Below are 55,952 nucleotides of genomic sequence, written 5' to 3'. Positions count from 1 at the left end.
CAGGCGCTTTTTTCCGCTTTCTTCAGGCGCACCGCGAGCACGTCGCAGGGCGCACCGTGCAGCACGTCGTTGGCGGTGGAGCCGAGCAGCAGGGCCAGGCCGTGGCGACCGTGACTGCCGACGACGATCAGGTCGCAACCTTGCTCTTCGGCCAGGCGGTGGATTTCCTGGCGCGGCTGACCGTAAGCCAGGTGGCGCTGGTCTGCAGTGAGTTCCGGGTATTTGCCGGTAAAGCTGTCCAGACGTTCGCGTGCTTGCTCGAACTGCTGCTGTTGCAACATCGAAAGATCCATCGGTACGTCGCCGCCAAACGCCATGGCCATCGGCTCGACGATGTGCACCAGGGACATCTTGGCACCACTGGCCTGAGCCAGCTTCTGTGCGCGAACCACCACGGGATCGCATTCTTCGGTCAGGTCGACGGCGACCAGAATGTGCTGATAGGGCATGGCGAACATCTCCTAAGGTTGAAAATGGCTCTACATCAAGTATGGCCCCATTGCATGAGACAAGTGGTGATTTGTCGTGACACTTTGCTGCAATGGATAAAGAAAGGCCCGGTGCGAACACCGGGCCTAACGGGGCCAGGCAGGCCGGAAAACAGGGGTATTACAGTTGACTGGCGGCGTATTGTGCGGAAACGCCCTCCAGTCCTTCGATGATGCTGTCGGAGTACTTGCTGATCAGGAAGGGTACTGTGTTCTCGTTGTAGTTACGCAGGGATTTCTCGATATAGCGCCACTTGGTGCCAATGGAGTTCAGTGCGGCAGTGATCTGCGGGGTGTTCTGCTGGGCACTGCTGAGGCTGTCGAGCTTGTTGGCGAATTCTCCAGCCAGCTCGTCGATGGCGCGTTCCTCGCCGCCGCCGAAGAAACTGGCGCCGACCGAGGCGCTGCGTGAAGCATAGTCCAGGGCGATATTCTGCATCAGCAGGCTCTGCTCACGGCTTTTCTGAGTGAGTGGCGGGACGCTCTGGCCACTTTCCTGCTGAATCTTCTGATACAGCTCCTGGCTGATCGCCATCAGGCGCTGGTTGCTGTCGGCCAGGTCGGCGACCGGTTGCAGGTCGGTGAAACCCTGGGTGCGCATGGCATCCATCAATGCCTGCAGCCCGCTACGGTAGTTTTGCCAGTTGCTTTGCAATTGCGCCCGCAGTGCCTTGCTGGCGTCCCCAGGCATCTCGCCCAGGCCATCCAGATGCGCTTGGCCTTCCTGCAGCGACTCGCCAATCATCCGGGCGTAGCGCTGATCCCCCTCCATGCCGTTGTACATATAGAAGTCACCGAGGCTCTTCTGTGTCGCCAGGCGCAACTGATGCAGGCGTAGCAGATCGTCGGACGGGGCTGCGTTGAGTATGAGCGGGGAGAGGAATGCGAAAAGGAAAGCGAGCAGGGCGCTCAGGGGAAATGCAAGCGAACGGCGGCTCGACATTGGCGACTCCGTGTGGCCCATCGTGGGGCTCGATTTGTTTTTGTATTGCCTTCGGATGGCGCTATGCCAGCTGAAAGTGAGACGACTGTACCCGGAGCTTGGCGATTTGGCTAGGCACTCGGGTATCCCTGCAACAAACCCGAAAATGCCCGCAATGGCGCGATATTGACGCTATTTATCGGAATCGGCTGAAGGCCGCGAATGACCGGGCTTGCAGAATTCGTCGAGAAATCGACGAAAAGAGGCCAATTGACAAGTGCAGGCTTTTCCCTGATGGTGTGCACACCCAAATCAAACGGGCGTATGAATTGAGCGTTTGCCTTATCAGGCGCGCCACTACAGCCCGAATATCGCGTCGGTGGGTGTGTCGTACCGATTGGAGCTATGCTCGACGGCTGTGCCGTGAGCTGGCCTGCCGGTTGGCTCCGATGTGTACTGTTCAGCTTCCATACCGTGGAGATCAGTTGATGATTTACGAAGGTAAAGCCATCACGGTTAAGGCTCTTGAGAGCGGCATCGTCGAATTGAAGTTCGACCTCAAGGGTGAGTCCGTCAACAAATTCAACCGTCTTACCCTCAACGAGCTGCGCGCCTCCGTCGACGCGATCAAGGCTGACGGTTCGATCAAGGGCGTGATTGTCACCAGTGGCAAAGACGTGTTCATCGTCGGTGCCGATATCACCGAATTCGTCGACAACTTCAAACTGCCCGACGCAGAACTGGTGGCTGGCAACCTGGAAGCCAACAAGATCTTCAGTGATTTCGAAGACCTCGCCGTGCCGACCGTCGTCGCCATCAACGGCATCGCCCTGGGTGGCGGTTTCGAGATGTGTCTGGCCGGTGACTACCGTGTAATGAGCGAGACTGCCAAGATCGGTCTGCCGGAAGTCAAGCTGGGTATCTACCCGGGCTTCGGCGGTACCGTGCGTCTGCCGCGTGTGATCGGCACCGACAACGCTGTCGAGTGGATCGCCTCCGGCAAGGAAAACCGTGCCGACGACGCGCTGAAAGTCGGCGCCGTCGATGCTGTGGTCGCACCCGCCAAGCTCCAGGACGCTGCATTGGATCTGGTCAAACGCGCCATCTCCGGCGAGCTGGACTACAAGGCCAAGCGTCAGCCCAAACTGGAAAAGCTCAAGCTCAACGCCATCGAGCAGATGATGTGCTTCGAGACCGCCAAGGGCTTCGTCGCTGGCCAGGCTGGCCCGAACTACCCGGCGCCGGTCGAGGCGATCAAGACCATTCAGAAGGCCGCCAACTTCGGCCGTGACAAGGCGCTGGAAGTCGAAGCCGCCGGCTTCGTCAAGCTGGCCAAGACTTCGGTGGCCGAGAGCCTGATCGGTCTGTTCCTGAACGATCAGGAACTGAAGAAGAAGGCCAAGCACCACGACGAAATCGCTCGCGACGTGAAACTGGCTGCCGTACTCGGCGCCGGCATCATGGGCGGTGGTATCGCCTATCAGTCGGCCTCCAAAGGTACGCCGATCCTGATGAAGGATATCCGTGAAGAGGGTATCCAGATGGGCCTGAACGAGGCCTCCAAGCTGCTCGGCAAGCGTGTCGAGAAGGGCCGCATGACGCCGGCGAAGATGGCCGAAGCTCTCAACGCCATCCGCCCGACCATGTCCTACGGTGATTTCGGCAACGTCGACATCGTCGTCGAAGCCGTGGTCGAGAACCCGAAGGTCAAGCAGATCGTGCTGGCCGAAGTGGAAGCCGTTGTGCGTGAGGACGCCATCCTGGCCTCCAACACCTCGACCATCTCCATCAGCCTGCTGGCCCAGGCGTTAAAGCGTCCGGAAAACTTCGTCGGCATGCACTTCTTCAACCCGGTGCACATGATGCCGCTGGTGGAAGTCATCCGTGGCGAGAAGTCCAGCGAAGTGGCCGTGGCCACCACCGTTGCCTACGCCAAGAAAATGGGCAAGAACCCGATCGTGGTCAACGACTGCCCCGGCTTCCTGGTCAACCGCGTGCTGTTCCCGTACTTCGGCGGCTTCTCCAAGCTGCTGGGCTTCGGTGTCGACTTCGTGCGCATCGACAAGATCATGGAGAAGTTTGGCTGGCCCATGGGCCCGGCTTACCTCTCCGACGTGGTCGGCATCGACACCGGCCACCACGGTCGTGACGTGATGGCCGAAGGCTTCCCGGATCGCATGGCCGTGGAAGGCAAGACTGCCGTCGACGTGATGTACGAAGCCAACCGCCTGGGCCAGAAGAATGGCAAGGGCTTCTACGCCTACGAGACCGACAAGCGCGGCAAGCCGAAGAAGGTCTCCGACCCGGCTGCCTACGAGCTGCTCAAGTCCATCGTGGTCGAAGAGCGTGAAGTCACTGACGAGGACATCATCAACTTCATGATGATCCCGCTGTGCCTGGAAACCGTTCGTTGCCTGGAAGACGGCATCGTCGACACCGCAGCTGAGGCCGATATGGGTCTGATCTACGGCATCGGCTTCCCTCCCTTCCGTGGCGGTGCGCTGCGCTACATCGATTCGATCGGTGTCGCCGAGTTCGTCGCCCTGGCCGACAAGTACGCCGACCTGGGCGCGCTGTACCACCCGACCGCCAAACTTCGCGACATGGCCGCCAAAGGCCAGAAGTTCTTCGGTTAAGCGCGCAATGACTAGAGCGAGAATGAATATATGAGCCTGAATCCTAGAGATGCAGTGATCGTCGACTTCGGTCGTACCCCGATGGGTCGTTCCAAGGGCGGCATGCACCGTAACACCCGCGCAGAGACGATGTCCGCGCACCTGATCAGCAAGCTGCTGGAGCGTAACGCCAAGGTCGATCCGGCCGAAGTGGAAGACGTGATCTGGGGCTGCGTCAACCAGACCCTGGAGCAGGGCTGGAACATCGCGCGCATGGCGTCGCTGATGACCCAGATCCCCCACACCAGTGCCGGCCAGACCGTCAGTCGCCTGTGTGGTTCGTCCATGAGTGCCCTGCACACTGCCGTGCAGGCGATCCAGACCGGCAACGGCGACGTGTTCGTCGTCGGCGGTGTGGAGCACATGGGCCACGTCGGTATGATGCATGGCGTCGACCCGAACCCGCACCTGTCGCTGTACGCCGCCAAGGCGTCCGGCATGATGGGCCTGACCGCTGAAATGCTGGGCAAGATGCACGGCATCAGCCGTGAGCAGCAGGACGCCTTCGGTGAGCGTTCGCACCGCCTGGCACACAAGGCCACCGTCGAAGGCAAGTTCAAGGATGAAATCATCCCGATGCAAGGCTACGACGAGAACGGTTTCCTGAAGATGTACGACTTCGACGAAACCATTCGTCCGGAAACCACCCTCGAGAGCCTGGCGGCGCTGAAGCCTGCGTTCAACCCGAAAGGCGGCACCGTGACTGCAGGTACTTCCTCGCAGATCACCGACGGTGCTTCCTGCATGATCGTCATGAGCGCCCAGCGTGCCCAGGATCTGGGCATTCAGCCGATGGCTGTGGTTCGCGCCATGGCCGTTGCCGGTGTCGATCCGGCGATCATGGGTTACGGCCCGGTTCCGTCCACACAGAAGGCCCTCAAGCGCGCCGGTCTGAGCATGGCTGACATCGATTTCGTTGAACTCAACGAAGCCTTCGCGGCCCAGGCTCTACCGGTGCTGAAGGATCTGAAGCTGCTCGACAAGATGGAAGAGAAGGTCAACCTGCACGGCGGCGCGATCGCTCTGGGTCACCCCTTCGGTTGTTCCGGGGCCCGTATCTCCGGTACCCTGCTCAACGTCATGAAGCAGAACGGTGGCACTTTCGGTGTCTCCACCATGTGTGTGGGCCTTGGCCAAGGCATCACCACCGTCTTCGAGCGCATTTAAGCGTTAGCGGACAGAAACCGGGGCCCAGTGCCCCGGTTTTGCTTTTTACGGCTTTTTATTTCGGGAACCGCTCATGCAGTTGCAGCCAGGACTCTATCGTCATTACAAAGGCCCGCAGTATCGCGTATTCGGGGTGGCGCGCCACTCCGAGAACGAGGAAGAGGTGGTGGTCTACCAGGCGCTGTACGGCGAATTCGGCCTCTGGGTGCGGCCGCTGAGCATGTTCCGTGAAGAGATCGAGGTGGACGGCAAGCGTGTTCCACGCTTTGCTTTGATTCAGGCTGAAGTCAGCCCTATCGGTAGCTCGGAAGTCTGACTGCGCAGCCCCTGCGCTTGACCTTCGCTTGGTCACCACTATATATAGCGGGGCCTTAAGGCTCCCTGCCTTCTATATTTCGCAATTCAGGAATTTTCTGATCCATGGGCAAATCGCTGGTCATCGTGGAATCCCCGGCCAAGGCCAAGACCATCAACAAGTACCTGGGCAGCCAGTACGTGGTGAAGTCGAGCATCGGCCATATCCGTGACCTGCCTACCAGCGGCTCGGCAAGTGCCACCAAGGAGCCTGCCAAGCGTGGCAAGGCGGCCGGTGAAGCGCCTGCGCTGTCGCCCAAGGAAAAGGCCAAACGTCAGCTGTTCACGCGTATGGGGGTCGACCCCGAGCATGGCTGGAAGGCCAAGTACGAGATCCTGCCCGGCAAGGAAAAGGTGATCGAAGAGCTGCGCCGCCTGGCCAAGGATGCCGACACCATCTATCTCGCAACCGACTTGGATCGCGAGGGGGAAGCCATCGCCTGGCACCTGCGCGAGTCCATCGGTGGCGATGACAGCCGCTACAAGCGCGTAGTGTTCAACGAGATCACCAAGAAGGCGATTCAGGAAGCCTTCTCCAAGCCTGGCGAGTTGGATATCAACCGCGTCAACGCCCAGCAGGCGCGGCGTTTCCTCGACCGTGTGGTCGGCTATATGGTCTCGCCGCTGCTGTGGGCGAAGATCGCTCGCGGTCTGTCTGCCGGTCGTGTGCAGTCGGTGGCGGTGAAGCTGGTCGTGGCGCGTGAGAAAGAAATCCGCGCCTTCGTCCCGGAAGAATACTGGGAAGTGCACGCCGATCTGGGCACCGCGAAGAACGCCAAGGTGCGCTTCGAGGTGGTGCGCGAAGACGGCGCGGCCTTCAAACCTGTCAACGAAGCGCAGGCCATGGCCGCGCTGGAGAAGCTCAAGGCCTCCAGCTACAGCGTCGTCAAGCGTGAAGACCGCCCGACCAGCAGCAAACCCTCGGCACCGTTCATTACCTCCACCCTGCAGCAGGCGGCGAGCAATCGCCTGGGCTTCGGGGTGAAGAAGACCATGATGATGGCCCAGCGTCTCTACGAGGCTGGCTACATCACCTACATGCGTACCGACTCGACCAACCTGTCGAACGACGCGGTGGAGATGGTGCGTGGCTTCATCGGCAGCGAGTACGGCGACAAGTACCTGCCGGGCAAGCCCAACCTGTATTCGAGCAAGGAGGGCGCTCAGGAGGCGCACGAAGCGATTCGTCCGTCCGACGTCAACCTGCGCCCGACCCAGCTGTCCGGCATGGAGCGCGATGCCGAGCGCCTGTATGACCTGATCTGGCGCCAGTTCGTCGCCTGCCAGATGCCGCCGGCCGAATACCTGTCCACCAGCGTCACCGTGGCTGCCGGCAACTTCGAGCTGCGCGCCAAGGGCCGCATCCTCAAGTTCGACGGTTACACCCGCGTGCTGCCGCAGCAGAGCAAGCCGGGTGAGGACGATGTCCTGCCGGAAATGAAGGAGGGTGAGGGCCTCAAGCTGATCCAGCTCGATCCCAGCCAGCATTTCACCAAGCCGCCGGCGCGTTATTCCGAAGCCAGCCTGGTCAAGGAGCTGGAAAAGCGTGGTATCGGCCGTCCGTCGACCTACGCGGCGATCATCTCCACCATTCAGGATCGTGGTTATGTCACGGTGCATAACCGCCGCTTCTATGCCGAGAAGATGGGGGATATCGTCACCGAGCGTCTCGACGAGAGTTTCGCCAACCTGATGGATTACAGCTTCACCGCCACCATGGAAGAGCATCTCGACGATGTGGCCCAGGGTGAGCGTGAGTGGAAAAACCTGCTCGATGAGTTCTACGGCGACTTCAAGAAGAAGCTCGAAGCAGCCGAGGCCGGCGAGGGTGGCATGCGTGCCAACCAGCCGACCCTGACCGACATCCCCTGCCGCGAGTGCGGTCGGCCGATGATGATCCGTACCGCCTCTACCGGCGTGTTCCTCGGTTGTTCCGGTTATGCGCTGCCACCGAAGGAGCGTTGCAAGGCCACCATCAACCTGGTGCCGGGCGACGAGATCGCTGCAGACGACGAGGGTGAGTCCGAGTCGCTGGTGCTGCTCGGCAAGCATCGCTGCCCGATCTGCTCCACTGCCATGGATGCCTACCTGCTGGATGAGACCCGCAAGCTGCATATCTGCGGCAACAACCCCGATTGCAGCGGCTACGAGATCGAGCAGGGCCAGTACCGCATCAAGGGCTACGAAGGCCCGAGCCTGGAGTGCGACAAGTGCGGCAGCCAGATGCAGCTCAAGACCGGCCGTTTTGGCAAGTTCTTCGGTTGCACCAATACGAGCTGCAAGAACACCCGCAAGCTGCTCAAGAATGGTGAAGCGGCGCCGCCGAAGATGGACAAGGTGGACATGCCCGAGCTCAAGTGCGAGAAGGTGGACGACACCTACGTGCTGCGTGACGGTGCTTCAGGCCTGTTCCTCGCTGCCAGCCAGTTCCCGAAGAACCGCGAGACACGCGCTCCGCTGGTGCTGGAGATCGTTCCGCACAAGCATGAGATCGACCCTAAGTATCACTTCCTTTGCGAGGCTCCGCAGAAGGATCCGGATGGCCGCCCGGCAGTGATTCGCTACAGTCGCAAGACCAAGGAGCAATACGTGCAATCCGAGGTCGATGGCAAGCCGACCGGCTGGCGTGCGTTCTACGATGGTGGCAAGTGGAAGGTCGAGGACAAGCGCTGATCTCAGTGCTCTGACGAGATGCGCGTCTGGCTACAGGTCGACGCGCGTATCATGACCCGATCTGCTGTGGAGGTCGCCGCAATGGCCAAAGAAATCTATACCCGCACCAATCAAAAGATCTTCTTCGCCGGTATCGCCTTGGATAACTGGCGCAAGGCAGAGGCTTCCACTGCATTCAACGTGCAAGCGCTGGTGCAGGCCGAGCGCGAGGCTGCGCTGTTTCACCTGTATGGCGGACTGCTCGGGCTGTGTCACGAAATTGCCGGCTACTACCGTATGAACGACGCTACGCCCTCGCGTGTCGAGGCCTTCGTTCAGCAGGCGGTGCTCGATGGCGCGCCCAGCCCGGAGTTGGCTGAACTGGTCGAGCTGGCGCAACAGCGTGAAACCTGGATGGCGCAGCTGTTGGCTGCCTATGCCGCGCTGTTTCAGCCTCCGCGCGAGGAGCGCAAGGCCAAGGTAGACCCGTCCATGCCGTTGATCACGGCCGTCAGCGTGGTGGAAGAGCCGATTGAGCTGAGTCTCGACGATGTCGAAGCCTGGCGGCAGGATCTCAAGGCGTTGGTGCTGCGCTACCGTGAAGGGCTCAGCGAATGCTGATTGCGCATATCTGGACAAGTGGGCTGGGGATGACCCCTGTCGGCTGTTACAATGGCGTGTTTTCGTACCGAGACTGACCCATGCCTACATCCTTTCTGGAAATCGTCGAACTGCCCGATGGGCGTATTGCCCTGCGCCGTGCAGAGGATGAAGAGGCGCTGGTGACTCTGGATTTCTCTGCCGATGCCAAGGCCTTTTTGCAGGGCCAGCATGTCGAGGTGGCCAAGGCCATGCTCAATGTGGGTGTACAGATGGCTGGGCGATTGGCTGAAGGTGATTTCAGCAGCGAGGACGAAGGGCCGCGCGTGCTGCACTGATGACTGTTGGTCGCAAACGAAAACGGGCTCCCATGGGAGCCCGTTTTCGTTTGCGTACCATCAGCCCAGGCTGATGTTGAGGCTCTCGGCTTTGCCAGCCTGCGCCGCTTTGGCGAGGCGTAGGCGAGTACTGTGCTCGACAGGGTGAAGCCAACTGATAACGGTATGGCTGCGGCCGAGCTTGAGTGCTTCTTCGGCCAGTTCCATCGCGCTCTGACCCTGGCGTGGGTGCAATAGCAGAATGCGTTCGCGGTTCAGTCCGGCATCGCGTAGCCAGGTTTGCGTCAGGCTGGCCGGTGGCGCTACAAGGGTTAGCCAGCGTGCGTCCTGATTCTGGCTCAGCTCTCGGAGAATTGGTGCCAGCAAGTGCAGGCAGTGGCCGGCCGCGCCGCGTAGCGCCAACTCGCTGAAACCCTGATCGTCTTCTAACGAGGGAGGAGCATCACCTAACAGGGTGTCGGGAGACGCGCCTGCTAGAAAGGCGTTGAACAGAGGAAGTTGGGGGCGCTCGAACGACTGCTGCAACTGCATGGGAGTCTCCTGTGGCGCTTATCGGCGAATCACGCCGACGCTCAGACCTTCGATCACCAGATCCTGGTGCTCGAGATCCACTTCGATCGGGGAAAATTCCGGGTTCTCGGCTATCAGCCAGACTTTGTTGCCTTCGCGCTTGAAGCGCTTGACCGTTACTTCATCGTCGATGCGGGCGACCACGATCTGACCGTTGCGCGCTTCGCGGGTGGTGTGTACGGCGAGTAGATCACCATCGAAGATGCCAATGTCCTTCATGCTCATGCCGCGTACGCGTAGCAAATAGTCGGCTTTGGGCTGAAAGAATGCCGGGTTGATCTGGCAGGATTCTTCGACGTGCTGTTGGGCGAGAATCGGTGCGCCGGCAGCGACGCGGCCAATCACCGGCAGACCTTCATCTTCGTTGGCTGCGCCTGGCTCGAAGCCTGGAATGCGGATACCGCGAGAAGCGCCCGGTGTCATCTCGATGGCGCCTTTGCGTGCGAGGGCCTTGAGATGTTCCTCGGCAGCATTGGGGGATTTGAACCCAAGCTCCTGAGCGATTTCCGCTCGAGTCGGCGGATAACCATTGTCTTCCAGGCAGCGCTTGATGAACGCGAGAATCTCGGCTTGGCGTGGCGTCAGTTTCAACATGGCGGGCTCTGTCTTTTTATACAGTGACTGGAATTATATACAGTAACTTGGTCTTGGCAACGATCAATTTCTCTCTTTATCCGCTGGCGCTGTAGCGTGGGTTGATGAATGCGCGTCATTGCCTGTTGTAAGCTGTGACCGATTGGCCAAAAGACGGCCGATGCGGCTTGACAATTCAATGGGCTGAAACGTATGTTTCAAACGAGTGTTTGTCAGGTGATCATTCATGGCTCAGTCGGAAACCGTTGAACGCATTCTTGATGCAGCGGAACAGCTGTTCGCGGAAAAAGGCTTCGCCGAAACTTCGCTGCGTCTGATCACCAGCAAGGCTGGAGTGAACCTGGCTGCAGTCAACTATCACTTTGGTTCGAAGAAGGCGCTGATCCAGGCCGTTTTCTCGCGTTTTCTCGGGCCCTTCTGTACCAGTCTCGAAAAAGAGCTCGACCGTCGCCAGGCCAAGTCCGACGTTCAGGTATCGCTGGAGGAGTTGCTCGAGTTGCTGGTCGAGCAGGCACTGGCGGTAAAGCCGCGCAGTGGCAATGACCTCTCCATCTTCATGCGTTTGCTCGGTCTGGCATTCAGTCAGAGCCAGGGCCACCTGCGCAAATACCTGGAAGAGGTGTACGGCAAGGTGTTTCGCCGCTACATGCTGTTGGTGCACGATGCTGCGCCGCGCATTCCTCCGCTGGAACTGTTTTGGCGGGTGCACTTCATGCTTGGCGCTGCGGCGTTCAGCATGTCCGGTATCAAGGCGCTGCGCGCCATGGCCGAAACCGACTTCGGTGTGAACACTTCCATCGAGCAGGTCATGCGCATGATGGTGCCGTTCCTCGCCGCCGGTATGCGTGCCGAGACGGGGGTTGCCGATCCTGCCTTGGCCGCCGCCCAACTCAAGCCGCGTAACAAGGTCGTGAGCGCGCCGGCCAAAGCTTGACTGCGGTGGGCTTGGCGCTAGTCATCCGCTAAGCTAGACCCATGCCGGATCTCGACTTACTGCATATCTCCATCGCCGATCAGATGCTCTACGGGTTTCATGTGGGCCGTCTGTTCATGCGTCTTCCTGTCTCCACCGCACTCAATGGGGCGGGGGAAAACAACGGCAGTGGTTGTACTCCTCGTGGTTTGCATCAGGTGCGTGCGCGTATTGGCGCCGGGCTGCCACTGGCGGCGGTATTGCGTGGGCGGCGCTGGACGGGTGAGGTCTGGTCGCCCGAGCTGCACCAACAGTTTCCCGGTCGTGACTGGATTCTTACCCGCATTCTTTGGTTGAGCGGCCTGGAGCCAGGACGTAATCGCCTTGGTTCGGTCGATACTTTTCGTCGCTATATCTATCTGCACGGCACGCCGGACACGGAACCCATGGGCACGCCGTTGTCACATGGCTGCATTCGCCTGCGCAATGCCGACATGCTGACCTTGTTCGAGCGTGTACCGGTGCACTGTCAGGTGCGTATCGATGAGGCAGCATGCCCGCGGTGGGCGGCAGAACCCGATTTTCAGTAAGGAATACTCTTATGCAAGGCTCTTTGATGATGGACATCGCCGGCACCTGGCTGACCGCGGAGGATCGTCAGATGCTGCGCCAGCCGCAAGTGGGCGGCCTGATCATCTTTGCGCGCAATATCGAGTCGCCGCGCCAGGTGCGTGAGCTCTGCCAGTCGATTCGCGCGCTGCGCCCTGATCTGCTCTTGGCGGTGGATCAGGAGGGAGGCCGGGTACAGCGTCTGCGTCAGGGCTTTCTACGGCTGCCAGCGATGCGTGCGATCGCCGACAACGATGATGCTGAGACTCTGGCCGAGCATTGCGGCTGGCTGATGGCGACCGAAGTGCTGGCGGTCGGGCTGGATCTGAGTTTCGCGCCAGTGCTGGATCTTGATCACCAGCGCAGCGCGGTGGTTGGCAGTCGGGCTTTCGAGGGCGATGCGCAGCGTGCCGCGTGCCTGGCCGCCGCTTTCATTCGTGGTATGCGCCAGGCCGGCATGGCGGCTACCGGCAAGCATTTCCCGGGGCATGGCTGGGCAGAGGCCGACTCGCATGTAGCGATTCCGCGAGACGAGCGTAGCCTGGAAGCGCTTCGCGCTCGTGACATGCTGCCGTTCAAGCTGCTGGCTGGCGAGCTGGATGCGGTGATGCCGGCACATGTCATTTATCCGCAGGTAGACGAGCAGCCCGCTGGTTTTTCACGCCGCTGGCTGCAGGAGATTCTGCGTGGTGAGCTGGGCTTCGATGGCGTTATCTTCAGTGACGACCTGTCCATGGCCGGCGCTCATGTGGCGGGTGATGCCGGGCAGCGCATCGAGGCGGCGCTGAGTGCGGGTTGCGATATGGGGCTGGTGTGCAATGACCGTGCAGCCGCCGAACTGGCCCTTGCCACTCTGCAGCGCTTGAATGTGACCGCTTCGACGCGCTTGGCGCGCATGCGCGGTCGTGCCCATGCCTGCACCGATTATCGCCAGGTGCCACGTTGGCAGCAGGCGGTGTCCGCTCTGCGCGCCGCTCAATTGCTGGCTTGAAGCCTACTGGGGTGGGGCAGGGCGCGTAGGGTGCGCCGTGCGCACCGACGAGTTCATCAGGTGCGCGCGGTGCAAAGATGGATCAGAGCGGGCTGATGCGGATCAGCACGCCCAGGCTGCCGTGATCGAGATAGGTGAGCGCGTTGTCCTTCAGGCGCTGGGCGACTTTTAGGTGTTCACTGGCTTCCAGCAGACCGTCGCTGCTGAAGCGGTTGATCCACAGTTCGATATCCAGATCGGTGAATCGCTCCTGTACGAAATTCAATGTGCCCTCAACCGGGTAGTGGCCAAAGTGCGCCTCGCCGCTGCTGATGGCTGCGCGATTTGGATTGCTGCCCAGGGTCTGGCCCCACGCCTTGTGCAGCAGCACCTGGTAGCCATTGCTTGCATTGAGTTTGGCAGCCTCGTCGTCGAGTGTCGTGGGGCGTTCGCTGCCGGCGATCGGTAGGGCGGTGCCGGCCCAATCGTCCGGTGCAACCTTGGGAGCTACCACTGGCTCGCCAGCCTGGCGAAACACCAGCACCTCCACCTGGTAAAGGCGTTCGGCGAAGGCGCTCGGTGCGAGCAGGCAGAGCAGCAGGGCGATCAGGTGCAGTGGGCGCATGGAGGAGTCCTTCAGGTGGTTGGGGCAAGGCGTTCGAGCAGGGCTTCCAGGGTGTTGAAGCGTTCTTCGGCGCGCTCCATCGGTACCTGGATCTTGAACACGGTAGCGCCTTCGAACTTGTAGCGCTTGGGCTGAGCCTGGATCAGCTTGATCAGGGTCAGCGGGTCGACGCAGGTTTCCGCGGCGAATTCGATGCGACCGCCCTGCGGGCCGGCGTCAACCTTGGTGATGCCAAGCTTGTCGGCCTGCAGCTTGAGCAGGGTAAGGCGCATCAGGTTCTTGGTCGGCTCCGGCAGCAGGCCGAAGCGGTCGATCATCTCCACCTGCAGTTCCTTCAGCCCTTCTTCGTCACTGGCGTTGGCGATGCGCTTGTAGAGGATCAGGCGGCTGTGCACGTCTGGCAGGTAGTCCTCGGGGATCAGTGCCGGTACGCGCAGGTTGATCTCCGGGCCGCCGCCCAGTGGTTGATCCAGGTTGGGCTGTTCGCCTTTCTGGATGGACTTGACCGCACGTTCGAGCATTTCCATGTACAGGGTGAAGCCCACTGCCTGGATCTGCCCGCTCTGGCCGTCGCCGAGCAGTTCGCCAGCGCCGCGGATTTCCAGGTCGTGAGTGGCCAGGACGAAGCCGGCGCCGAGATCCTGGGCATTGGCGATGGCTTCCAGGCGCTTTTCGGCGTCCGGAGTCATCTGCTTGCGTGGTGGAGTCAGCAGGTAGGCGTAGGCCTGGTGGTGGCTACGGCCGACGCGGCCGCGCAGCTGGTGCAGCTGGGCCAGGCCAAACTTGTCGGCGCGGTCGATGATGATGGTGTTGGCGCTCGGCACGTCGATGCCGGTCTCGATGATGGTCGAGGCCACCAGCACGTTGAAACGCTTGTGGTAGAAGTCGCTCATCACCTGTTCGAGGTCGCGCTCGCGCAGTTGCCCGTGACCGATGCCGATACGCGCTTCGGGCACCAGTTCGGCGAGGTCAGCGGCGCATTTCTCGATGGTCTTCACGTCGTTGTGCAGGTAGTACACCTGGCCACCGCGCAGCAGCTCGCGCAGCAGCGCCTCCTTGATGGTCGGCTTGTTGGCCTCCATGACGAAGGTGCGTACCGACAGGCGCCGCGCCGGTGGGGTGGCGATGATCGACAGGTCGCGCATGCCGGCCACGGCCATGTTCAGCGTGCGTGGAATCGGCGTGGCGGTGAGGGTGAGGATGTCCACTTCGCTGCGCAGGGCCTTGAGCTGCTCCTTCTGGCGTACGCCGAAGCGGTGTTCCTCATCGATGATGGCCAGGCCCAGGTTGTGGAACTTGACGTCGTCCTGCAGCAGCTTGTGGGTGCCGATGACGATGTCCACCTTGCCTTCGGCCAGTTGCTGTACGGCCTCATCGACTTCCTTGGCGCTCTTGAAGCGGCTCATCACCTCGACCTTCACCGGCCAGTCGGCGAAGCGGTCGCGGAAGCTGTTGTAGTGCTGCTGGGCGAGCAGGGTGGTGGGCACCAGTACGGCGACCTGCTTGCCGCTGTGCACGGCGATGAAGGCAGCGCGCATGGCCACCTCGGTCTTGCCGAAGCCAACGTCGCCGCAGACCAGGCGATCCATTGGCTTGCCGGCCAGCATGTCGCTGCGTACAGCGTCGATGGCGGCCTGCTGATCCGGGGTTTCTTCGAAGGGGAAGCCGGCGCTGAAGGTGGCGTAGTCCAGCGCCGGATCCTGGAAGGCGAAACCTTCGCGGGCGGCGCGGCGGGCGTAGATGTCGAGCAGCTCGGCCGCGACGTCGCGTACCTGCTCGGCGGCCTTGCGCTTGGCCTTCTGCCAGACTTCCGAGCCGAGGCGGTGCAGGGGAGCGAGGGCATCATCGCTGCCGGTGTAGCGTGCGATCAGGTGCAGGCTGGCCACAGGCACGTACAGCTTGGCCTCGTCGGCATACTGCAGGGCGAGGAATTCGGCGGCCTGGCCGTCGAACTCCATGGTCACCAGGCCCAGGTAGCGGCCGACACCGTGGTCGATATGCACCACCGGTGCGCCTTCGCGCAATTCGGTGAGGTTCTTGATGACGTTGTCGCCGCCGTCGCGGCCTTTCTCGCGACGGCGGCGCTGCATCACGCGTTGGCCGAACAGCGGGCTTTCGGCGATCAGTGCCAGTTCGTCGAGCAGCAGGCCTTCATCCAGCGGCGCGATGCAGATGCCCAGGCGCTCGTTGCCTGCTATGAATGCCGGCCAGCCGTCGACTTCCTTGGGCTTGAGCTTGAGGCGGGCGAGCAGCTCCAGCAGCACTTCACGGCGGCCGGCCGATTCGGCGCAGAACAGGATTCTGCCCGGATGCTCCTCGATAAAGCGGCGCAGCGCCGCCAGCGGTTCGCCGGCTTTGGCCTGGATCGCCAGATCAGGCAAGGGGCGGGCGTCGAAGCGGGTGTTGCCGACACCAGGCTCGATGTCCTGCTGGTTGGCCACCACGCGCGGCCAGCTTTTCAGACGGGCGAAGCAGTCTTCCACTGGCAGGAAGATATCGGCTGGCGGCAGTAGCGGACGTTCGGGATCAACGCGGCGGTCTTCGTAACGGTTTCTCGCATCCGACCAGAACTGTTCGGCGGCTTTCTCGATCCCCGGCAGGGAAAACACCTGGGTGTCACTCGGCAGGTAGTCGAACAACGTGCCGGTTTCTTCGAAGAACAGCGGTAGGTAGTACTCGATGCCTGCAGGCGTGATGCCGGAGGACAGATCCTGATAGATCGGGCAGCGGCGGAAGTCGACGTCGAAACGCTCGCGGAAGCGCCCACGGAAATCGGTGACGGCCTTTTTCTCCAGCGGGAACTCGCGGGCCGGTAGCAGGCGGATCGATTCCACCTTGTCTATCGAACGTTGGGTTTCCGGGTCGAAGGTGCGCAGGGTCTCGATTTCGTCATCGAACAGATCGATACGGTAGGGTGTGTCACTGCCCATCGGGAACAGGTCGATCAGTGCGCCGCGTACGGTGAATTCGCCGTGCTCGTAAACCGTGTCCACGTAGCGATAGCCGGCAGCTTCGAAGCGACTGCGCATCTCCTCGACGTCGAGTTTCTGACCGACATCCAGCACCAGGCTGCTACCCAGCAGGAAGCGCTTTGGTGCCAGGCGGTGCAGGGCGGTGGTGATCGGCACTACAAGAATGCCGCTGGTCAGCGCCGGCAGGCGATAGAGCGCGGCGATGCGCTGGGAAATGATGTCCTGATGCGGCGAAAACACATCGTAGGGCAGGGTTTCCCAGTCGGGAAAATGCAGCACCGGCAAGTTGGGGGCGAAGAACGCCAGTTCTTCCTGCAGGCGCTCGGCGCTCTGGCTGCCTTCTGTAAGAACGAGAGTGAAGCGGCCTGCGCTACTGGCGGCTTCGGCGATGGCCAGGGATAGGGCTGCACCAGGCAGATTGCCCCATTGCTGCTTGCCGGCATTGGCCGGCAAGGACGGGAGTTTGAGTACGGACTGGGTCGTTGCGGACACGGGCGGCTCAAGGTTGCTCGGACAGGGCGCCGATTGTAGCGGGGCGGGGCGATGGTGTCAGTGTCGACAGGCGCGCATTGCTCCAGGCAACAAGCACCGTCATAATGTAGCCCCTTTTTTCAGCCCCTACATGTGGAAGGTACTGCCCGTGACTCAGAAGCCCGACCAGTGTCTCGGTGAATGGATTGATCGTGAAGCCCTCGCAGAAGCGATGATTCCGCTGATTGGTCAGCTCTATCGCAACAATAATGTGGTGACCTCGATCTATGGCCGTGGCCTGATCAACCGTTCGGTTATCGACATCCTCAAGGCTCACCGTTTTGCCCGTCACCGCCTGGCTGAAGATGCCGAGCTGTCGGTGCACGACACCTTCCCCATGCTCAAGGCGATGAGCGAGCTCAAACTGGGCGCCGCCTCCGTCGACCTGGGCAAGCTGGTTGCCAAGTTCAAGGCTGAAGGCGCTGGTCGCAGCGTCGAGCAGTTCGTCAAGGACGAGCTGGACGACGTGGTCGGCAAGCAGAATGGTTCCGGCCGTGAAGGCACCGACGTGGTTCTGTACGGTTTCGGCCGCATCGGTCGCCTGCTGGCGCGAATCCTGATCGAGAAGACCGGCGGCGGTGATGGCCTGCGTCTGCGCGCTATCGTCGTGCGCAAGGGCGCGAGCAACGATCTGGTCAAGCGTGCCAGTCTGCTGCGTCGTGACTCGGTGCATGGCAAGTTCAACGGCACCATCACCATCGATGAAGAGAACAACACCCTGACCGCCAATGGCAACCTGATTCAGGTGATCTACGCCAAGGAGCCGAAGGAAGTCGACTACACACAGTACGGTATCAAGAACGCGCTGCTGGTAGACAACACCGGCGTATGGCGTGATGCCGAAGGCCTGGGCCAGCACCTGGCCTGCCCGGGTGTCGATCGCGTGGTTCTCACCGCACCGGGCAAGGGCGCTCTGAAGAACATCGTGCATGGCATCAACCACAGCGAAATCACCGCTGAGGACAAGATCATTTCCGCTGCCTCCTGCACCACCAACGCCATCGTGCCGGTGCTCAAGGCGGTCAATGATCAGTACGGTATTGTCAACGGTCACGTCGAGACCGTTCACTCGTACACCAACGACCAGAACCTGATCGACAACTTCCACAAGGGCAGTCGTCGTGGTCGTAGCGCCGCGCTGAACATGGTCATCACCGAAACCGGCGCCGCTACCGCTGCTGCCAAGGCGCTGCCGGTGCTGAAAGGCAAGCTGACCGGTAACGCCATTCGTGTGCCGACGCCGAACGTTTCGATGGCCATTCTGAATCTGAATCTGGAGAAGGCCACCACTCGCGAAGAGATCAACGAGTACCTGCGCCAGATGGCCATGCACTCGGATCTGCAGAAGCAGATCGACTTCGTCAGTTCGCAGGAAGTGGTCTCGACTGACTTCGTTGGTTCGCGTCACGCTGGCGTGGTTGATGCCGAGGCCACCATCGCCAACGATAACCGTGTCGTGCTGTACGTCTGGTACGACAACGAGTTTGGCTATAGCTGCCAGGTGGTTCGCGTGATGGAAGACATGGCTGGGGTCAACCCGCCAGCTTTCCCGCGCTGATAGCTGGTTAGCGTGAAAAGAAACGGGAGCTTCGGCTCCCGTTTTTTATTGCCTGTCGTTTTAGGTGGGCAAATTCCCCTGCGGCGCGAGGAAAATTTAAGAATTTTTTTCAGAGTTTTTTATCGCTCTTTGTAGGGGCGGTGACCTCTCTTTACGTCTCTGCGTCATAACGCCGCATCCCGCGTGGTGGCTGGTTTTGGGGGAGTTGGCAGGGGGCTGTCTCGTATCCGAACGTGACCGGCTGGACACGTCCTGACAGATGCAAGACTGTTGCCAGCTGTTACCAAATGGCTAAAAAAACAAGCGCTTGGGTGGTCAGGGTGGGGGGGGATATTTATAATCGGGCGGATTTCTCACCCGGTTTCGGTCTTGCTGTCCATGTCACCCAAAGGGTTGACGTGGTTCATTGCTTTGGGTCTTCCGACCCTCCGTCACCTAATTAAAATTTTTATAAATCAAGTGGTTAGGCAACCCTATGATCAAGATTAAGCATGGGCTCGATTTGCCCATAAAGGGAGGGCCAGCACAGCACATAGATGCTGCCAGGCCAATCCGGAGCGTGGCCCTCCTAGGCCCCGATTATCACGGTATGAAGCCAACCATGGAGGTGCAGGTCGGGGATCGGGTCAAGCTGGGGCAGGTGCTGTTCAGCGACAAGAAGACCCCTGGCGTTCACTTCACGTCGCCAGCTGCGGGAGTGGTCAGTGCCATTCACCGTGGCGAGCGTCGCGTATTGCAGTCGGTGGTGATCGACGTAGAAGGTGACGAGCAGGTTACCTTCGCGCAATATCCGGCCGAGCAACTGGCCAGCCTGACTCAGGAGCAGGTGCGTGAGAATCTGCTGCAATCCGGCCTGTGGACTGCACTGCGTACTCGCCCCTTCAGCAAGGTTCCGGCCCCCGAGGCCCAACCGAGCTCGATCTTTGTCACCGCCGTCGATACCCATCCGCTGGCTGCCGATCCGCAAGTCGTGATCACCGAGCAGGCCGCTGATTTCGAAAACGGCCTCAAGGTACTGACCCGTCTGGCCAAGGTTTTCCTGTGCAAGGCCGAAGGTGTGAGCCTGCCGGGTGAGGCGCTTCCCGATGTGCGCAGCGAAAGCTTCGCTGGCCCGCATCCGGCCGGCCTGCCGGGTACTCACATTCACTTCCTCGACCCGGTCAGCGCGAGCAAGAGCGTCTGGCACATCGGCTATCAGGACGTGATCGCCATCGGCAAGCTGTTCACCACTGGGCAACTGTGGGTCGAGCGCGTCGTGGCGCTGGCCGGCCCCGTGGTGGAGCAGCCGCGCCTGCTGCGTACCCGCCTGGGTGCCAGCCTGGACGAACTGGCTGCAGGTCAGCTCAAGCCTGGCCACAACCGGGTCATTTCCGGTTCCGTATTCGGCGGTCGTACCGCTCGTGGGCCGTTCGCGTTCCTTGGCCGTTACCACAACCAGGTTTCCTGCCTGGGTGAAGGTCGTGACCGCGAAATGCTGCACTACCTGCGTGCCGGGGTGAACAAGCACTCGGTGCTCAACATCTTCGTGTCGAAGGTAATGGGCGGCAAGCTGTTCGACTTCACCACCACCACCAACGGCAGCCCGCGCGCCATGGTGCCGGTCGGCAACTATGAAGAAGTCATGCCGCTGGACATCCTGGCAACCCAACTGCTGCGCTCGCTGATCGTCGGTGATACCGAGATGGCTCAGCAGCTCGGTTGTCTGGAGCTGGACGAGGAAGATCTGGCGCTGTGCACCTACGTGTGTGCCGGCAAGTATGAATACGGCCCGATCCTGCGCGACAACCTGGCCCACATCGAGAAGGAGGGTTGAGCATGGGTGTGCGTGAATTCCTCGACAAGATCGAGCACAACTTCGAGAAGGGCGGCAAGTACGAGAAGTGGTATGCCTTGTACGAAGCCGTGGACACCTTCTTCTATCGTCCTGGCAGCGTGACTCGTACCACTGCTCACGTGCGTGATGGCATCGACCTCAAGCGCATGATGATCACCGTCTGGGCTTGCACCTTCCCGGCCATGTTCTTCGGCATGTGGAACATCGGCTACCAGGCCAACCTGGTCTATGCGCAGAGCCCGGATCTGCTGGCTGCGCAGGAGGGCTGGCGCTTCGGCCTCATCGGTGCGTTGGGCGGTTTCGACCCGAGCAGTCTATGGGACAACTTCATCCAGGGGGCGGCGTACTTCCTGCCCATCTATCTGACGGCCTTCATCGTCGGTGGTTTCTGGGAAGTGCTGTTCGCCTCGATTCGCAAGCATGAGGTCAACGAAGGCTTCTTCGTCACGTCCGTGCTGTTCGCTCTGATCCTGCCCCCGAGCATTCCACTCTGGCAGGTGGCCATGGGCATCAGCTTCGGTGTCGTGATCGGCAAGGAAATCTTCGGGGGTACCGGCAAGAACTTCCTCAACCCTGCATTGGTTGGCCGCGCCTTCCTGTTCTTCGCCTATCCGGCGCAGATTTCCGGTGAGGAAGTCTGGACGTCGGTAGACGGCTTCGCCGGCGCGACTGCACTCAACACCGCTGCGGCGTCTGGCATCCAGGGCGTGATCGACGGTGGACTGACCTGGACTCAAGCGTTCATTGGTCTGATGCCAGGCTCGATCGGTGAGACCAGCACTGCTGCCATTCTGCTCGGTGGTGCGTTCCTGCTGCTGACCAAGATCGCTTCGTGGCGCATCGTCAGTGGTGTGATGATCGGCATGATCGCCACCGCCACGCTGTTCAACGTCATCGGTTCGGAAACCAACTCGCTATTCGCCATGCCGTGGTATTGGCATCTGGTCACCGGCGGCTTCGCCTTCGGCATGATCTTCATGGCCACCGACCCTGTGTCGGCTTCCATGACCAATACCGGCAAGTGGATCTTCGGCATCGTCATCGGCCTGCTGGTCACCGTGATTCGTGTGGTCAACCCGGCGTTCCCGGAAGGCATGATGCTGGCGATCCTGTTCGGCAACCTGTGTGCGCCCCTGATCGACCACTACGTGGTACGGGCCAACGTCAAGCGGAGGCTGGCACGTAATGTCTAAAATCAAAGAAACTCCTGTCCGCACCCTGGTGGTGGCGCTGGTCATGTGCCTGGTGTGCTCGATCGCTGTATCGGCCGCTGCACTGATCCTGCGTCCGGCCCAGCAGGAAAACGCCCTGGTCGATCGCCAGCGCGCTGTGCTGGAAATCGCCGGGCTGTGGCAGCCAGGCATGTCCAACGACGAGATTCGTGAGGTCTTCAGCGCCAAGGTCACCCCGCGTCTGGTTGACATGCGCAGCGGTCAGTTCAGCGATGCGCATGACCCGCACACCTTCGATCAGAACAAGTCCGCCAAGGATATGGGGCTGTCCAGCACCATTCCGGCAGCTCGCGATATCGCCTCGATCCGTCGTCTGGAGCACTACGCGGTGGTCTACGTGATCGAGCACGATGGCCAGATGGATCGCCTGATCCTGCCGGTTCGTGGTTATGGCCTGTGGTCGACCATGTACGGTTTCGTCGCGCTGCAGCCGGATCTCGATACTGTCGCCGGTCTGGGTTTCTACCAGCATGGTGAGACGCCCGGCCTCGGTGGTGAGATCGACAACCCCAATTGGCAAGCCAAGTGGGTCGGCAAGAAAGTCTACGACGATGGTGAGGCTGCTCTGCGCGTGATCAAGGGCAGCGTCAATCCGGAAAACCCGCAGGCTGACTACCAGGTTGACGCCATCGCAGGCGCGACCCTCACCGGCAACGGCGTCACTCACATGATTCAGTTCTGGCTTGGCGAGGACGGCTTCGGTCCGTTCCTCAAGAAGCTGGCCGCAGGGGAGGCTTGATCCATGTCCAAACCCACCATGAAAGAACTGTTGCTCGATCCGATTCTGAACAAGAACCCGATCGGCCTGCAGATCCTCGGCATCTGCTCGGCGCTGGCGGTCACCTCCAGCCTGAGTACGGCGCTGGTACTGTCCATCGCCCTGACCCTGGTCACCGGTTTTTCCGGTTTCTTCATCTCGCTGGTGCGTAGCCAGATTCCCGGCTCCATCCGCATGATCGCCCAGGTGGTGATCATCGCGTCGCTGGTGATCGTTGTAGACCAGTTCCTCAAGGCCTATGCCTATAGCCTGAGTCAGCGCCTATCGGTATTCGTCGGCCTGATCATCACCAACTGCATCGTGATGGGCCGTGCCGAAGCCTTCGCCATGTCCAACCCGCCGGTCGCCTCGTTCGTCGACGGTATCGGCAACGGTCTGGGCTACAGCGCCATGCTGATCGCTCTGGGTGTGGTGCGCGAACTGTTCGGTGCGGGCTCGCTGCTGGGCTATCAGATTCTGGAAACCGTCAACAACGGTGGCTGGTATCAACCCAACGGTCTGCTGCTGCTGCCGCCGTCGGCGTTCTTCCTGATCGGCCTGTTCATCTGGGCCCTGCGTAGCTACAAGACCGAGCAAGTGGAAAAGGTCGAGTACCGCATGGCACCGCAGGTCAAGAATGAGGAGGCCTATTAATGGAACACTACATCAGCCTGTTCGTCCGTGCGGTGTTCATCGAGAACATGGCACTGGCGTTCTTCCTCGGCATGTGTACCTTCCTGGCGATTTCCAAGAAGGTCGAGACCTCCTTGATGCTGGGCCTGACGGTGATCGTGGTGATGGTCATCACCGTGCCGCTGAACAACCTGCTCTACGTCTATCTGCTCAAGGAAGGCGCGCTGAGCTGGGCCGGCATGCCGGATACCGATCTGAGCTTCCTCGGCCTGATCTGCTACATCGGCCTGATTGCCGCAGTGGTGCAGATCATGGAGATGGTGCTCGATAAGTATCTGCCTGCGCTCTACAACGCACTGGGTATCTTCCTGCCACTGATCACTGTGCACTGCGCCATCTTCGGCGGCACGTTGTTCATGGTCGAGCGTGATTACAACTTCACCGAGAGCGTGGTCTACGGCGCCGGTGCTGGCGTCTCCTGGGCCCTGGCGATCATCCTGCTGGCCGCCATCCGCGAGAAGCTCAAGTACAGCGATCCGCCCGCCGGGCTGCGTGGCCTGGGCCTGACCTTCATCACCGTCGGCCTGATGTCGCTGGGCTTCATGTCGTTCTCCGGCGTACAGCTGTAAGGGGTTACTAATGGCTTTCGAGATTCTAGTGGCAGTCGCCATGTTCACCGGGGTCATCGTCGCCCTGGTGGCGGTGATCCTCATGGCTCGCGCGCGCCTGGTGTCCAGCGGCGACGTGAACATCGAGATCAATGGCGAACGCACCATTACCGTTCCGGCTGGCGGCAAGCTGCTGCAGACCCTGGCCGAGAACGACATCTTCCTGTCTTCCGCCTGCGGCGGCGGCGGCACCTGCGCGCAGTGCAAGTGCATCGTCGAGAGCGGTGGCGGCGAGATGCTGTCCACCGAGGAGTCGCACTTCAATAAGCGCGAGGCTCGTGAGGGCTGGCGTCTGTCCTGCCAGACTCCGGTCAAGCAGGACATGAAGATCGAGGTTCCGGAAGAAGTCTTCGGTGTGAAGAAGTGGGAATGCACCGTCGAGTCCAACCCGAACGTCGCGACCTTCATCAAGGAGCTGACGCTCAAGCTGCCGGAAGGCGAGAACGTCGATTTCCGCGCCGGTGGTTACGTGCAGCTGGAGTGCCCGCCGCACACCGTGCACTACAAGGACTTCGATGTGCAGGAGGAGTATCGCGGCGACTGGGACAAGTTCAACCAATGGAAGTACGTGTCCAAGGTCGACGAGACCGTGATCCGTGCCTACTCCATGGCTAACTACCCGGAAGAGCGCGGGCTGGTGAAGTTCAACATCCGTATCGCGTCGCCGCCCCCGGGCAAGGATCACCTACCGCCAGGCAAGATGTCGTCCTGGGTGTTCAGCCTCAAGCCAGGTGACAAGGTCACCGTGTACGGGCCGTTCGGCGAGTTCTTCGCCAAGGACACCGATGCCGAGATGGTCTTTATCGGCGGTGGTGCCGGCATGGCGCCGATGCGTTCGCACATCTTCGACCAGCTCAAGCGCCTGAACTCCAAGCGCAAGATCAGCTTCTGGTACGGCGCGCGCTCCATGCGCGAGGCCTTCTACGTCGAGGAGTACGACCAGCTGCAGGCCGAGAACGAAAACTTCAAGTGGCACCTGGCACTGTCCGACCCGCAGCCCGAAGATAACTGGACCGGTTACACCGGCTTCATCCACAACGTGCTGTACGAGAACTACCTCAAGGATCACCCGGCTCCTGAGGATTGCGAGTTCTACATGTGCGGTCCACCCATGATGAACGCCGCCGTGATCAAGATGCTGGTGGATCTGGGCGTCGAGCGTGACAACATCCTGCTCGACGACTTCGGCGGCTGATATGGCCCTACGCATCATCAAGCCCGTCATCGCTGCCGCATTAGCGGCAGCCCTGACGGGCTGCTTGTTTTCCGACACCCTGGAAAGCTTTGGCGGCCCGACCATGGGCAGTACCTACACGGTGAAGTACGTGCGCAGTTCCGGTGCGCCGCAACCCCATGAGCTGCAGCTCGAGGTGGAAGCGTTTCTCGCCGAGCTGGACGAGCAGATGTCCACCTACCGCAAGGATTCCGATATCGAGCGCTTCAACGATGCGCCGGCCGGAACCTGTCAGACCATGCCCGAGCCGGTGTTGATGCTGGTGCGTTATGGCAAGGAGCTGTCGCAGGTCAGTGACGGTGCCTTCGACCTGACCCTGGAGCCGCTACTCAACCTTTGGGGCTTTGGCCCCAAAGGGCAGGGCGAGCGCGTGCCGAGTGCCGAAGCCCTGGCCGAAGTGCGCCAGCGCGTAGGGCACGAGCACCTGCGTATCGACGGACAACAACTGTGCAAAGACGCCGCTGTGGAGGTGGATTTCAATGCCATCGCCGCCGGCTATGCCGTGGACAGCATTGGTGAACTGCTCCATCGCAAAGGTGTCCGCAGTTATATGGTCGAGGCTACCGGTGAACTCAAGGCCGTGGGGCGCAAGCCCGATGGCTCGCCCTGGCGAATCGCGCTGGAAGAGCCGCGTGACGATCAGCGTGTGGCGCAGCGGATCATCGAGCTGGATGGTTACGGGGTTTCCACTTCCGGTGACTACCGCAACTACTTCGAGGAGAACGGTCAGCGCTACTCGCACACCCTCGATCCGTCGAGCGGGGCGCCGATCAATCACCGTCTGGCGGCTGTCACCGTCATCGTTCCGTCGGCGCTGCATGCCGATGGGTTGTCTACCGTATTAATGGTGCTTGGCCCGGATCGGGGCTATGCATTCGCCGAACGTGAGCAGATTGCCGCCTTCTTCATTACCCGTGAGGGTGAAGGTTTCAGCACTCGCAGCACGCCGGCATTCGATGCGCTTTTCGGAGCGCAAGGAGAGAAACCATGACCTGGTTACTGGTATTCGTCATCATGCTGCTGGTCGTGCTTGGCATGGCCGTCGGCGTGCTCATGGGGCGCAAGCCGATTGCCGGTTCCTGCGGCGGTATCGCCAACCTGGGGATCGAGAAGGAATGCTCCATCTGCGGTGGTGATCGCACCAAGTGCGAAGAAGCCAATGCCGAGGACGAGGCTGACAGCAGCCTGGCCTACGACGCGACCAAACGATAATGGCAGGACAACGCGCAGATGAGTCATGCTGCGCGTTCCGATTCCTGTGGCTGGCCAATCAGGGCGGCCACTCTGGGTATCATGGTGAGCGACTGCGAAGATTTTCCCCGGAAGTTTTTGCCAGTCGTCATGCGGCCCGCGATAATCCACGCCCACCAATGGCCTGGCGCATGCCGGCGGTTGGTGCTGGGGCGCAACAATTTGAGGAGTGCTAGATGGCGGTCTACAACTATGACGTAGTGGTGCTGGGCTCCGGGCCTGCGGGCGAGGGCGCGGCGATGAACGCGGCCAAGGCCGGGCGCAAGGTGGCGGTGGTGGATAATCGTCCCCTGGTCGGCGGCAACTGCACCCACCTTGGCACCATTCCTTCCAAGGCGCTGCGTCACTCGGTGCGGCAGATCATGCAGTTCAACACCAATCCGATGTTTCGCCAGATCGGCGAGCCGCGCTGGTTCTCCTTCCCTGATGTACTCAAAAGCGCCGAGAAAGTGATCGCCAAGCAGGTCACCTCGCGTACTGGCTACTACGCGCGCAACCGCATCGACACCTATTTCGGTACTGCCAGCTTTTCCGACGAGCACACCGTCGAAGTGGTCTGCCTCAACGGTGCGGTCGAGAAACTGGTCGCCAAGAACGTCGTCATTGCCACCGGCTCGCGGCCTTATCGCCCGGCGGATGTCGACTTCCGCCATCCGCGTATCTATGACAGCGACACCATTCTCAGCATCGGTCACACGCCGCGCCGTCTGATCATCTACGGAGCAGGCGTCATCGGTTGCGAGTACGCCTCGATCTTCAGTGGTCTGGGCGTGCTGGTGGATCTGATCGACAACCGCGACCAACTGCTCAGCTTCCTTGATGCAGAAATCTCCGATGCGCTCGGTTATCACCTGCGTAACAACAACGTGCTGGTTCGCCACAACGAAGACTACGAGCGCATCGAGGGGCTGGACAACGGGGTCATCCTGCACCTCAAATCGGGCAAGAAGATCAAGGCCGATGCGCTGTTGTGGTGTAACGGGCGTACCGGCAACACCGACCTGCTGGGTCTGGAGAACATCGGTATCAAGGTCAACAGCCGTGGCCAGATCCAGGTTGACGAGCACTACCGCACCGAAGTCGGCAACATCTACGCTGCCGGTGACGTGATCGGCTGGCCGAGTCTGGCCAGCGCTGCCTCCGACCAGGGGCGTTCGGCCGCCGGCAGCATCGTCGACAATGGCAGCTGGCGTTTCGTCAATGATGTGCCTACCGGCATCTACACCATTCCCGAGATCAGCTCCATTGGTAAAACCGAGCGCGAGCTGACTCAGGCCAAGGTGCCTTATGAAGTGGGCAAGGCTTTCTTCAAGGGCATGGCGCGGGCACAGATTTCCCACGAACCGGTGGGCATGCTGAAGATCCTGTTCCACCGTGAAACCCTGGAAGTGCTAGGTGTGCACTGCTTCGGTTACCAGGCTTCGGAGATCGTCCACATCGGTCAGGCGATCATGAATCAGAAGGGTGAAGCCAACACCATCAAGTACTTCATCAACACCACCTTCAACTACCCGACCATGGCGGAAGCCTATCGAGTGGCGGCGTTCGACGGCCTCAACCGGCTTTTTTGAGCGGCTCCGGCCGGCGGCCTGAGCCGGTCGGGGAGACAGGCTGGGTGGTAGCTTCCGAATGGCGCTGGCCGAATCGGGAGAGCTTCTAGCATCTCAGGCGGCAGCAAAGAAAAACCGGCTCTTGGGCCGGTTTTTTCATTCTTGTTGGTGGGTATCCTGGATGCAATCCGGGAGCGAAGGTTTGGACATTGCCTAATAAGGCTTGATGTCTGGCGCGGATGGCCTTTGTAGGGGGACGCGGAGCCGCCCAGGTCGTGCGCACCGATGACGTTCGCGCGGGGTTTCAGTGCGCACGGCGCACCTCACCCGGATATTTCTCGGCTTTCATCCGCGCAGCGTATGCGCTGCCAGACCGGGGAAATCGGTGATGATGCTGTCGACGCCGAAATCGGCCAGGCGGCGCATCAGCGCTGGTTCGTTGACCGTCCACACCGACACATGCAATCCCTGTTTCTGCGCCTTGAGCAAGCGCTCCGGGGTGCATAGCGTCCAGTTCAGCGCCAGTAGGTGGCAGCCATAATGGGCGGCGACCTTCAGCGGATCGAGCCAGGCATATTCTGCTACCAGGCCCAGCTGTAGATGGGGCGTCAGTTCGCGTGCGGCCTTGAGCACGGCACGTGAGCTGGAGGTGATGGTGATGCGATCTTTCAGGCCATGGCGTTCGACCAGTTCGGCGATGGCCAGCACGGTGCGGGCGGCGCGGATCTTCGAGGCACTCTTGACCTCCAGTTGCCAGTGCTCGAAGCGGCACTGCTCGAACAAATCATCCAGGCGCGGAATCGGGCAGGGGCGAACCCAGCCAGGGCCACTCTTGCGTGCGTCGTAGCGCACCAGATCGGCTGCGTCATGTTCGACCACCTTGCCGCGTAGCCCGGTCGTGCGCTTGAGTGTCGGGTCGTGAATGACCATCAGCTCGCCGTCGCGTGACAGGTGCAGATCCAGTTCGCAGCGGTCGACACCATGCTCCAGGCAGCGCTGGAAGCTGGCCAGGGTATTTTCCGGGGCTTCGCCCTTGGCGCCGCGATGGCCGTAGATAAGAGTCACTGTTGCTCCTTGGCGGGGTCGAGGTGACGCGCGCGGTGATGGCGCACGCTGTTGATCACGTGATCGTATTCGAAATAGACACTGAACTCGCGGTAGTCCCAGCGAGTGATCGGTGGCTGGCCGACAGGTGCATGTTCCTCGTCAGCCAGGCCGAAGCGTTCCAGCACCGAGCGTTTGGACTCGCCTTTGTGCGGCAGGTTGCGCTCATCGAGATCTGCACCCTGGGTGCCCACCGGGATGGTCAGGGTTTCAGCGAACAGTGGGGTGGGGGCGAGCAGGGCAAGCAGAAGAACGAAGCGATGCATGATGGGGCTCCTGAACAGCGATCACTCACGGGCCTGGCGACGCTCCAGGGCCTGTCTCTGCAGGATATGCCGAGCAAGCAGTTGACGCTGTGAGTCGGTCAACGCTTCGAACTCCGTGCCGATTTCATATTGGCCGTCGGCGCGCTGGCTGCAGTGCACCACCCGGGCGCGCAGCAGAAGACCGAGCGCCTGTGGCATCAGCACCATCTTGATCGCCAGGTGGCTGTATTCGGGCACGGGCTGGGCATTGTTGAAGCTGATGCCACCTTCGGACAGCGACACCTTGCGTGGTGAGCCGATATCGCGCAGCAAGCTCTGCGCCACGGCCTGGCCAAGCAGATCGATGCGCTTGTTGATCACTTTTAGGTAGTTGGCCAGGGTGCGATCGCGTTCGCTGATATGACGCAGCAGGTGCTGTGACTCGAAGTCCATCAGATGCAGGTCGCTAAGCAGATTGAACAGCGGCGAGGCATCGTGAAGCACGTCACTGGAGTGCGCCGCTGCGCCAGAGAGCAGGGTGAATTCCAGTGCGATCGTATCCTCGATACGATAGTATTCGCGGCGATCATCTACATCGTATGTCGACATGGCGAACCCATGGCAGCGGTGGTGGTCAGAGAACTCGTTGACGATCCGCCACGTAGCGGGCTCGTACTGGTTCTGAGTGTAAGGCCGCTCGCCAGGGCCCGCCACAAGGACGTTCCTTTTTCCCCTGACCCTTCCCGACATGTTCAGACCTCTGTTCGTATACATCGGTACGCGTTACACGCGCGCAAAAAGACGAAGCCACTTCGTTTCCTTCATTTCCCTGACCTCCATGCTCGGCCTCACCCTGGGGGTGATGGTGATGATCCTGGTGTTGTCGGTGATGAACGGCTTCGACCATGAAATGCGCACCCGCGTGCTGGGGATGATTCCGCATGCCACGGTCGAGTCGCCAACGCCGGTGAAGGACTGGCAGGCACTGGCACGCCAGGTCGAACAGCACGCGCGGGTCGAGGCCGTGGCGCCGTTCACCCAGATGCAAGGCCTGCTCACGCATGAGGGCAAGGTGCAGAAGGTGCTGATCAACGCCATCGATCCCGAGCAGGAGCGCAAGGTGTCGATCATCGACGGCTTCTTCCAGCAGGGCAGCCTGGATACGTTGCAGGCCGGCGAATTCGCCATGATCATCGGCGACAAGGCCGCGGCCAAGCTGGGCCTCAAGCTCGGTGACAAGGTCACCTTCGTCGCCCCCGAGGTCACCGTGACCCCGGCGGGTATGTTCCCACGCCTGAAGCGTTTCACCGTCACCGGTATCTTCCATGTCGGCGCCGGCGAGATCGACGGTGCCCTGGCATTGGCCAACATCAGCGACCTGGCGCGTCTGCAGCGCTGGCAGCCGGATCAGGTGCAGGGGCTGCGCCTGAAGTTCGACGACCTGTTCCAGGCGCCGCGCGCTGCCTGGGAGATCGCCCAGAGCCTCGATGGCGACTTCTACGCCCGTGACTGGACTCGCACCCACGGTAACCTCTACCAGGCCATCCGCATGGAAAAGACCATGATCGGCCTGCTGCTGCTGCTGATCGTCGCGGTGGCTGCGTTCAACATCATTTCCACGCTGGTGATGGTGGTGGCGGACAAGAAGGCTGATATCGCCATCCTGCGTACCCTGGGCGCCACGCCGCGGCAGATAATGGCCATCTTCATGGTGCAGGGCACGGTAATCGGCGTGGTCGGTACCCTGATCGGCGCCGTGCTCGGCATTCTTGCGGCGCTCAACATCAGCAGTCTGATCGCCGCTATCGAACGTCTGCTGGGCATCAAATTCCTCAATGCCGACGTCTACTTCATCGACTACCTGCCCTCGCAGCTGCAGACTTCCGATGTGGTTAGCGTCTGCGCGGCGGCGCTGCTGCTGAGCTTCTTCGCCACCCTGTATCCTGCCTGGCGTGCTGCGCGTACCCAGCCGGCCGAGGCCCTGCGTTATGAGTGATCTGATGAACGACCAAGCCAAGAATCCGCGCAACGCTGTCCTGAGCTGCCGTAACCTGGGCAAGCGCTACGAAGAGGGCCCCGAGTCCGTGGTGGTGCTCGATGGGCTCGAGCTGGAGCTGTTTCCCGGCGAGCGCGTGGCCATCGTCGGTAGCTCCGGCTCTGGCAAGAGCACGCTGCTCAACATGCTCGGTGGCCTGGATACGCCGAGCGAAGGCAGCGTATGGCTGGCGGGCGAGCAATTGTCGGCGCTCAGCGAGACTGCACGTGGCCTGTTGCGCAACCGCGCACTGGGCTTCGTCTATCAGTTCCACCACCTGCTGGCCGAGTTCACCGCGCTGGAAAATGCCTGCATGCCGCTGCTGATCGGCAAGACGCCAATTGCCGAGGCCCGCCAGCGCGCGACCGCGCTGCTTGAGCGAGTCGGGCTGGGGCATCGCTTGAATCACAAACCCTCCGAGTTGTCCGGTGGCGAGCGTCAGCGTGTGGCCATCGCGCGTGCCCTGGTTAATCGTCCGGGCCTGGTGCTGCTCGATGAGCCCACCGGTAACCTTGACCAACATACCGCCGAAGGTATTCAGGAGCTGATGCGCGAGCTCAGCCGAGATTCCAATACCGCGTTCCTGGTGGTGACCCACGACATGCAGCTGGCGCGGCAGATGGATCGCGTGCTGAGCCTGCAGGACGGCAAGCTGGTGAGCCTCTGATGTTCCGTCCGCTGAGCCTGTTCATCGGCACCCGCTACACGCGGGCCAAGCGCCGCAACCACTTCATTTCCTTCATTTCGCTGACCTCGATGATCGGCCTGGCGCTCGGCGTGCTGGCGATGATCGTGGTGCTGTCGGTGATGAATGGTTTCCAGAAGGAAATGAGCTCGCGCATTCTCGGTATGGTGCCGCACGCCATGCTCTATGGCGCCGAACCGGTCGCCGATTGGCGCGCCCTGGCCGACAAGGCCATGAGCAACCCGCAGGTGCAGGCTGCCGCGCCCTATGCCGAGCTCGAAGGCATGCTGTCGCATCGTGGGTTGATGCAGCCGATCCAGATCCATGGCATCGACCCGGCCGAGGAGGCCAAGGTGTCGATCCTGCCCGACCATATCCGTCAGGGCAGCCTGAGCAATCTGCAGCCCGGTGAGTTCGGCGTGGTCATCGGCGATATCACCGCGCGGCGTTTCGGCCTGCAGGTGGGCGACAAGCTGACCCTGATCATTCCCGAGCTGAGCAATGCTCCCGGTGGCATTACCCCGCGCATGCAACGCTTGAACGTGGCGGCAGTGTTCAAGGTCGGTGCCGAGCTGGATAGCTCGCTGGCGTTGATCAACGTCGCCGATGCCGCCGCCATGCAGCGCCTGCCGGAAGGCACGGTGCCGGGCATCCGTCTGGCGCTGAAGGATCTGTACCAGGCGCCGCAGGTGTCCAAGGCGCTGGTTGCGTCACTGGGGGACGGTTACCGCGCCGATGATTGGACGCACACCCAGGGCAGTCTGTTCAGCGCGATGAAGATGGAAAAGACCATGATCGGCCTGTTGCTGCTGCTGATCGTCGCCGTCGCTGCATTCAACATCATCGCCACACTGATCATGGTGGTGGCCGACAAGGGCGGTGATATCGCCATCCTGCGCACCCTCGGTGCCACGCCGCGGCAGATCATGGCGATCTTCATGGTGCAGGGTAGCGTGATCGGCGTGGTCGGTACGCTGATCGGCACTGTGCTAGGCGTGCTCGCTGCGCTCAACGTCAGTGCCCTGGTGGCCTGGCTGGAATCCTTCGCTGGGCAGCAAGTGCTCAGCTCCGATGTCTACTTCATCAGCAGCCTGCCGTCCGATCTGCAATGGCTCGATGTGGCGCTGATCTGCTCAGCAGCGCTGATCCTGAGCTTCCTGGCGACGGTCTACCCGTCCTGGCGCGCCGCTCAGGTGCAGCCTGCCGAGGCGCTGCGTTACGAATAGCGGTTAGCTCGGATTTATCCGGGCTACACTTCTGTTCGTCGGGCCAGATCGGCCCATGTGCAGGGAGCACAGCAATGCGCGCAGGGATGCTGGCGCTCGCTTTGGGCTTATTGTCACTTCGATTCCTTCCGGCATTGCCGCCAGCCTGGTTGTTGCTCGTTTGTGCAGCGCTGGGCCTTGCACTGTTGGCCTCTCGCCTCTACCTAATCGGTTTTTTCCTGCTGGGCATGGCCTGGGCCTGCACCTCGGCGCAGTGGGCGCTGGATGATCGACTGGCGCCAGCGCTCGATGGCCGCACCCTGTGGTTGGAAGGGCAGGTGGTCGGGTTGCCAGCCGTCGCCAATGGCGTGGTGCGTTTTCAGCTCGAAGATGCGTTGTCACGTCGCGGCGAACTGCCGCAACTGATCCGCCTGTCCTGGCGCAATGGGCCGGAGATTCGCGGTGGGGAGCGCTGGCGTCTGGCGGTCAGTCTGCGTCAACCCCATGGTCTGGTGAATCCGCAGGCCTTCGACTACGAGGCCTGGTTGCTGGCGCAGCGCATCGGGGCCACCGGTACGGTCAAGACCGGGCAGCGCCTGAGCGAGGCGGGTGGGCTGGGGGCCTGGCGTGATCAGGTGCGTCAGCATCTGCTCGAGGTGGAGGCCTTCGGCCGCGCCGGCGGTCTTGCCGCGCTGGTGCTGGGTGACGGTTCGGGCCTGAGCACCGCCGACTGGCGTCTGTTGCAGCATACCGGCACGGTGCATCTGATGGTCATTTCCGGTCAGCACATCACCATGCTGGCCGGTCTGCTCTATGGTCTGGTGGCAGGCTTGGCCCGCCTGGGCTTGTGGCCGCGACGTTGGCCTTGGTTGCCCTGTGCCTGCGTGTTGGCATTGAGTGGGGCTCTGGCCTACGGACTGATGGCTGGTTTCGAGGTGCCGGTGCGGCGTGCTTGCGTGATGATCGCGCTGGTGCTGCTGTGGCGTTTGCGCTTCCGTCATCTGGGTGTCTGGTGGCCATTGCTGCTGGCGTTGGTGGTGGTGCTGCTGGCCGAGCCACTAGCGGTGTTGCAGCCAGGCTTCTGGTTGTCGTTCGCTGCGGTTGCCGTGCTGATAGTGGTCTTCGCGGGGCGCCTGGGTAGTTGGAGTGCCTGGCGGAGTCTGGGGCGTGCGCAGTGGACAATGGCTTTCGGCCTGTTGCCAGCGATGTTGGCGTTGGGGTTGCCGGTCAGCGCCAGCGGGCCGTTGGCCAATCTGATTGCCGTGCCCTGGGTGGGTGTACTGGTTGTGCCGCTAGCCTTGCTGGGAACACTGCTGCTGCCCATTCCCTGGTTGGGTGAAGGGTTGCTGACGCTGGCGGGCGGGTTGTTGGCGCTGCTGTTTCTCATGCTGGGACAGATCGCGTCGTGGTTGCCAGCCTGGCTGCCGTCGAGTGTGCCCTGGTGGGCGTTGCTGCTGGCTGTGTTGGGAGCAGCCTTGTTGCTGCTGCCATCGGGCGTGCCGTTGCGTCTGCCCGGGTTGTTTCTATTGCTGCCGGCACTGCTCGTGCAGAGCAAGCCTGTGCCACATGGGTTGGCGCAGGTATGGGTATTCGATGTAGGGCAGGGCCTGTCGGTGCTGGTGCGTACCCGTGAGCACGCGCTGCTCTACGATGCAGGGCCGAGTTTCGGTGACTTCGACATGGGTGAGCGTGTGGTCTTGCCGTCGTTGCGTGCGCTCGATGTGCGGCGCCTGGATTTGCTGCTGCTCAGTCACGCTGACAATGATCATGCTGGCGGGGCCGGTGCCATCGTTGATGGCTTGCCCGTTGCCCTGGTGCGCAGTGGCGAGGTGGAGCGCCTGGCGCCTGGACTGCAGGCCGAACCCTGTACCGCTCAGCGCTGGCAGTGGGATGACGTCGAGTTTCAGCTGTGGCGCTGGGCTGAGGGCGGGCCGGGTAACCCGAGTTCCTGCGTCCTGCGGGTCAGTGCCCAGGGCGAGAGCCTGCTGCTGACTGGCGACATCGACAGTCGCACCGAGCGGGCATTGCTGGGCAGTGAGCTACCAGCCCAGGCTGAATGGCTGCTGGTGCCGCACCATGGTAGCCGCAGCTCATCGAGCCCGGGCTTTCTCAACGCTGTCGCGCCGCATGGCGGGCTGTTGTCGCGTGGCCGGCACAACAGCTTCGGTCATCCCCACCCTCAGGTGGTGGCGCGTTATATCGCGCGTGACGTGGTGTTGCACGATACCGCTGAGCAGGGCGCTCTGATGCTATGGCTGGGCACTTATGGAGAGGTCAACGGCTTGCGTGAGCAAAGGCGTTTCTGGCGGGAAAAATGAGAACCGCAGCGGTGCGTCAGGAAGGGGCTGTGCTAGAGTGGCGCCACTTTTTCGAGGGGGAATCTATACCGTGTGGGAACTGGTCAAGTCCGGCGGCTGGGTGATGCTGCCGATCATTCTCTGCTCCATCGCTGCTGCCGGCATCATTGCCGAGCGCCTGTGGACCCTGCGTCCTTCCCGTGTCGCCCCGGCCAACCTGCTGGCCCAGGTGTGGCAGTGGATCAAGGACAAGAAGCTGAACAACCAGAAGCTCAAGGAACTGCGTGGGCATTCGCCGCTCGGTCAGATCCTCGCTGCCGGTCTGGCCAACTCCAAGCATGGCCGCGAGGTCATGAAGGAGTGCATCGAAGAGGCCGCCGCTCGTGTCATTCATGATCTTGAGCGCTACCTCAATGCCCTCGGCACCATTGCCGGTATTGCGCCGCTGCTCGGCTTGCTCGGCACCGTGCTGGCGATGATCGATATTTTCGGCGCCTTCATGGGCACGACCGGTGGTGCCAATACCCAGATGCTCGCCGGCGGCATTGCCAAGGCGCTGATCACCACAGCAACCGGTCTGATCGTGGCGATTCCGGCACTGTTCTTCCATCGTTTCCTCACCCGTCGTGTCGACGAACTGGTGGTGGGTATGGAGCAGGAAGCGATCAAACTGGTGGAAATGCTGCAGGGCGACCGTGAGGTCGATATGAGCGATGCCCCGGCCCCTGCTGCCACCGCCGAGAAACCGGGTCGCAAGGAAGGACGCAAAGCGTGAAGTTCCGGCGTAGTCGGCGTGAGAACGTCGAGATCAACCTGGCCTCACTGATCGATGTGGTGTTCATCCTGCTGCTGTTCTTCGTGGTCAGCACCACCTTCACCCGCGAGACCCAGCTCAAGGTGGATCTGCCCGAAGCGGCCAGCGGCACGCCGCCAGAGCAGACCGCTCTCAAGCAGCTGGAGATTCTGGTCAGCGCCGACGGTGCCTTTTCGGTGAATGGCCAGGCGCTGCTGGAGAGCAACCTGAGCAACCTCATGGCCGCGTTGCAGAAAGAGTCCGACGGCGACAACAGCCTGCCGCTGACCATCAGCGCCGATGGCAAGACGCCGCATCAGGCGGTGATCACTGCCATGGATGCGGCTGGCAAGCTGGGTTTTTCGCACCTGCGCATCACCACGGTGGAAGCACAGGAAGCCCCCTGAGTGAGCGCCGCCGATCGCCTGCTCGATGCCTGGTACCGAGGCCATCCGGCCCTCGCGCTGCTGCGTCCGCTGGAATGGCTGTACCGCCGTGTGGTTCAGGGCAAGCGCGCCCGGTTTCTGGCTGGCGAGGGGGATATCTACCGTGCGCCGGTACCGGTGCTGGTGGTGGGCAATATCACCGTTGGTGGCACTGGCAAGACGCCGCTGATCCTCTTTCTGATCGAGCACTGCCGCTCACGTGGGCTACGTGTCGGCGTGGTCAGTCGTGGTTATGGCGCCAAGCCGCCGAGCCTGCCCTGGCGGGTACGCAGCGAGCACGTTGCAGCGCAGGCGGGTGACGAACCTCTGTTGATCGTGCAGCGTACGGACGTGCCGCTGATGATCGACCCGGATCGCAGCCGTGCCGTGCGCGCGCTGCTGGCCGAAGAACCGCTGGATCTGATCCTCTGCGACGACGGCCTGCAGCACTACCGCCTGGCACGTGACCTGGAGCTGGTATTGATCGACGCCGCCCGTGGTCTGGGCAATCGTCACTGCCTGCCGGCCGGGCCACTGCGTGAACCTGCTGAGCGTCTGAGCGAAGTCGATGCGGTCTTGCTCAACGGCGCCGAGTCTGACCGCGAGGAGGGTTTCGCTTTTCGTCTGCAACCGACGGCGTTGGTGAATCTGGCCAGTGGTGAGCGTGTGGCACTCGATCATTTCCCTCCGGGTCAGGCCGTGCATGCCGTCGCCGGCATCGGCAACCCGCAACGTTTCTTCAATACCCTCGAAGCGCTAAACTGGCGGCCGGTTCCGCATCCCTTCGCCGACCATGCCCAGTACGACGCCGCCAGGCTCAGCTTCGAGCCGTCGCTGCCGCTGCTGATGACCGAGAAGGATGCGGTGAAATGCCGGGCCTTCGCCGCTGCCGACTGGTGGTACCTGGCCGTCGATGCCGTGCCCACGACGGCCTTCGTCGATTGGCTGGATGGACAGCTGGCCCGCCTCATACCGGGGCGTACGTAACCCCATCAAGGACTCCGCCATGGACCTTAAACTGCTCGATATCCTCGCCTGCCCGATCTGCAAGGGCCCTCTGCAACTCTCCGAAGACAAGACCGAACTGATCAGTAAGGGCGCTGGCGTGGCCTACCCGATCCGCGATGGCATCCCGGTGATGCTGGAAAGCGAAGCACGCACCCTGAATACCGATGAGCGTCTGGACAAGTAAATGAGCGCAGCCTTTACCGTCGTCATCCCCGCCCGTTACGCCTCCACCCGTTTGCCCGGCAAGCCGCTGCAGGACATTGCCGGAAAGCCCATGGTGCAACACGTCTGGGAGCAGGCCAGAAAGAGTTCGGCCAGCCGAGTGGTCGTGGCCACCGATGATGCGCGCATCGTCGAGGCCTGCCAGGCATTCGGTGCCGAGGTACTGCTGACTCGCGTGGATCACAATTCAGGTACTGATCGCTTGGCTGAAGTCGCCACCCAGCTCGGTTTGCCTGCCGATGCCATCGTGGTCAACGTGCAGGGCGATGAGCCGCTGATCCCTCCCGTGATCATCGATCAGGTGGCGGCCAACCTGGCCGCCAATCCGCAGGCCGCTATCGCCACCCTGGCCGAGCCCATCGAGGATGTCACTGCGCTGTTCAACCCCAATGTGGTCAAGGTAGTCGCCGACAAGAACGGCCTGGCCCTGACCTTCAGCCGCGCACCGCTGGCCTGGGCGCGCGACGCCTTTGCCAGGACGCGTGATGTCCTGCCTGAAGGCGTGCCTTATCGTCGCCATATCGGCATCTATGCCTACCGCGCCGGTTTCCTGCATGACTTCGTGTCCTGGGGCCCGTGCTGGCTGGAAGACACCGAGTGCCTGGAGCAGCTTCGTGCGCTGTACCACGGCGTGCGTATCCACGTAGCCGATGCTCTCGAAGCGCCGGCCGCTGGGGTCGATACGGCCGAAGACCTGGAGCGGGTGCGTCACCTGTTGGGGGCCTGATGAAGGTTCTCTTCGTCTGTCTGGGCAACATCTGCCGCTCGCCTACTGCCGAAGGCGTCTTTCGCCACAAGCTACGTGCTGCGGGACTGGAGGAGCGCGTGCAGGTGGATTCCGCCGGTACCGGCGATTGGCACGTTGGCAAGGCGCCGGACAGTCGTACACGCCAGGCCGCCCTCCGCCGTGGTTATGACCTGTCCGCGCAGCGTGCACGCCAGGTCGAGACTGCCGACTTTCAGCGTTTCGACCTGATCCTGGCCATGGATCAGAGCAACTTGCGCAACCTGCAGGCATTGCGTCCAGCCAATGCCCGTGCCGATCTCGACCTGTATCTGCGCCGTTACGAATTGGCCCTGGATGAAGTGCCTGACCCTTATTACGGCGGGGAAGATGGTTTCGAGCAGGTACTGGATCTGATCGAGCAGGCCAGTGATGCGTTGCTGGTCGAAATCAAGGGGCGTCTGTGAGCCTGAATCTGCAGAGTGACGTTTCGCTCAAGGCCTTCAACAGTTTCGGGGTCGATGTGCGGGCTCGGCTGTTCGCCGAGGCGCATGACGATGAGGATGTACGCGAGGCATTGAGCCTGGCGGCGCAGCGGAATTTGCCGCTGCTGGTGATTGGTGGTGGCAGCAACCTGCTGCTCACTCGTGATGTCGAGGCGCTGGTGCTGCGCATGGCCAGCCGTGGCATCCGTCTCCTCAGCGATGACGGCGAGCGGGTGTTGCTGGAGGCCGAGGCCGGCGAGCCGTGGCATCCCTTCGTACAGTGGAGCCTGGCGCAAGGGCTGAGCGGTTTGGAAAACCTCAGCCTGATTCCTGGCACCGTTGGCGCGGCTCCTATGCAGAACATCGGCGCCTATGGCGTGGAGATCAAGGATCTGTTCGCTGGTCTCAGCGCGTTGGATCGACAGACTGGCGAGCTTCGGGACTTCACGCTGGACGAATGTGCCTTCGCCTACCGTGACAGTCTGTTCAAGCGCGAGTCTGGACGCTGGTTGATTCTGCGCGTGCGCTTCCAGTTGAGCCGCTTGGCCTCGTTGCGCCTGGATTATGGCCCGGTGCGCCAGCGCCTGGTGGAGATGGGAATCGAAGCGCCAACAGCGAGTGACGTCAGTCGGGCGATCTGCGCGATCCGTAGCGAGAAGCTGCCGAATCCGGCCGAACTGGGTAACGCTGGCAGTTTCTTCAAGAACCCTGTGGTGTCCTTCGAGCTGGCCGAGCAGATTCGCGCGGAGCATGCCGATCTGGTCAGCTATCCGGCTGGTGAGGGTTTGGTCAAGCTGGCAGCTGGCTGGTTGATCGAGAGGGCAGGGTGGAAGGGCTTTCGCGAGGGCGATGCCGGCGTGCATCGTCTGCAGGCATTGGTGCTGGTCAATTATGGTGGCGCCAGTGGCGAGCAGTTGCTGCAGTTGGCGCAGCGCATTCAGGCTGATGTATTGACGCGTTTCGGTGTCGTGCTGGAAATCGAGCCCAACGTCCTTTGATGGTTTGCGCTCTCTGTAGGCGTTCGCTGCTACAGAAATGAAAAGGGGGATGCCATGGCATCCCCCTTTTTCATTGCCGCTTAAGGATCAAACCTGAGGCTTGGCCTCTTCCTTCTCGCTGCTTGCTTCTTCCTGCTGCGGCTGCTCGACGACTTCGCTTGCAGCCTGCTCGCTGCTGGCTGGCGCGACTTCAGCACTGGCTTCGGCTGCCGGAGTGGCCTCGACCACGGCGGCTTCTGCTTCCACTGGAGCGCTTTCCACGACAGCAGGAGCTGCCTCGGCTACCGGCGCAACGACAGCTGCTTCGGCGGCTTCGCGGGCCAGACGCTCGGCTTCACGCTTGCGACGACGCACTTCGCGCGGGTCGTTGGGCGCGCGACCACCAGCGATCGGAGCGGCGGGTGCGGCTTCGACGGGGGCTTCGGCTACAGCTGGAGTCTGTTCTGGCGCGGCCAGCTCGATCTCTACCTGAGCAGCGACTTCCGGCTGAGCGACGGGCTCTGGGACGTCGACCTGTGCCGGTGCTGGTGCGACCGGTGCAACTTCGGTCTCGACAATGGCAGCAGGTTGCTCGGCAGCCTCGACGACTTCCGCGGCTACGACGGTTTCGCTGGTTTCACTTGCGCCAGGCTCTTGTTCCTGGACAACTGCTGCTTGCTCAACGACCGGAGTCACGGGGGCTTCGACCGGGGCTGGCTCGGCGGCTGCAGGGGCTTCTTCGCTAGCGATGCTGGCGCTGCTCTCGACGCTTTCGGCGACGACCGCGGCGGCAGCAACGGTAGCGGCGGCTGCGACCTGGCTTTCGCCTTCATCAGCTTCGGCGTTTTCGATCAGGTTACCGTCGGCATCACGCTGACGCTCACGACGGTTGCTGCGGCGACGCTGACCACGGGAGCGACGACGTGGACGCTCGCCATCGTTGCTTTCCTGCTCGTCGTCTTGCAGTTGCTCTTCGTTGTTCGGCAGCGCTTCGTCCTGCAGGGCTTCTGCCTGCTCGGCACGCGGCTGACGCTCTTCGCGCGGCGGACGCTGACGCTCCTGGCGCTCGCCACGTGGCTGACGCTCGGCGCGCTCTTCACGTTGCTCGCTGCTGGTGGCGTCCAGCGGTTCGCGAAGTTCACGTACGCGTTCTTCACGCGGGGCACGCTCTTCACGCGGCTTGCGCTCGCGGCGGTTTTCCTGGCCTTCACGCGGCTCGCGCGGGGCACGTTCTTCACGCGGAGCACGCTCTTCACGCGGGGCGCGTTCTTCGCGCGGCTTGCGCTCTTCGTCGCGACGGCCGCCACGATTGCGGCTTTGCTGGCGACCGTTGCGGCGCTCTTCGCGCGGCGGACGCTCGCTGCTCTTCTTCTCGACGACCGCAGGCTTGGCTTCTTCTTCCTTGCCGGCGAACAGGCTGACCAGCGACTTTACCAGGCCTTTGAACAGGCTCGGCTCCGGCGCCTTGGTCGGGGCCAGCGGCGCTTGCGGCTCGGCTGCGACCGGGGCGCTGCTGCGCGGGGCGGCCTTGATCGCGGCTTCCTGGCGAACCAGGGTGCGCGTGGCGGCGGCCGGGTGGGCGGTCGCTTCTTCGGTTTCCGCGGTGGCGGCGATTTCGTAGCTGGTCTGGCCGCTCAGTGCTTCCGGGCTGTCGTCACGCAGACGCTGCACTTCGAAATGCGGCGTTTCCAGGTGGTCGTTCGGCAGGATCACGATGCGCGCACGGGTGCGCAGTTCGATCTTGGTGATCGAGTTGCGCTTCTCGTTGAGCAGGAACGCGGCGACCGGGATCGGTACCTGGGCGCGGACTTCGGCGGTGCGATCCTTCAGGGCTTCTTCTTCGATCAGACGCAGGATGGCCAGCGACAGGGACTCGACGTCGCGGATGATGCCTTGGCCGTTGCAACGCGGGCAGACGATGCCGCTGGTTTCACCCAGGGACGGACGCAGGCGTTGACGGGACATTTCCAGCAGGCCGAAGCGCGAAATGCGGCCGACCTGAACGCGGGCGCGGTCAGCTTCCAGGGCTTCACGCACCTTCTCTTCGACGGCGCGCTGGTTCTTGGCCGGAGTCATGTCGATGAAGTCGATGACGATCAGGCCGCCGATGTCGCGCAGGCGCAGTTGGCGGGCGATTTCTTCAGCCGCTTCCAGGTTGGTCTGCAGGGCGGTTTCCTCGATGTCGCTGCCTTTGGTGGCGCGCGCCGAGTTGATGTCGATGGAAACCAGGGCTTCGGTCGGGTCGATGACGATGGAGCCGCCGGACGGCAGCTTCACTTCACGCTGGAAGGCGGTTTCGATCTGGCTTTCGATCTGGAACCGGTTGAACAGCGGTACGCTGTCCTCGTATAGCTTGATCTTGCTGGCGTACTGCGGCATCACCTGCTGAATGAAGCTCAGGGCTTCTTCCTGGGCTTCGACGCTATCGACCAGGACTTCGCCGATGTCCTGGCGCAGGTAGTCGCGGATGGCGCGGATGATGACGTTGGATTCCTGATAGATCAGGAACGGGGCAGGGCGGCTGGTGGAGGCTTCCTTGATGGCGCTCCACAGTTGCAGCAGGTAGTCGAGATCCCACTGCATTTCTTCGCTGGAGCGGCCCAGGCCGGCAGTACGCACGATCAGACCCATGTCGGCCGGCGCATTGAGGCCGTTCAGTGCTTCGCGCAGTTCGTTGCGCTCTTCGCCTTCGATGCGGCGGGAAATGCCACCGGCACGCGGGTTGTTCGGCATCAGTACCAGGTAACGACCTGCGAGGCTGATGAAGGTGGTCAGGGCTGCGCCCTTGTTGCCGCGTTCTTCTTTCTCGACCTGGACGATGACTTCCTGGCCTTCCTTGAGCACGTCCTTGATGTTGACGCGGCCGCCTTCAGGAGACTTGGAGAAATATTCGCGGGAGATTTCTTTGAGGGGGAGGAAGCCGTGACGTTCGGAGCCGAAGTCGACGAAGGCTGCTTCGAGGCTGGGTTCGACGCGAGTGATGCGGCCTTTGTAGATATTGGCCTTCTTCTGTTCGCGGGCGCCGGACTCGATGTCCAGATCGTAGAGTTTTTGGCCATCTACCAGGGCAACACGCAACTCTTCGGGCTGAGTTGCGTTAATTAGCATTCTTTTCATGTGGTACCAATGGATTCCGGGGCTACCGGAAGCCACGTTAGGCACACACGACTCTCAGGGTCGGTGTCAGGCGCGTCAGAAACGGTCGTAAATCGTTCCACTGTCGAGCGACGGCCAGTCATCAGAGGTGGCGGTCGCGACGGACGTCTCCTGCTTGCTGTGGTGACAGAAAGCACTCAGTCAGGAAGAGGAATCAACTGAAGGTCGCGGACGAGATGAGGCGTCTTTGATCAAGCCAGGGCTACGCAGGCCGACAGTTGTACATCTCCACCCTACACGTATCGCTGAAAATCGGGTGCCGCGCGCGGATTCCGCAGCGGTTGTCATTTACCGCGACCGCCTTGTCAGGGCGAGTCGCGCATCATACTCAAGGCGTTATTTCCGAACTCTTCGCGACCACTTCGCGGCCTTTCTAACTCTGAAGAATCCGTCGGACGGCCTCACGTCCTGAATGGTTTGCGCGGGCAGGGGATGGCAAGGTTGGCGATCATCCGCAGGCCAGGCCGCTTTTGGCGGCGTTCGCGACTATATCAGTAATGATTAAGTGCTTCAATTCCATAAAAAATTGTTATGATTGCGCGATGACTACTCCTGCCTCTCCAACCTCCGGCGTTCAGCTGATCGAGGTTGCACCGGAACTCGCCGGCCAACGCATCGACAACTTCCTCAGGACACAGCTCAAAGGTGTGCCCAAGACCTTGATTTACCGCATCTTGCGCAAGGGCGAGGTGCGTGTGAACAAGGGGCGGATCAAGCCCGAATACAAACTCCAGGCTGGCGATATCGTGCGCGTGCCGCCACTGCGTCTGGCCGAGCGCGATGAGCCTGAGCCGCTGGCGCAGGGGCTGCTCGAGCGCCTCGAGGCGGCCATCGTCTATGAGGACAAGGCGCTGATCGTGCTGAACAAACCGGCCGGTATTGCCGTGCATGGCGGTAGTGGCTTGAATTACGGGGTGATCGAGGCGTTCCGTCAGCTGCGTCCCGATGCCAAGGATCTGGAGCTGGTGCATCGTCTGGATCGCGATACCTCGGGCCTGCTGATGATTGCCAAGAAACGCAGCATGCTGCGCCATCTGCATGAGCAATTGCGTGGCGATGGTGTCGACAAGCGCTACATGGCCTTGGTGCGTGGCCACTGGGCAACCGCCAAGAAGCAGATCAACGCGCCGTTGCAGAAGAGCAACCTGCGTTCTGGCGAGCGCATGGTCGAGGTCGATAGCGAGGGCAAGGAGGCGTTGACGCTATTTCGTGTGCTGCGCCGTTTCGGTGAGTTCGCCACCTTGGTCGAAGCCAAGCCGGTGACCGGGCGTACCCATCAGATTCGTGTGCATGCCAAGCATGCCGGGCACTCCATCGCGGGTGACTCCAAGTACGGTGATGACGATTTCACTCGTGAAATCCGCGACCTGGGTGGCAAGCGCCTGTTCCTGCATGCCTATGAGCTGCATGTGCCATTGCCTGATGGTGGTGTGTTGAAGCTTGAGGCGCCTGTAGATGAAATGTGGGCGAAAACCCTGGAGCGCCTGAGTGCCTGATTATCGGCTGCTGATCTTCGATTGGGACGGCACCTTGGTGGATTCCATCGGCCGTATTGTCGAGGCCATGCATCGTGCCGCTGACGTGGTTGGCCTGGTGCGCTGCAGTGACGCCGAGGTGCGCGGCATTATCGGTCTGGAATTGGGGCATGCCATCCAGACCCTCTATCCGGAACTCCATGAGCCGGCTCTACTCGAAGTCATCCGCCGTGCCTACAGTGAGCAATACCTGTTGTTGGAGCGTGAGCCCTCGCCGCTTTTCGAGGGTGTGAAAGAGTCGCTCGAGGTATTTCGCGAGCAGGGTTATCACTTGGCGGTGGCGACGGGCAAAGGACGCAATGGCCTGCATCGTGTGCTGGCGGATAAAGGATGGCTGGACTATTTCGATATCACTCGCTGTGCGGATGAGACTGCCGGCAAGCCTGACCCACGCATGTTGCACGAGATTCTGGCGCACTGTGACGTGTCTCCTGAGCGTGCGCTGATGGTTGGGGATTCGACTTTCGATCTGCTGATGGCGCGTAATGCGGGTGTCGATAGCGTTGCTGTCGGGTACGGTGCCCAGCCGCTGTCGGTGCTGCGTGAGTGTGGCCCGCGCCTGGCTATCGAGCAATTCAATGAACTGCGTACGTGGCTGGAGAGTCATCCGCTACGGCGCGAAGCAAAGGTGAGCGAACATGTCGGATGAGTGGAAGTCATCGGCCTCCTCCCAGGGCGAGGATGCCAAGAGCTGGAAGCTGCTGGAAAAGGCCTTGTTGTCCAGTGTGCAAGAGCAGCGACGCTCGCGGCGCTGGGGGATTTTTTTCAAGTTCCTGACTTTCATCTATCTGTTTGGCGCATTGGTGCTGTTCCTGCCGATCCTCGATCTGAAAAAGACCTCGACGAGCGAAGGGCATACGGCACTGATCGAGATTCGCGGGATGATCGCCGATCGCGAGGAGGCCAGTGCGGACAAGGTGGTCGGTAGTCTGCGTGCCGCTTTCGAGGATACTGGTACCAAGGGTGTGATCCTGCGCATCAACAGCCCGGGCGGCAGTCCGGTGCAGTCCGGCTACATCTATGACGAGATCCGCCGTCTGCGTGGCGAGTATCCGCAAACCAAGGTGTATGCGGTGATCTCCGATCTTGGTGCTTCGGGCGCCTATTACATTGCCAGTGCGGCGGACGAGATCTATGCCGACAAGGCCAGTCTGGTCGGCTCCATTGGTGTGACCGCGGCCAGTTTCGGTTTTGTCGAGACGATGGAAAAGCTCGGTGTCGAGCGTCGCGTCTACACCTCGGGCGAGCACAAGGCGTTTCTCGATCCCTTCCAGCCGCAAAAGGAAGAAGAGACCCGTTTCTGGAAGACCGTTCTCGATACCACGCATCGTCAGTTCATCGACAGTGTGAAGAAAGGGCGTGGCGAGCGGCTGAAGGTGGGCGAGCATCCCGAACTGTTCTCCGGGTTGGTCTGGTCGGGCGAGCAGGCGCTGCAGTTGGGGTTGGTCGATGCGCTGGGCAGTGCCAGCTATGTCGCACGCGAAGTGATTGGCGAGAAAGAGCTGGTCGACTTCACTGTGCGTGATACACCGTTCGATCGTTTTGCCAAGCGCCTGGGTACCAGTGTCGCGGATCGTATTGCGCTATGGATGGGCTTCCAGGGGCCGACGCTGCGCTGAGGGTCGGCCGAGGTGTGTCAGTGGTGCGCATGGCGCACCCTACGGCACGTCTATTCCTTCGTTGATCAGCATGTCCACCAGTCGAATGAGAGGCAGGCCGATCAGGCTGCTGGCGTCTTCGCCTTCGGTGCTGCGGAACAGGCTGATGCCCAGTCCTTCGGATTTGAAGCTGCCGGCGCAGTCGAATGGCTGTTCGCGTTGCAGGTAGCGCAGTATCTGCGTGTCGCTGAGCGAGCGGAAGTGCACGGTAAAGGGCACGCAATCGACCTGGCAGCGACCGCTCTGGCTGTTTAACAGTGCCAGGCCGGTGAGAAAGGTCACGCTGCTGCCGCTGGCGGCGCGCAACTGCTTCTGTGCGCGCTCCAGGTCGTGAGGTTTGCCGAGAATCTGTCCGTCGCCGAGTACGGCGACCTGATCCGAGCCGATGATCAGGTGGTCGGTGTATCGCTCGGCCAGTGCGCGCGCCTTCTCCTCGGCCAGGCGCCTGACCAGGTCGATGGCGGCTTCATCTTCGCGGCGGGTCTCGTCGATGCTCGGTGATTGCCAGGTGAAGGGCAGTTGCAGGCGGTCGAGCAGTTCGCGGCGATAGGGTGAGCTGGAGGCGAGCAGCAGTGCAGGCACGGTCTCTTCCTTCTTTATATAGAGGGGCGGCAAATTCTACTGGCCTCGCCCCTGCGCTGACAGGCTGAATTTCCTTTGACAGAGGCAGGGTGCATCCCTAGAATGCTGCGCCTATGTTGAATGGGCCGATTCCACCTCACGTTGATCCGCGCAAGCTCGCCGACCGCGAAGCTACCCTTGAAGGGCAGCTCGAACTGGCCAGCCTGCAGCGTCTCTGCGACCCGCTTGCCGATACGGCTGGCGTGGTGCAGGCGAAGTTTCATTTCGCCCGTGATGAGCAGAAAACTGTGGTTATCCGCAGTGAGCTCGAGGTTGAGGTCAAAATGGTCTGCCAGCGTTGTCTGGAGCTGGTCGCGCTACCCATCCGCAGCGAGTGTGAATACGCGGTGGTTCGGGTTGGAGCGAACACTCAGTCCTTGCCGAAGGGCTACGACGTGCTGGAAGTGGGCGAAGAGCCGCTGGAGCTGCTTGGTCTGGTCGAGGAAGAGTTACTTCTCGCCCTGCCGATCGTTCCTGCTCATGCCCCAGGTGATTGCCAGCAGCCGGACGGTCTCGATGAGCCCGAGCCAGGCGAGGACGAGGTATCGCGGTCCAACCCGTTCAGTGTATTGGCGCAGTTAAAGCGTGACCCAAACGTTTAGGAGTTAATGAGTTATGGCTGTTCAGCAGAACAAAAAATCCCGTTCCGCCCGCGACATGCGTCGTTCGCACGACGCTCTCGAGGCCAGCACCCTGTCCGTAGAGAAGAGCACCGGTGAAGTTCACCTGCGCCACCACGTTTCTCCGGAAGGCGTGTACCGCGGCCGCAAAGTGATCGACAAGGGCGCTGACGAGTAATCCTTGTCCGCCTCGATCATCGCGATTGATGCAATGGGTGGGGACTTCGGTCCCCACTGCATTGTTCCGGCCTGCATTGCTGCGCTGGCCGAATTCCCCTCGCTACACCTGGCCCTTGTCGGCCAAGCTCCCCTTATCGAAGAACAGCTCGCTCGCCATTCCGGCGTCGATCGCGCTCGCCTGCAGGTTCATCATGCCAGCGAAGTGATCGCCATGGACGAGCGTCCGGCCCAGGCCTTGCGTGGCAAGCCCGATGCCTCGATGCGCGTGGCGCTGGAAATGGTGCGTCAGCGCCAGGCGCACGCCTGCGTCAGCGCCGGCAATACCGGTGCGCTGATGGCGTTGTCGCGCTATGTGCTGAAGACGCTGCCGGGCATCGACAGGCCGGCCATGGTCAGCCCGATTCCCACTGAGCGCGGTCACTGCTACTTGCTGGATTTGGGGGCTAACGTCGATTGCAGTGCTGAGCACCTCTACCAGTTCGCCATCATGGGCGCTGTGGCGGCCGAGACGCTTGGTGTGTCTCGGCCGCGGGTCGCCTTGCTCAATGTCGGCACCGAAGACATCAAGGGTAATCAGCAGGTCAAGCTGGCGGCCAATATGCTGCAGCAGGCTCAGGGGCTGAACTTCATCGGCTATATAGAGGGTGATGGGGTGTATCGCGGCGAAGCCGATGTCGTGGTGTGCGACGGTTTTGTCGGCAATATCCTGCTCAAGTCCAGCGAAGGCCTGGCCAAGATGATTACCGGAAGGGTCGAAACACTGTTCAGCGAAGGACTGTTCGCTCAGGCGATTGGTGCCTTGGCGATGCCGCTGCTGCGCCGTCTCAAGGCCGACCTGGCGCCAGCCAGACACAATGGTGCGAGCTTCCTCGGTCTGCAGGGCATCGTGGTCAAGAGTCACGGCGCGGCCGGGCAGGAGAGCTTCCAGAGTGCCATTCGCTGTGCGTTGCGCGAGGTGCAGGAGAATTTGCCGCAGCGACTGCATGGTCGACTTGAAGACTTGTTGTTGTAGACTCGTCGCCTTCGCTGGCCGGGACTCATCGCCTGGAATGTGACCGCGACACGCGGCCTGCCATCCAACTGTCAGTTTTCTGCGCCGGATTCGTTCTGGTGTGGTTTTTTCGACTCAAGGGACTTTTTCATGTCTGCATCCCTCGCATTCGTCTTCCCCGGTCAGGGTTCGCAAGCCCTGGCCATGCTCGCCGATCACGGTGCCCAGCAGAAACTGGTGCTCGATACCTTCGGCGAGGCTTCCGAAGCGCTCGGCTATGACCTCTGGGCATTGACCCAGCAAGGGCCGGAAGAGCAACTGAATCAGACCGACAAGACTCAGCCGGCCATTCTCACCGCCTCCATCGCCTTGTGGCGCCTGTGGCAGGCCGAGGGCGGCGCCAAGCCGGCATTCGTCGCCGGTCATAGCCTGGGTGAATACTCCGCTCTGGTGGCTGCTGGCAGCATTGGCTTTGCCGATGCCGTGAAGCTGGTGGAGCGTCGTGGTCAGTTGATGCAGCAGGCTGTGCCGGCCGGGCAGGGCGGCATGGCCGCCATCCTCGGTCTTGAAGATGCCGACGTGCTTGCTGCTTGCGCCGAGGCGGCGCAGGGCGATGTGGTCAGTGCAGTGAACTTCAATGCGCCGGGTCAGGTGGTGATCGCGGGTAGCGCTGCTGCCGTCGAGCGCGCCATCGAGGCCTGCAAGGCGCGTGGTGCCAAGCGCGCCATGGCGCTGCCGGTCAGCGTGCCGTCGCATTGTGCGCTGATGAAGCCTGCCGCCGAGCGTTTCGCCGAGTCGGTCGAGGCCCTGAATTGGCAAGCACCGCAGATTCCGCTGGTACAGAACGTCAGTGCCGCAGTGGTATCGGATCTGGGCACTCTCAAGGCCGACTTGCTGGCGCAGTTGTACAGCCCGGTGCGTTGGGTCGAGTCGATGGTGCGTCTGTCCGAGCAGGGCGTGACCGACCTGGTCGAGTGCGGTCCCGGCAAGGTGCTGAGTGGTCTGAACAAGCGCTGCGTCAAAGGCATCAACACTTACAACCTGGATACCCCCGATGCTTTCGCTGCCGCTCGTGCTGCGTTGGCTTGAGAAAGGAGAACGAACATGAGTCTGCAAGGTAAGGTCGCGCTGGTTACCGGCGCCAGCCGTGGCATCGGCCAGGCAATCGCCCTGGAACTGGGTCGTCAGGGTGCCATCGTCATCGGCACCGCCACCAGCCCATCGGGCGCCGAGCGTATCGCCGAGACCCTGAAGGCCAATGGTGTCGAAGGTGCCGGCCTGGTACTCGATGTGAGTAACGACGAATCCGTTGCCACCACCCTCGAACACATCCAGCAACATCTTGGTCAGCCGCTGATCCTGGTCAACAACGCCGGTATCACTCGCGATAATCTGATGCTGCGCATGAAGGACGACGAGTGGCATGACGTCATCAACACCAACCTGAACAGCCTCTACCGTCTGTCCAAGGCCGTGCTGCGTGGCATGACCAAGGCGCGTTTCGGGCGCATCATCAATATTGGCTCCGTGGTCGGTGCGATGGGCAATGCCGGTCAGGTCAACTACGCAGCAGCCAAGGCCGGTCTGGAAGGTTTCAGCCGTGCCCTGGCGCGTGAAGTCGGTTCTCGCGGTATCACGGTCAACTCGGTAGCGCCTGGTTTCATCGACACCGATATGACTCGCGAACTGCCGGAAGGTCAGCGCGATGCGCTGCTGACGCAGATTCCGCTGGGCCGTCTGGGTCAGGCAGAAGAGATCGCCAAGGTGGTCGGTTTCCTGGCTTCCGATGGCGCAGGTTACGTCACTGGGGCTACTATCCCGGTGAACGGCGGTATGTACATGAGCTAAAAAGGGCGCCTTCGAATGATCGGAGGCTCTCGAATGTGACGCGAGCCATCAGAAAACTGTCATAGTGGCTGTCTAAAATCCGTTATAAAGCTGCAACAGGTTTATAGACAGATCGTTGAAGTGTTCCTGGGGGCTCCCCGGCATTCAGCTTGAAATGCTAAAAACCCTTTCTATACACTTGGCCGCTACCAGCTGCCTGGATTTGTCCAATAGGAGTGAAAACAAGGTATGAGCACCATCGAAGAACGCGTCAAGAAAATCGTTGCCGAGCAACTTGGCGTCAAGGAAGAGGAAGTCACCAACAGCGCTTCCTTCGTTGAAGACCTGGGTGCCGACTCTCTTGACACCGTTGAGCTGGTGATGGCTCTCGAGGAAGAATTCGAGACCGAGATCCCGGACGAGCAAGCCGAGAAGATCACCACCGTTCAGGAAGCTATCGACTACGTGACTGCCCACGCGCAATAAGTCACCGTCAGCTTTCTGACCGAGAGAAGCCGCACTGCCCTAATCAGGCGTGCGGCTTTTCTTTACGTGCAAGGCGCCTGCAGCGCCTGAGTAGAACAAGAGGAGATTGCTGTGTCGCGTAGACGCGTCGTGGTTACCGGTATGGGCATGCTGTCGCCGCTGGGTAACGATGTGCCGAGCAGCTGGCAGGGCATTTTGGCCGGGCGCAGTGGCATCGGTCTGATTGAACACATGGACCTGTCCGCCTACTCCACCCGTTTTGGCGGGTCGGTCAAAGGTTTCAATGTCGAGGAGTACCTCTCCGCCAAGGAGGCGCGCAAGCTCGACCTATTCATTCAGTATGGCCTCGCTGCGTGCTTCCAGGCGATGCGTGACTCCGGTCTGGAGGTCACTGACGCCAATCGTGAGCGTATTGGCGTGGCCATGGGCTCCGGTATCGGCGGCCTGACCAATATCGAGAACAACTGCAAATCGCTGCATGAGCAGGGGCCGCGGCGTATTTCGCCGTTCTTCGTGCCAGGCTCGATCATCAATATGATTTCCGGCTTCCTGTCGATCCATCTGGGTCTGCAGGGGCCGAACTACGCCATTACCACGGCGTGCACCACGGGTACCCACTGCATTGGCATGGCCGCGCGCAACATCGCCTATGGTGAAGCTGACGTGATGGTTGCCGGCGGTGCCGAGATGGCTGCCTGCGGTCTGGGTATGGGTGGTTTCGGCGCTGCTCGCGCGCTGTCGACCCGTAACGATGAGCCGGCCAAGGCAAGTCGTCCCTGGGACAAGGGCCGTGATGGCTTCGTGCTCTCCGATGGTTCTGGCGCCCTGGTGCTGGAAGAGCTGGAACACGCCAAGGCGCGTGGCGCCACCATCTATGCCGAGCTGATTGGCTTCGGCATGAGTGGCGATGCCTTCCACATGACTTCACCGCCCGAGGATGGCGCCGGTGCTGCCCGCTGCATGAAGGCGGCGCTGCGTGATGCTGGCATCAATGCCGATCAGGTGCAGTACATCAACGCTCACGGTACTTCGACCCCGGCTGGCGATATCGCCGAAGCTGCGGCAGTCAAGAGCGTGTTCGGTGATCACGCCTACAAGCTGTCGGTCAGCTCGACCAAGTCGATGACCGGTCACCTGCTCGGCGCTGCTGGTGCGGTGGAGGCGATCTTCAGCGTGCTGGCGATCCGTGATCAGGTCGCGCCGCCGACGATCAACCTGGACGAGCCGGACGAAGGCTGCGATCTGGACTTCGTTGCGCATCAGGCCAAAGCCAGGCCGATCGAGATCGCTCTGTCGAACTCCTTCGGCTTTGGCGGCACCAACGGCTCGCTGTTGTTCCGTCGGTTCAACGGTTGATGCGCAGCTGGGTCAACGGCGCGCCCGGCGAGCAGTTGTCGGTTCGCGACCGTGGCCTGGCTTACGGCGATGGTCTGTTCGAGACCATCGCCGTGCGTGGTGGGCGTATCCCGCTGCTGGCGCGACATCTGGTGCGCCTGGCCGACGGTTGTCGGCGTCTGTCCATCCCGCTCGATCTGACCCTGATGGAGGCCGAACTGCAGGCCTTCGCTGCGCAGCTCGACGAGGGGGTGGCCAAGCTGGTCGTCACCCGCGGCGAGGGCCAGCGCGGCTACGCGCCGCCACAACCCTGCCAGCCGCTGCGTATCCTGCAGGCGGCTCCGCTACCGCAGTATCCCGCTGCGCATGCCGAGCAGGGCGTACGTCTGTTCCCTTGTGTAACCCGGCTGGCCGAGCAACCTGCACTGGCTGGACTCAAGCACCTCAACCGCTTGGAGCAGGTATTGGCGCGTGCCGAGTGGCAGGATGCCGAGTGCGCCGAAGGGCTGATGTGTGACAGCAGCGGTCGGGTCATCGAAGGGGTGTACAGCAATCTGTTTCTGGTCGTGGCTGGCGGGCTGGTTACCGCCGATCTATCGCGCTGTGGGGTGGCCGGTGTGATGCGCGCCGAAATCCTGCAGCAGGCGCAGTTGCTCGGGTTGTCCATCGAGTTACGCGATATTTCCTTCGACGAACTGCTGGGGGCGGACGAAGTCTTTCTCTGCAACAGCCTTTACGGCATCTGGCCTGTGCGGGCGCTGCAAGAGCGACACTGGTCGGTCGGGCCGCTCACCCGTAAACTGCAGGCCATCGTTTGCGACCTACTGAGTAAATAACTGGTGCTACGCAAGATTTTGGTGCTGCTCGAGTGCGGCGTGCTGCTGGCCGCGTTGCTGGTGGTGGGAGCCGCCTGGCAACAGCAGAGGGCGCTGGAGCAACCCCTGCATCTGACTGAAGAAATGCTGCTGGAGGTGCCGACCGGTGCCACCCCGAGTGGGCTGCTCAATCGCCTGGAGGCGGAGGGCGTGATCGACAACGCCCTCTGGCTGCGTCTTTACTGGCGATTCAACCTGCGCGCGCCAGCCTTGCACAGTGGCGAGTATCGACTGCTGCCCGAGCACACGGCCAAGGACATGCTCGGCCTGTGGCAACGCGGCGAGGTGGTGCAGTACAGCCTGACCCTGGTCGAGGGCTGGAACTTCCGCCAGGTACGTGCCGCGTTAGGCCGACAGGAGCGCCTGGAGCAGCGTCTGGCCGATCTCACCGACGCGCAGTTGATGGAGCGTCTGGGTCTTGCCGGGCAGAACCCGGAAGGACGCTTCTTCCCTGATACCTATCGCTATGTGCGTGGCATGAGCGATGAGGATCTGCTCAAGCAGGCCAACGCGCGCCTCGAAGCCGTACTGGCTGAAGAATGGCAAAAGCGTGCCGAGGGCTTGCCCTACCGTGAGCCCTACGATGCCTTGATCATGGCATCAATGATCGAGAAGGAAACCGGCGTACCCGAGGAACGCGGTGAAATCGCCGGGGTATTCGTGCGCCGCCTGCGCATCGGCATGCGTCTGCAGACCGACCCCACGGTGATCTACGGCATGGGCGAGCGCTACAACGGCCGTATCACCCGTGCCGACCTGCGCACGCCGACGCCCTACAACACCTACACCATCGACGGCATGCCGCCCACGCCAATCGCCATGGTCGGCCGTGAGGCGATCAATGCGGCGCTCAATCCGCTCGATGGCTCCACGCTGTATTTCGTCGCACGAGGCGACGGCAGCCATGTGTTCTCCAGAACCCTGGACGAGCACAACCGCGCGGTGCGCGAATACCAGCTCAAGCGCCGTGCCGATTACCGTTCCAGCCCCGCACCACGCGCGGCTGCCGACACTGAATAAGGGCAATCCGTGACCGGTCTGTTTATTACTCTGGAAGGCCCGGAAGGCGCCGGTAAAAGCACCAATCGCGAGTACCTCGCCGAGCGCTTGCGCGAGCAGGGCGTCGAGGTGCTGCTGACCCGCGAACCGGGCGGTACGCCGCTGGCCGAGCGCATTCGCGAATTGCTGCTGGCACCCAGCGACGAGCCCATGGCGGTCGATACCGAACTGCTGCTGGTGTTCGCCGCGCGGGCCCAACATCTGCAACAGGTCATTCGCCCGGCCTTGGCCAAGGGCAGCGTGGTGCTGTGTGATCGTTTCACCGATGCTACATACGCCTACCAAGGCGGTGGGCGAGGGCTGTCCACCGAGCGTATCGCGCAGCTGGAGCAGTTCGTTCAGGGTGAGTTGCGCCCGGATCTGACCTTGATCTTCGATTTACCGGTCGAGGTCGGTCTGGCGCGTGCGGCTGCACGTGGCCGTCTGGATCGCTTCGAACAGGAAGGCCGTGGTTTCTTCGAGGCGGTACGTCAGGCTTACCTGCGACGTGCTGAGCAGGCACCACAGCGCTACCGCGTGCTGGATGCCGGGCAGACCCTGACTCAGGTGCAGGCCGATATAGATGCCTTGCTGCCGAGCCTGCTGGAGGCCTGCCGTGGCTGAAGTCTATCCCTGGCAGGAGACGCTCTGGCAGCAATTGGCTGGGCGTAGTCAGCATGCCCATGCCTACCTGCTGCATGGCCCGGCGGGCATCGGCAAGCGTGCCCTGGCCGAGCGCCTGATGGCCAGCCTGTTGTGCCAGAAACCAAATGCGCTGGAGGCTTGCGGTAATTGCAAATCCTGCCACCTGCTGGCTGCGGGCACCCACCCGGATAACTTCGTCCTTGAGCCCGAGGAAGCGGACAAGCCGATCAAGGTCGATCAGGTACGCGAATTGGTCGAGTTCGTGGTGCAGACCGCTCAGCTCGGCGGGCGCAAGGTGGTGCTGCTGGAGCCGGCAGAGGCCATGAACCTCAATGCGGCCAACGCCTTGCTCAAGAGCCTGGAAGAGCCGTCCGGCAATACCGTTTTGCTGCTGATCAGTCACCAGCCCAGTCGCCTGCTACCGACCATCAAGAGCCGTTGCGTCCAGCAGGCCTGTCCTCTGCCGAGCGAGGCGATGAGTCTGGCCTGGCTGGCCAAGTCGCTACCCGACCTGGGTGACGAAGAGCGTGCCGATCTGCTGACCTTGGCTGCTGGCTCGCCTTTGGCGGCGTTGCGTTTGCAGGAGCAGGGCGTGCGTGAGCAGCGAGCCCTGGCGGTGGATGGCGTGAAGAAACTGCTCAAGCAACAGGTGGCGCCGAGTCAATTGGCCGAGAGTTGGAAAGCGCTGCCGATGAACCTGCTGTTCGATTGGTTCTGTGATTGGACGCAACTGATGTTGCGCTACCAGCTGACTCAGGATGAACAGGGGCTTGGCCTTGCCGACATGCACAAGGTCGTGCAGTACCTGGCGGACAAGACGCCTCAGCCCAAGGTATTGGCGATGCAGAGCTGGCTACTGGAGCAGCGTCAGAAAGTGATCGGTAAGGCCAATCTCAATCAGGTGCTGCTGTTGGAGGCGCTATTGGTGCAGTGGGCGGCATTGCCCGGTACCGATCGCCGTTGATGCAAGGTTCTGGCGGATTCGGCAGAGCGTCACATTCTGCTAGCAGTATGCTGGCCAGTGGTTTGCACGCGAGCCCGCACAGGCCCTAGAATCGGGCACTACGCAATAGCTGCCAGGAA

The 55,952-nt window shown here is 61.6% G+C and carries 55 protein-coding genes (1 of these 55 only partly in view); 44 read left to right on the top strand and 11 right to left on the bottom strand.

Annotated elements, in window-relative coordinates:
* Together C7A17_RS01675 and C7A17_RS01670 are read right to left on the bottom strand one after the other, a co-directional pair.
* Positions 1-449: the 5' portion of a universal stress protein gene (locus tag C7A17_RS01675; protein ID WP_106742671.1), read on the bottom strand. 1 nt of this gene lie to the left of the window's left edge; the window shows 449 of its 450 coding nt (coding positions 1-449); its start codon is at positions 447-449; only part of the stop codon is in view: it crosses the left edge, with 2 bases visible at positions 1-2.
* Between the two features lie 160 nt (positions 450-609).
* A complete protein-coding gene (locus C7A17_RS01670) occupies positions 610-1,431 on the bottom strand; it encodes a hypothetical protein (RefSeq protein WP_106736373.1) in 822 nt (273 codons plus the stop codon).
* A gap of 467 nt (positions 1,432-1,898) precedes the next feature.
* Between C7A17_RS01670 and fadB the strand changes: the two genes are divergently transcribed.
* From fadB to C7A17_RS01635, 6 genes are all read left to right on the top strand, one after another.
* The gene (gene fadB / locus C7A17_RS01660; RefSeq protein WP_106736372.1) at positions 1,899-4,046 is read left to right on the top strand and encodes a fatty acid oxidation complex subunit alpha FadB; all 2,148 of its coding nucleotides are present in this window, start codon (positions 1,899-1,901) and stop codon (positions 4,044-4,046) included.
* A 30-nt stretch (positions 4,047-4,076) separates the two neighbouring features.
* Positions 4,077-5,252 carry an acetyl-CoA C-acyltransferase FadA gene (gene fadA, locus C7A17_RS01655; protein ID WP_106736371.1) on the top strand — a complete coding sequence of 392 codons (1,176 nt, stop codon included), beginning with the start codon at positions 4,077-4,079 and terminating at the stop codon, positions 5,250-5,252.
* Positions 5,253-5,325: 73 nt separating this feature from the next.
* Positions 5,326-5,568 (top strand): DUF1653 domain-containing protein, encoded by a 243-nt coding sequence (locus C7A17_RS01650; RefSeq protein ID WP_106736370.1) that lies wholly within the window; start codon positions 5,326-5,328, stop codon positions 5,566-5,568.
* Between the two features lie 104 nt (positions 5,569-5,672).
* The gene (topA, locus tag C7A17_RS01645; protein WP_106736369.1) at positions 5,673-8,279 is read left to right on the top strand and encodes a type I DNA topoisomerase; all 2,607 of its coding nucleotides are present in this window, start codon (positions 5,673-5,675) and stop codon (positions 8,277-8,279) included.
* Between the two features lie 81 nt (positions 8,280-8,360).
* Positions 8,361-8,879, top strand: a complete 519-nt coding sequence (locus C7A17_RS01640; protein ID WP_106736368.1) for a DUF6586 family protein — start codon at positions 8,361-8,363, stop codon at positions 8,877-8,879.
* 80 nt (positions 8,880-8,959) lie between these two features.
* On the top strand, positions 8,960-9,196 hold the full coding sequence (locus C7A17_RS01635) for a hypothetical protein (RefSeq protein WP_106736367.1): 237 nt from the start codon (positions 8,960-8,962) through the stop codon (positions 9,194-9,196).
* A gap of 60 nt (positions 9,197-9,256) precedes the next feature.
* On the opposite strand, the gene sulA is transcribed toward C7A17_RS01635, so the two are convergent.
* A complete protein-coding gene (gene sulA, locus C7A17_RS01630) occupies positions 9,257-9,727 on the bottom strand; it encodes an SOS-induced cell division inhibitor SulA (protein WP_106736366.1) in 471 nt (156 codons plus the stop codon).
* A gap of 18 nt (positions 9,728-9,745) precedes the next feature.
* Complete coding sequence (gene lexA, locus C7A17_RS01625) at positions 9,746-10,360, bottom strand: transcriptional repressor LexA (RefSeq protein ID WP_106736365.1); 615 nt, start codon at positions 10,358-10,360, stop codon at positions 9,746-9,748.
* Positions 10,361-10,586: 226 nt separating this feature from the next.
* Here lexA and C7A17_RS01620 point away from each other — a divergent pair, with 226 nt between their 5' ends.
* From C7A17_RS01620 to nagZ, 3 genes are read left to right on the top strand one after another with little or no spacing between them, the layout of a single operon-like run.
* The gene (locus tag C7A17_RS01620) at positions 10,587-11,294 is read left to right on the top strand and encodes a TetR/AcrR family transcriptional regulator (RefSeq protein WP_106736364.1); all 708 of its coding nucleotides are present in this window, start codon (positions 10,587-10,589) and stop codon (positions 11,292-11,294) included.
* A 41-nt stretch (positions 11,295-11,335) separates the two neighbouring features.
* On the top strand, positions 11,336-11,863 hold the full coding sequence (locus C7A17_RS01615) for a L,D-transpeptidase (RefSeq protein WP_106736363.1): 528 nt from the start codon (positions 11,336-11,338) through the stop codon (positions 11,861-11,863).
* An 11-nt stretch (positions 11,864-11,874) separates the two neighbouring features.
* Complete coding sequence (gene nagZ, locus C7A17_RS01610) at positions 11,875-12,873, top strand: beta-N-acetylhexosaminidase (protein ID WP_106736362.1); 999 nt, start codon at positions 11,875-11,877, stop codon at positions 12,871-12,873.
* An 82-nt stretch (positions 12,874-12,955) separates the two neighbouring features.
* Here the strand turns inward: nagZ and C7A17_RS01605 are convergent, their stop codons facing one another.
* Together C7A17_RS01605 and mfd are read right to left on the bottom strand one after the other, a co-directional pair.
* The gene (locus C7A17_RS01605) at positions 12,956-13,477 is read right to left on the bottom strand and encodes a CsiV family protein (RefSeq protein WP_106736361.1); all 522 of its coding nucleotides are present in this window, start codon (positions 13,475-13,477) and stop codon (positions 12,956-12,958) included.
* Between the two features lie 11 nt (positions 13,478-13,488).
* A complete protein-coding gene (mfd, locus tag C7A17_RS01600; protein ID WP_106736360.1) occupies positions 13,489-16,941 on the bottom strand; it encodes a transcription-repair coupling factor in 3,453 nt (1,150 codons plus the stop codon).
* Between the two features lie 130 nt (positions 16,942-17,071).
* Between mfd and C7A17_RS01595 the strand changes: the two genes are divergently transcribed.
* From C7A17_RS01595 to sthA, 10 genes are all read left to right on the top strand, one after another.
* A complete protein-coding gene (locus tag C7A17_RS01595; protein ID WP_106736359.1) occupies positions 17,072-18,538 on the top strand; it encodes a glyceraldehyde-3-phosphate dehydrogenase in 1,467 nt (488 codons plus the stop codon).
* Positions 18,539-19,013: 475 nt separating this feature from the next.
* On the top strand, positions 19,014-20,351 hold the full coding sequence (locus tag C7A17_RS01590) for a Na(+)-translocating NADH-quinone reductase subunit A (protein WP_106736358.1): 1,338 nt from the start codon (positions 19,014-19,016) through the stop codon (positions 20,349-20,351).
* A gap of 2 nt (positions 20,352-20,353) precedes the next feature.
* Positions 20,354-21,565 carry an NADH:ubiquinone reductase (Na(+)-transporting) subunit B gene (locus C7A17_RS01585; RefSeq protein WP_106736357.1) on the top strand — a complete coding sequence of 404 codons (1,212 nt, stop codon included), beginning with the start codon at positions 20,354-20,356 and terminating at the stop codon, positions 21,563-21,565.
* Positions 21,558-22,343, top strand: a complete 786-nt coding sequence (locus C7A17_RS01580) for a Na(+)-translocating NADH-quinone reductase subunit C (protein ID WP_106736356.1) — start codon at positions 21,558-21,560, stop codon at positions 22,341-22,343. The genes C7A17_RS01585 and C7A17_RS01580 overlap by 8 nt, the downstream gene beginning before the upstream one ends.
* 3 nt (positions 22,344-22,346) lie before the next feature.
* The gene (locus C7A17_RS01575) at positions 22,347-23,015 is read left to right on the top strand and encodes an NADH:ubiquinone reductase (Na(+)-transporting) subunit D (RefSeq protein ID WP_106736355.1); all 669 of its coding nucleotides are present in this window, start codon (positions 22,347-22,349) and stop codon (positions 23,013-23,015) included.
* On the top strand, positions 23,015-23,623 hold the full coding sequence (gene nqrE, locus C7A17_RS01570) for an NADH:ubiquinone reductase (Na(+)-transporting) subunit E (RefSeq protein ID WP_106736354.1): 609 nt from the start codon (positions 23,015-23,017) through the stop codon (positions 23,621-23,623). The genes C7A17_RS01575 and nqrE overlap by 1 nt, the downstream gene beginning before the upstream one ends.
* 10 nt (positions 23,624-23,633) lie before the next feature.
* The gene (nqrF, locus tag C7A17_RS01565) at positions 23,634-24,857 is read left to right on the top strand and encodes an NADH:ubiquinone reductase (Na(+)-transporting) subunit F (RefSeq protein ID WP_106736353.1); all 1,224 of its coding nucleotides are present in this window, start codon (positions 23,634-23,636) and stop codon (positions 24,855-24,857) included.
* A gap of 1 nt (position 24,858) precedes the next feature.
* Positions 24,859-25,887, top strand: a complete 1,029-nt coding sequence (locus C7A17_RS01560) for an FAD:protein FMN transferase (protein ID WP_106736352.1) — start codon at positions 24,859-24,861, stop codon at positions 25,885-25,887.
* On the top strand, positions 25,884-26,108 hold the full coding sequence (gene nqrM / locus C7A17_RS01555) for a (Na+)-NQR maturation NqrM (RefSeq protein WP_106736351.1): 225 nt from the start codon (positions 25,884-25,886) through the stop codon (positions 26,106-26,108). The genes C7A17_RS01560 and nqrM overlap by 4 nt, the downstream gene beginning before the upstream one ends.
* A gap of 215 nt (positions 26,109-26,323) precedes the next feature.
* On the top strand, positions 26,324-27,718 hold the full coding sequence (sthA, locus tag C7A17_RS01550) for a Si-specific NAD(P)(+) transhydrogenase (protein ID WP_106736350.1): 1,395 nt from the start codon (positions 26,324-26,326) through the stop codon (positions 27,716-27,718).
* A 324-nt stretch (positions 27,719-28,042) separates the two neighbouring features.
* On the opposite strand, the gene C7A17_RS01545 is transcribed toward sthA, so the two are convergent.
* The 3 genes from C7A17_RS01545 to C7A17_RS01535 are packed head-to-tail and all read right to left on the bottom strand — an operon-like array spanning position 28,043 to position 29,655.
* Positions 28,043-28,762 carry a glycerophosphodiester phosphodiesterase gene (locus C7A17_RS01545; RefSeq protein WP_106736349.1) on the bottom strand — a complete coding sequence of 240 codons (720 nt, stop codon included), beginning with the start codon at positions 28,760-28,762 and terminating at the stop codon, positions 28,043-28,045.
* A complete protein-coding gene (locus C7A17_RS01540) occupies positions 28,759-29,067 on the bottom strand; it encodes a phosphodiesterase (protein WP_106736348.1) in 309 nt (102 codons plus the stop codon). The genes C7A17_RS01545 and C7A17_RS01540 overlap by 4 nt, the downstream gene beginning before the upstream one ends.
* Before the next feature lie 21 nt (positions 29,068-29,088).
* The gene (locus C7A17_RS01535) at positions 29,089-29,655 is read right to left on the bottom strand and encodes a PilZ domain-containing protein (RefSeq protein WP_106736347.1); all 567 of its coding nucleotides are present in this window, start codon (positions 29,653-29,655) and stop codon (positions 29,089-29,091) included.
* A gap of 139 nt (positions 29,656-29,794) precedes the next feature.
* Here C7A17_RS01535 and C7A17_RS01530 point away from each other — a divergent pair, with 139 nt between their 5' ends.
* The 11 genes from C7A17_RS01530 (at position 29,795) to murB (ending at position 39,923) form a co-directional block, all read left to right on the top strand.
* Complete coding sequence (locus C7A17_RS01530; protein WP_106736346.1) at positions 29,795-31,042, top strand: lipoprotein-releasing ABC transporter permease subunit; 1,248 nt, start codon at positions 29,795-29,797, stop codon at positions 31,040-31,042.
* Positions 31,043-31,046: 4 nt separating this feature from the next.
* Positions 31,047-31,748: a lipoprotein-releasing ABC transporter ATP-binding protein LolD gene (lolD, locus tag C7A17_RS01525; RefSeq protein WP_106736345.1), complete on the top strand. Its 702-nt coding sequence runs from the start codon at positions 31,047-31,049 to the stop codon at positions 31,746-31,748.
* Entirely contained in the window at positions 31,748-32,992 is a 1,245-nt protein-coding gene (locus tag C7A17_RS01520) for a lipoprotein-releasing ABC transporter permease subunit (RefSeq protein ID WP_106736344.1), read from the top strand. The genes lolD and C7A17_RS01520 overlap by 1 nt, the downstream gene beginning before the upstream one ends.
* Positions 32,993-33,066: 74 nt before the next feature.
* Positions 33,067-35,289: a DNA internalization-related competence protein ComEC/Rec2 gene (locus tag C7A17_RS01515; RefSeq protein WP_106736343.1), complete on the top strand. Its 2,223-nt coding sequence runs from the start codon at positions 33,067-33,069 to the stop codon at positions 35,287-35,289.
* A 70-nt stretch (positions 35,290-35,359) separates the two neighbouring features.
* Positions 35,360-36,043 (top strand): MotA/TolQ/ExbB proton channel family protein, encoded by a 684-nt coding sequence (locus C7A17_RS01510; protein WP_106736342.1) that lies wholly within the window; start codon positions 35,360-35,362, stop codon positions 36,041-36,043.
* Entirely contained in the window at positions 36,040-36,468 is a 429-nt protein-coding gene (locus tag C7A17_RS01505; protein WP_106736341.1) for an ExbD/TolR family protein, read from the top strand. The genes C7A17_RS01510 and C7A17_RS01505 overlap by 4 nt, the downstream gene beginning before the upstream one ends.
* Positions 36,469-37,473: a tetraacyldisaccharide 4'-kinase gene (gene lpxK, locus C7A17_RS01500; protein WP_106736340.1), complete on the top strand. Its 1,005-nt coding sequence runs from the start codon at positions 36,469-36,471 to the stop codon at positions 37,471-37,473.
* A gap of 19 nt (positions 37,474-37,492) precedes the next feature.
* Complete coding sequence (locus tag C7A17_RS01495) at positions 37,493-37,678, top strand: Trm112 family protein (RefSeq protein WP_013714804.1); 186 nt, start codon at positions 37,493-37,495, stop codon at positions 37,676-37,678.
* A complete protein-coding gene (gene kdsB, locus C7A17_RS01490; RefSeq protein WP_106736339.1) occupies positions 37,679-38,443 on the top strand; it encodes a 3-deoxy-manno-octulosonate cytidylyltransferase in 765 nt (254 codons plus the stop codon). It begins immediately after the preceding gene.
* Complete coding sequence (locus C7A17_RS01485) at positions 38,443-38,907, top strand: low molecular weight protein-tyrosine-phosphatase (RefSeq protein ID WP_106736338.1); 465 nt, start codon at positions 38,443-38,445, stop codon at positions 38,905-38,907. Before kdsB ends, C7A17_RS01485 begins: the two co-directional genes overlap by 1 nt.
* Complete coding sequence (gene murB, locus C7A17_RS01480) at positions 38,904-39,923, top strand: UDP-N-acetylmuramate dehydrogenase (protein WP_106736337.1); 1,020 nt, start codon at positions 38,904-38,906, stop codon at positions 39,921-39,923. The genes C7A17_RS01485 and murB overlap by 4 nt, the downstream gene beginning before the upstream one ends.
* Before the next feature lie 87 nt (positions 39,924-40,010).
* On the opposite strand, the gene rne is transcribed toward murB, so the two are convergent.
* Complete coding sequence (rne, locus tag C7A17_RS01475) at positions 40,011-43,019, bottom strand: ribonuclease E (RefSeq protein WP_106736336.1); 3,009 nt, start codon at positions 43,017-43,019, stop codon at positions 40,011-40,013.
* Positions 43,020-43,600: 581 nt separating this feature from the next.
* On the opposite strand from rne, the gene rluC reads away from it, so the two are divergent.
* The 3 genes from rluC to sppA are packed head-to-tail and all read left to right on the top strand — an operon-like array spanning position 43,601 to position 46,212.
* Entirely contained in the window at positions 43,601-44,554 is a 954-nt protein-coding gene (gene rluC, locus C7A17_RS01470) for a 23S rRNA pseudouridine(955/2504/2580) synthase RluC (protein WP_106736335.1), read from the top strand.
* Positions 44,547-45,242: an HAD-IA family hydrolase gene (locus tag C7A17_RS01465; RefSeq protein ID WP_106736334.1), complete on the top strand. Its 696-nt coding sequence runs from the start codon at positions 44,547-44,549 to the stop codon at positions 45,240-45,242. The genes rluC and C7A17_RS01465 overlap by 8 nt, the downstream gene beginning before the upstream one ends.
* Complete coding sequence (gene sppA, locus C7A17_RS01460; RefSeq protein ID WP_106736333.1) at positions 45,232-46,212, top strand: signal peptide peptidase SppA; 981 nt, start codon at positions 45,232-45,234, stop codon at positions 46,210-46,212. The genes C7A17_RS01465 and sppA overlap by 11 nt, the downstream gene beginning before the upstream one ends.
* Before the next feature lie 39 nt (positions 46,213-46,251).
* Here sppA and C7A17_RS01455 read toward each other — a convergent pair whose 3' ends face one another.
* A complete protein-coding gene (locus C7A17_RS01455) occupies positions 46,252-46,833 on the bottom strand; it encodes a Maf family protein (protein ID WP_106736332.1) in 582 nt (193 codons plus the stop codon).
* Positions 46,834-46,946: 113 nt separating this feature from the next.
* Here C7A17_RS01455 and C7A17_RS01450 point away from each other — a divergent pair, with 113 nt between their 5' ends.
* The 11 genes from C7A17_RS01450 to C7A17_RS01400 all read left to right on the top strand — a co-directional run bounded on the left by C7A17_RS01450 (position 46,947) and on the right by C7A17_RS01400 (position 55,833).
* On the top strand, positions 46,947-47,474 hold the full coding sequence (locus C7A17_RS01450; RefSeq protein ID WP_074675227.1) for a YceD family protein: 528 nt from the start codon (positions 46,947-46,949) through the stop codon (positions 47,472-47,474).
* Positions 47,475-47,487: 13 nt separating this feature from the next.
* Positions 47,488-47,670: a 50S ribosomal protein L32 gene (gene rpmF / locus C7A17_RS01445; RefSeq protein WP_003245185.1), complete on the top strand. Its 183-nt coding sequence runs from the start codon at positions 47,488-47,490 to the stop codon at positions 47,668-47,670.
* 3 nt (positions 47,671-47,673) lie between these two features.
* Complete coding sequence (gene plsX / locus C7A17_RS01440; RefSeq protein ID WP_106736331.1) at positions 47,674-48,684, top strand: phosphate acyltransferase PlsX; 1,011 nt, start codon at positions 47,674-47,676, stop codon at positions 48,682-48,684.
* A 129-nt stretch (positions 48,685-48,813) separates the two neighbouring features.
* Complete coding sequence (fabD, locus tag C7A17_RS01435; protein ID WP_074941103.1) at positions 48,814-49,752, top strand: ACP S-malonyltransferase; 939 nt, start codon at positions 48,814-48,816, stop codon at positions 49,750-49,752.
* Between the two features lie 15 nt (positions 49,753-49,767).
* The gene (gene fabG / locus C7A17_RS01430; protein WP_090426132.1) at positions 49,768-50,511 is read left to right on the top strand and encodes a 3-oxoacyl-ACP reductase FabG; all 744 of its coding nucleotides are present in this window, start codon (positions 49,768-49,770) and stop codon (positions 50,509-50,511) included.
* A gap of 228 nt (positions 50,512-50,739) precedes the next feature.
* The gene (gene acpP / locus C7A17_RS01425) at positions 50,740-50,976 is read left to right on the top strand and encodes an acyl carrier protein (RefSeq protein WP_003245177.1); all 237 of its coding nucleotides are present in this window, start codon (positions 50,740-50,742) and stop codon (positions 50,974-50,976) included.
* Positions 50,977-51,087: 111 nt separating this feature from the next.
* Positions 51,088-52,332, top strand: coding sequence for a beta-ketoacyl-ACP synthase II (gene fabF / locus C7A17_RS01420; RefSeq protein WP_106736330.1), 1,245 nt, complete (start codon positions 51,088-51,090; stop codon positions 52,330-52,332).
* Entirely contained in the window at positions 52,332-53,147 is an 816-nt protein-coding gene (gene pabC, locus C7A17_RS01415; RefSeq protein WP_106736329.1) for an aminodeoxychorismate lyase, read from the top strand. Before fabF ends, pabC begins: the two co-directional genes overlap by 1 nt.
* Before the next feature lie 3 nt (positions 53,148-53,150).
* Positions 53,151-54,206 (top strand): endolytic transglycosylase MltG, encoded by a 1,056-nt coding sequence (gene mltG, locus C7A17_RS01410; protein ID WP_106736328.1) that lies wholly within the window; start codon positions 53,151-53,153, stop codon positions 54,204-54,206.
* 9 nt (positions 54,207-54,215) lie between these two features.
* Positions 54,216-54,848 (top strand): dTMP kinase, encoded by a 633-nt coding sequence (tmk, locus tag C7A17_RS01405; RefSeq protein ID WP_106736327.1) that lies wholly within the window; start codon positions 54,216-54,218, stop codon positions 54,846-54,848.
* A complete protein-coding gene (locus C7A17_RS01400) occupies positions 54,841-55,833 on the top strand; it encodes a DNA polymerase III subunit delta' (protein ID WP_106736326.1) in 993 nt (330 codons plus the stop codon). The genes tmk and C7A17_RS01400 overlap by 8 nt, the downstream gene beginning before the upstream one ends.
* Positions 55,834-55,952: the final 119 nt, after the last annotated feature.

This window comes from Pseudomonas mendocina (genome assembly GCF_003008615.1).
Taxonomy (GTDB): domain Bacteria; phylum Pseudomonadota; class Gammaproteobacteria; order Pseudomonadales; family Pseudomonadaceae; genus Aquipseudomonas; species Aquipseudomonas mendocina_C.
The sequence above is the reverse complement of the archived record's forward strand: the minus strand, read 5'-3'. Positions and strand labels throughout refer to the sequence as shown.

What these genes read in the sequence shown, in the direction of transcription:
- C7A17_RS01580 (WP_106736356.1), top strand. Translation starts at nt 21,558, where the DNA reads ATGTCTAAAATCAAAGAAACTCCTGTCCGCACCCTGGTGGTGGCGCTG.
- C7A17_RS01520 (WP_106736344.1), top strand. Translation starts at nt 31,748, where the DNA reads ATGTTCCGTCCGCTGAGCCTGTTCATCGGCACCCGCTACACGCGGGCC.
- sulA (WP_106736366.1), bottom strand. Translation starts at nt 9,727, where the DNA reads ATGCAGTTGCAGCAGTCGTTCGAGCGCCCCCAACTTCCTCTGTTCAAC.
- C7A17_RS01495 (WP_013714804.1), top strand. Translation starts at nt 37,493, where the DNA reads ATGGACCTTAAACTGCTCGATATCCTCGCCTGCCCGATCTGCAAGGGC.
- C7A17_RS01530 (WP_106736346.1), top strand. Translation starts at nt 29,795, where the DNA reads ATGTTCAGACCTCTGTTCGTATACATCGGTACGCGTTACACGCGCGCA.
- rne (WP_106736336.1), bottom strand. Translation starts at nt 43,019, where the DNA reads ATGAAAAGAATGCTAATTAACGCAACTCAGCCCGAAGAGTTGCGTGTT.
- C7A17_RS01620 (WP_106736364.1), top strand. Translation starts at nt 10,587, where the DNA reads ATGGCTCAGTCGGAAACCGTTGAACGCATTCTTGATGCAGCGGAACAG.
- C7A17_RS01515 (WP_106736343.1), top strand. Translation starts at nt 33,067, where the DNA reads ATGCGCGCAGGGATGCTGGCGCTCGCTTTGGGCTTATTGTCACTTCGA.
- C7A17_RS01640 (WP_106736368.1), top strand. Translation starts at nt 8,361, where the DNA reads ATGGCCAAAGAAATCTATACCCGCACCAATCAAAAGATCTTCTTCGCC.
- C7A17_RS01670 (WP_106736373.1), bottom strand. Translation starts at nt 1,431, where the DNA reads ATGTCGAGCCGCCGTTCGCTTGCATTTCCCCTGAGCGCCCTGCTCGCT.
- rluC (WP_106736335.1), top strand. Translation starts at nt 43,601, where the DNA reads ATGACTACTCCTGCCTCTCCAACCTCCGGCGTTCAGCTGATCGAGGTT.
- C7A17_RS01585 (WP_106736357.1), top strand. Translation starts at nt 20,354, where the DNA reads ATGGGTGTGCGTGAATTCCTCGACAAGATCGAGCACAACTTCGAGAAG.
- C7A17_RS01575 (WP_106736355.1), top strand. Translation starts at nt 22,347, where the DNA reads ATGTCCAAACCCACCATGAAAGAACTGTTGCTCGATCCGATTCTGAAC.
- C7A17_RS01535 (WP_106736347.1), bottom strand. Translation starts at nt 29,655, where the DNA reads ATGTCGACATACGATGTAGATGATCGCCGCGAATACTATCGTATCGAG.
- C7A17_RS01590 (WP_106736358.1), top strand. Translation starts at nt 19,014, where the DNA reads ATGATCAAGATTAAGCATGGGCTCGATTTGCCCATAAAGGGAGGGCCA.
- fadA (WP_106736371.1), top strand. Translation starts at nt 4,077, where the DNA reads ATGAGCCTGAATCCTAGAGATGCAGTGATCGTCGACTTCGGTCGTACC.
- C7A17_RS01605 (WP_106736361.1), bottom strand. Translation starts at nt 13,477, where the DNA reads ATGCGCCCACTGCACCTGATCGCCCTGCTGCTCTGCCTGCTCGCACCG.
- pabC (WP_106736329.1), top strand. Translation starts at nt 52,332, where the DNA reads ATGCGCAGCTGGGTCAACGGCGCGCCCGGCGAGCAGTTGTCGGTTCGC.
- topA (WP_106736369.1), top strand. Translation starts at nt 5,673, where the DNA reads ATGGGCAAATCGCTGGTCATCGTGGAATCCCCGGCCAAGGCCAAGACC.
- C7A17_RS01450 (WP_074675227.1), top strand. Translation starts at nt 46,947, where the DNA reads ATGTTGAATGGGCCGATTCCACCTCACGTTGATCCGCGCAAGCTCGCC.
- C7A17_RS01650 (WP_106736370.1), top strand. Translation starts at nt 5,326, where the DNA reads ATGCAGTTGCAGCCAGGACTCTATCGTCATTACAAAGGCCCGCAGTAT.
- nqrM (WP_106736351.1), top strand. Translation starts at nt 25,884, where the DNA reads ATGACCTGGTTACTGGTATTCGTCATCATGCTGCTGGTCGTGCTTGGC.
- acpP (WP_003245177.1), top strand. Translation starts at nt 50,740, where the DNA reads ATGAGCACCATCGAAGAACGCGTCAAGAAAATCGTTGCCGAGCAACTT.
- nagZ (WP_106736362.1), top strand. Translation starts at nt 11,875, where the DNA reads ATGCAAGGCTCTTTGATGATGGACATCGCCGGCACCTGGCTGACCGCG.
- sppA (WP_106736333.1), top strand. Translation starts at nt 45,232, where the DNA reads ATGTCGGATGAGTGGAAGTCATCGGCCTCCTCCCAGGGCGAGGATGCC.
- fabG (WP_090426132.1), top strand. Translation starts at nt 49,768, where the DNA reads ATGAGTCTGCAAGGTAAGGTCGCGCTGGTTACCGGCGCCAGCCGTGGC.
- lolD (WP_106736345.1), top strand. Translation starts at nt 31,047, where the DNA reads ATGAACGACCAAGCCAAGAATCCGCGCAACGCTGTCCTGAGCTGCCGT.
- nqrE (WP_106736354.1), top strand. Translation starts at nt 23,015, where the DNA reads ATGGAACACTACATCAGCCTGTTCGTCCGTGCGGTGTTCATCGAGAAC.
- nqrF (WP_106736353.1), top strand. Translation starts at nt 23,634, where the DNA reads ATGGCTTTCGAGATTCTAGTGGCAGTCGCCATGTTCACCGGGGTCATC.
- sthA (WP_106736350.1), top strand. Translation starts at nt 26,324, where the DNA reads ATGGCGGTCTACAACTATGACGTAGTGGTGCTGGGCTCCGGGCCTGCG.
- C7A17_RS01615 (WP_106736363.1), top strand. Translation starts at nt 11,336, where the DNA reads ATGCCGGATCTCGACTTACTGCATATCTCCATCGCCGATCAGATGCTC.
- C7A17_RS01560 (WP_106736352.1), top strand. Translation starts at nt 24,859, where the DNA reads ATGGCCCTACGCATCATCAAGCCCGTCATCGCTGCCGCATTAGCGGCA.
- C7A17_RS01540 (WP_106736348.1), bottom strand. Translation starts at nt 29,067, where the DNA reads ATGCATCGCTTCGTTCTTCTGCTTGCCCTGCTCGCCCCCACCCCACTG.
- C7A17_RS01595 (WP_106736359.1), top strand. Translation starts at nt 17,072, where the DNA reads ATGTGGAAGGTACTGCCCGTGACTCAGAAGCCCGACCAGTGTCTCGGT.
- kdsB (WP_106736339.1), top strand. Translation starts at nt 37,679, where the DNA reads ATGAGCGCAGCCTTTACCGTCGTCATCCCCGCCCGTTACGCCTCCACC.
- lexA (WP_106736365.1), bottom strand. Translation starts at nt 10,360, where the DNA reads ATGTTGAAACTGACGCCACGCCAAGCCGAGATTCTCGCGTTCATCAAG.
- fabD (WP_074941103.1), top strand. Translation starts at nt 48,814, where the DNA reads ATGTCTGCATCCCTCGCATTCGTCTTCCCCGGTCAGGGTTCGCAAGCC.
- fadB (WP_106736372.1), top strand. Translation starts at nt 1,899, where the DNA reads ATGATTTACGAAGGTAAAGCCATCACGGTTAAGGCTCTTGAGAGCGGC.
- C7A17_RS01635 (WP_106736367.1), top strand. Translation starts at nt 8,960, where the DNA reads ATGCCTACATCCTTTCTGGAAATCGTCGAACTGCCCGATGGGCGTATT.
- rpmF (WP_003245185.1), top strand. Translation starts at nt 47,488, where the DNA reads ATGGCTGTTCAGCAGAACAAAAAATCCCGTTCCGCCCGCGACATGCGT.
- C7A17_RS01485 (WP_106736338.1), top strand. Translation starts at nt 38,443, where the DNA reads ATGAAGGTTCTCTTCGTCTGTCTGGGCAACATCTGCCGCTCGCCTACT.